The organism is Hyphomicrobium sp., from assembly GCF_051860585.1.
Lineage (GTDB): Bacteria > Pseudomonadota > Alphaproteobacteria > Rhizobiales > Hyphomicrobiaceae > Hyphomicrobium_C.
In genome coordinates, this window is sequence record NZ_JBHYDS010000002.1 from 1 (window position 1) to 57313 (window position 57313).

47 protein-coding genes, 2 tRNA genes and 1 pseudogene are annotated in these 57313 nt (G+C 65.0%); 26 read left to right on the forward strand and 24 right to left on the reverse strand.

The genetic code is table 11. From position 1 onward, the window contains the following. Window positions 1–30 precede the first annotated feature (30 nt). Together ACTIFK_RS02930 and ACTIFK_RS02935 are read right to left on the reverse strand one after the other, a co-directional pair. Window positions 31–660 (reverse strand): thiamine pyrophosphate-dependent enzyme, encoded by a 630-nt coding sequence (locus tag ACTIFK_RS02930; protein WP_439541554.1) that lies wholly within the window; start codon window positions 658–660, stop codon window positions 31–33. Window positions 661–916: 256 nt separating this feature from the next. Continuing rightward, the gene (locus tag ACTIFK_RS02935) at window positions 917–1195 is read right to left on the reverse strand and encodes an FtsB family cell division protein (protein WP_439541555.1); all 279 of its coding nucleotides are present in this window, start codon (window positions 1193–1195) and stop codon (window positions 917–919) included. A gap of 162 nt (window positions 1196–1357) precedes the next feature. Between ACTIFK_RS02935 and ACTIFK_RS02940 the strand changes: the two genes are divergently transcribed. Then, the gene (locus ACTIFK_RS02940; RefSeq protein WP_439541556.1) at window positions 1358–1894 is read left to right on the forward strand and encodes a GrpB family protein; all 537 of its coding nucleotides are present in this window, start codon (window positions 1358–1360) and stop codon (window positions 1892–1894) included. A 20-nt stretch (window positions 1895–1914) separates the two neighbouring features. On the opposite strand, the gene eno is transcribed toward ACTIFK_RS02940, so the two are convergent. Then, the gene (gene eno, locus ACTIFK_RS02945) at window positions 1915–3204 is read right to left on the reverse strand and encodes a phosphopyruvate hydratase (protein WP_439541557.1); all 1290 of its coding nucleotides are present in this window, start codon (window positions 3202–3204) and stop codon (window positions 1915–1917) included. A 237-nt stretch (window positions 3205–3441) separates the two neighbouring features. On the opposite strand from eno, the gene ACTIFK_RS02950 reads away from it, so the two are divergent. The 5 genes from ACTIFK_RS02950 (at window position 3442) to ACTIFK_RS02970 (ending at window position 6717) form a co-directional block, all read left to right on the forward strand. Then, entirely contained in the window at window positions 3442–3804 is a 363-nt protein-coding gene (locus ACTIFK_RS02950) for a GFA family protein (protein WP_439541558.1), read from the forward strand. Window position 3805: 1 nt separating this feature from the next. Beyond that, window positions 3806–4522, forward strand: a complete 717-nt coding sequence (queC, locus tag ACTIFK_RS02955) for a 7-cyano-7-deazaguanine synthase QueC (RefSeq protein ID WP_439541559.1) — start codon at window positions 3806–3808, stop codon at window positions 4520–4522. 94 nt (window positions 4523–4616) lie between these two features. Then, the gene (locus tag ACTIFK_RS02960) at window positions 4617–5207 is read left to right on the forward strand and encodes an ArsR/SmtB family transcription factor (RefSeq protein ID WP_439541560.1); all 591 of its coding nucleotides are present in this window, start codon (window positions 4617–4619) and stop codon (window positions 5205–5207) included. Between the two features lie 11 nt (window positions 5208–5218). Further along, complete coding sequence (locus tag ACTIFK_RS02965) at window positions 5219–6022, forward strand: SRPBCC family protein (RefSeq protein WP_439541561.1); 804 nt, start codon at window positions 5219–5221, stop codon at window positions 6020–6022. A gap of 161 nt (window positions 6023–6183) precedes the next feature. Then, on the forward strand, window positions 6184–6717 hold the full coding sequence (locus tag ACTIFK_RS02970) for a Dps family protein (RefSeq protein WP_439541562.1): 534 nt from the start codon (window positions 6184–6186) through the stop codon (window positions 6715–6717). Window positions 6718–6955: 238 nt separating this feature from the next. Here the strand turns inward: ACTIFK_RS02970 and ACTIFK_RS02975 are convergent, their stop codons facing one another. After that, window positions 6956–7177: a hypothetical protein gene (locus ACTIFK_RS02975; RefSeq protein ID WP_439541563.1), complete on the reverse strand. Its 222-nt coding sequence runs from the start codon at window positions 7175–7177 to the stop codon at window positions 6956–6958. Between the two features lie 165 nt (window positions 7178–7342). On the opposite strand from ACTIFK_RS02975, the gene queE reads away from it, so the two are divergent. The 3 genes from queE (at window position 7343) to queF (ending at window position 8960) form a co-directional block, all read left to right on the forward strand. Continuing rightward, window positions 7343–7972, forward strand: a complete 630-nt coding sequence (gene queE / locus ACTIFK_RS02980; RefSeq protein ID WP_439541564.1) for a 7-carboxy-7-deazaguanine synthase — start codon at window positions 7343–7345, stop codon at window positions 7970–7972. Between the two features lie 90 nt (window positions 7973–8062). Continuing rightward, window positions 8063–8461 (forward strand): 6-pyruvoyl trahydropterin synthase family protein, encoded by a 399-nt coding sequence (locus ACTIFK_RS02985; protein ID WP_439541565.1) that lies wholly within the window; start codon window positions 8063–8065, stop codon window positions 8459–8461. A gap of 37 nt (window positions 8462–8498) precedes the next feature. Continuing rightward, entirely contained in the window at window positions 8499–8960 is a 462-nt protein-coding gene (gene queF / locus ACTIFK_RS02990) for a preQ(1) synthase (RefSeq protein ID WP_439541566.1), read from the forward strand. 8 nt (window positions 8961–8968) lie between these two features. Here the strand turns inward: queF and ACTIFK_RS02995 are convergent, their stop codons facing one another. After that, complete coding sequence (locus tag ACTIFK_RS02995) at window positions 8969–10129, reverse strand: ceramide glucosyltransferase (RefSeq protein WP_439541567.1); 1161 nt, start codon at window positions 10127–10129, stop codon at window positions 8969–8971. Between the two features lie 392 nt (window positions 10130–10521). On the opposite strand from ACTIFK_RS02995, the gene ACTIFK_RS03000 reads away from it, so the two are divergent. Then, the gene (locus ACTIFK_RS03000; RefSeq protein ID WP_439541568.1) at window positions 10522–10767 is read left to right on the forward strand and encodes a hypothetical protein; all 246 of its coding nucleotides are present in this window, start codon (window positions 10522–10524) and stop codon (window positions 10765–10767) included. A 75-nt stretch (window positions 10768–10842) separates the two neighbouring features. Here ACTIFK_RS03000 and ACTIFK_RS03005 read toward each other — a convergent pair whose 3' ends face one another. Beyond that, window positions 10843–11124, reverse strand: coding sequence for a hypothetical protein (locus ACTIFK_RS03005; RefSeq protein ID WP_439541569.1), 282 nt, complete (start codon window positions 11122–11124; stop codon window positions 10843–10845). 544 nt (window positions 11125–11668) lie between these two features. After that, the gene (locus ACTIFK_RS03010) at window positions 11669–12412 is read right to left on the reverse strand and encodes an alpha/beta fold hydrolase (RefSeq protein WP_439541570.1); all 744 of its coding nucleotides are present in this window, start codon (window positions 12410–12412) and stop codon (window positions 11669–11671) included. A 147-nt stretch (window positions 12413–12559) separates the two neighbouring features. Between ACTIFK_RS03010 and ACTIFK_RS03015 the strand changes: the two genes are divergently transcribed. Beyond that, on the forward strand, window positions 12560–13390 hold the full coding sequence (locus tag ACTIFK_RS03015; RefSeq protein WP_439541571.1) for a formyl transferase: 831 nt from the start codon (window positions 12560–12562) through the stop codon (window positions 13388–13390). A gap of 55 nt (window positions 13391–13445) precedes the next feature. On the opposite strand, the gene ACTIFK_RS03020 is transcribed toward ACTIFK_RS03015, so the two are convergent. The 11 genes from ACTIFK_RS03020 to ACTIFK_RS03070 form a co-directional block, all read right to left on the reverse strand. After that, the gene (locus tag ACTIFK_RS03020) at window positions 13446–15707 is read right to left on the reverse strand and encodes a TonB-dependent receptor (RefSeq protein ID WP_439541572.1); all 2262 of its coding nucleotides are present in this window, start codon (window positions 15705–15707) and stop codon (window positions 13446–13448) included. Between the two features lie 292 nt (window positions 15708–15999). Beyond that, on the reverse strand, window positions 16000–16887 hold the full coding sequence (locus ACTIFK_RS03025) for a MurR/RpiR family transcriptional regulator (protein ID WP_439541573.1): 888 nt from the start codon (window positions 16885–16887) through the stop codon (window positions 16000–16002). 284 nt (window positions 16888–17171) lie between these two features. Continuing rightward, window positions 17172–18662 carry a glycerol kinase GlpK gene (gene glpK, locus ACTIFK_RS03030; RefSeq protein ID WP_439541574.1) on the reverse strand — a complete coding sequence of 497 codons (1491 nt, stop codon included), beginning with the start codon at window positions 18660–18662 and terminating at the stop codon, window positions 17172–17174. 157 nt (window positions 18663–18819) lie between these two features. Beyond that, window positions 18820–21921 carry an efflux RND transporter permease subunit gene (locus ACTIFK_RS03035; protein ID WP_439541575.1) on the reverse strand — a complete coding sequence of 1034 codons (3102 nt, stop codon included), beginning with the start codon at window positions 21919–21921 and terminating at the stop codon, window positions 18820–18822. 4 nt (window positions 21922–21925) lie between these two features. After that, window positions 21926–25063 (reverse strand): multidrug efflux RND transporter permease subunit, encoded by a 3138-nt coding sequence (locus tag ACTIFK_RS03040; protein WP_439541576.1) that lies wholly within the window; start codon window positions 25061–25063, stop codon window positions 21926–21928. After that, the gene (locus tag ACTIFK_RS03045) at window positions 25060–26283 is read right to left on the reverse strand and encodes an efflux RND transporter periplasmic adaptor subunit (RefSeq protein ID WP_439541577.1); all 1224 of its coding nucleotides are present in this window, start codon (window positions 26281–26283) and stop codon (window positions 25060–25062) included. Before ACTIFK_RS03045 ends, ACTIFK_RS03040 begins: the two co-directional genes overlap by 4 nt. A 337-nt stretch (window positions 26284–26620) precedes the next feature. Beyond that, window positions 26621–29071 carry a GcvT family protein gene (locus ACTIFK_RS03050; RefSeq protein ID WP_439541578.1) on the reverse strand — a complete coding sequence of 817 codons (2451 nt, stop codon included), beginning with the start codon at window positions 29069–29071 and terminating at the stop codon, window positions 26621–26623. Then, complete coding sequence (locus tag ACTIFK_RS03055; protein ID WP_439541579.1) at window positions 29068–29967, reverse strand: phosphotransferase; 900 nt, start codon at window positions 29965–29967, stop codon at window positions 29068–29070. The genes ACTIFK_RS03050 and ACTIFK_RS03055 overlap by 4 nt, the downstream gene beginning before the upstream one ends. Next, entirely contained in the window at window positions 29960–31966 is a 2007-nt protein-coding gene (locus ACTIFK_RS03060) for an ABC transporter permease (RefSeq protein WP_439541580.1), read from the reverse strand. The genes ACTIFK_RS03055 and ACTIFK_RS03060 overlap by 8 nt, the downstream gene beginning before the upstream one ends. After that, window positions 31963–32988: a quaternary amine ABC transporter ATP-binding protein gene (locus ACTIFK_RS03065; protein WP_439541581.1), complete on the reverse strand. Its 1026-nt coding sequence runs from the start codon at window positions 32986–32988 to the stop codon at window positions 31963–31965. Before ACTIFK_RS03065 ends, ACTIFK_RS03060 begins: the two co-directional genes overlap by 4 nt. A gap of 108 nt (window positions 32989–33096) precedes the next feature. Beyond that, on the reverse strand, window positions 33097–34047 hold the full coding sequence (locus ACTIFK_RS03070) for an ABC transporter substrate-binding protein (protein ID WP_439541582.1): 951 nt from the start codon (window positions 34045–34047) through the stop codon (window positions 33097–33099). Window positions 34048–34245: 198 nt separating this feature from the next. Here ACTIFK_RS03070 and ACTIFK_RS03075 point away from each other — a divergent pair, with 198 nt between their 5' ends. The 3 genes and pseudogenes from ACTIFK_RS03075 (at window position 34246) to ACTIFK_RS03085 (ending at window position 38533) form a co-directional block, all read left to right on the forward strand. Beyond that, window positions 34246–35061, forward strand: coding sequence for a DeoR/GlpR family DNA-binding transcription regulator (locus ACTIFK_RS03075; protein WP_439541583.1), 816 nt, complete (start codon window positions 34246–34248; stop codon window positions 35059–35061). A 96-nt stretch (window positions 35062–35157) separates the two neighbouring features. Further along, window positions 35158–37578 carry a GcvT family protein gene (locus ACTIFK_RS03080; RefSeq protein ID WP_439541584.1) on the forward strand — a complete coding sequence of 807 codons (2421 nt, stop codon included), beginning with the start codon at window positions 35158–35160 and terminating at the stop codon, window positions 37576–37578. A 23-nt stretch (window positions 37579–37601) separates the two neighbouring features. Further along, window positions 37602–38533 (forward strand): annotated as a pseudogene (locus ACTIFK_RS03085) (phosphotransferase). Window positions 38534–38635: 102 nt separating this feature from the next. Here the strand turns inward: ACTIFK_RS03085 and ACTIFK_RS03090 are convergent. Next, a tRNA-Pro gene (locus ACTIFK_RS03090) sits at window positions 38636–38712 on the reverse strand. Between the two features lie 349 nt (window positions 38713–39061). Between ACTIFK_RS03090 and ACTIFK_RS03095 the strand changes: the two genes are divergently transcribed. Then, a tRNA-Gln gene (locus ACTIFK_RS03095) sits at window positions 39062–39136 on the forward strand. Window positions 39137–39279: 143 nt separating this feature from the next. On the opposite strand, the gene ACTIFK_RS03100 is transcribed toward ACTIFK_RS03095, so the two are convergent. Together ACTIFK_RS03100 and ACTIFK_RS03105 are read right to left on the reverse strand one after the other, a co-directional pair. Then, window positions 39280–39654 carry a phasin family protein gene (locus ACTIFK_RS03100; protein WP_439541585.1) on the reverse strand — a complete coding sequence of 125 codons (375 nt, stop codon included), beginning with the start codon at window positions 39652–39654 and terminating at the stop codon, window positions 39280–39282. Between the two features lie 114 nt (window positions 39655–39768). Then, window positions 39769–40686, reverse strand: coding sequence for a pirin family protein (locus ACTIFK_RS03105; protein ID WP_439541586.1), 918 nt, complete (start codon window positions 40684–40686; stop codon window positions 39769–39771). A 180-nt stretch (window positions 40687–40866) separates the two neighbouring features. Between ACTIFK_RS03105 and ACTIFK_RS03110 the strand changes: the two genes are divergently transcribed. Together ACTIFK_RS03110 and ACTIFK_RS03115 are read left to right on the forward strand one after the other, a co-directional pair. After that, window positions 40867–41073 carry a DUF4089 domain-containing protein gene (locus ACTIFK_RS03110; protein WP_439541587.1) on the forward strand — a complete coding sequence of 69 codons (207 nt, stop codon included), beginning with the start codon at window positions 40867–40869 and terminating at the stop codon, window positions 41071–41073. Next, window positions 41070–42440 carry an AtzE family amidohydrolase gene (locus tag ACTIFK_RS03115; RefSeq protein ID WP_439541588.1) on the forward strand — a complete coding sequence of 457 codons (1371 nt, stop codon included), beginning with the start codon at window positions 41070–41072 and terminating at the stop codon, window positions 42438–42440. The genes ACTIFK_RS03110 and ACTIFK_RS03115 overlap by 4 nt, the downstream gene beginning before the upstream one ends. Before the next feature lie 32 nt (window positions 42441–42472). Here the strand turns inward: ACTIFK_RS03115 and ACTIFK_RS03120 are convergent, their stop codons facing one another. Further along, the gene (locus ACTIFK_RS03120) at window positions 42473–43276 is read right to left on the reverse strand and encodes a helix-turn-helix domain-containing protein (RefSeq protein WP_439541589.1); all 804 of its coding nucleotides are present in this window, start codon (window positions 43274–43276) and stop codon (window positions 42473–42475) included. A gap of 61 nt (window positions 43277–43337) precedes the next feature. Here ACTIFK_RS03120 and ACTIFK_RS03125 point away from each other — a divergent pair, with 61 nt between their 5' ends. Next, entirely contained in the window at window positions 43338–44336 is a 999-nt protein-coding gene (locus ACTIFK_RS03125; RefSeq protein WP_439541590.1) for an MBL fold metallo-hydrolase, read from the forward strand. Between the two features lie 121 nt (window positions 44337–44457). Continuing rightward, window positions 44458–45381, forward strand: a complete 924-nt coding sequence (locus ACTIFK_RS03130; protein WP_439541591.1) for an MBL fold metallo-hydrolase — start codon at window positions 44458–44460, stop codon at window positions 45379–45381. On the opposite strand, the gene ACTIFK_RS03135 is transcribed toward ACTIFK_RS03130, so the two are convergent. Then, window positions 45332–46192: a DUF1499 domain-containing protein gene (locus tag ACTIFK_RS03135; RefSeq protein WP_439541592.1), complete on the reverse strand. Its 861-nt coding sequence runs from the start codon at window positions 46190–46192 to the stop codon at window positions 45332–45334. The genes ACTIFK_RS03130 and ACTIFK_RS03135 overlap by 50 nt on opposite strands. 179 nt (window positions 46193–46371) lie before the next feature. Between ACTIFK_RS03135 and ACTIFK_RS03140 the strand changes: the two genes are divergently transcribed. The 7 genes from ACTIFK_RS03140 to ACTIFK_RS03170 all read left to right on the forward strand — a co-directional run bounded on the left by ACTIFK_RS03140 (window position 46372) and on the right by ACTIFK_RS03170 (window position 53503). Then, the gene (locus ACTIFK_RS03140) at window positions 46372–47262 is read left to right on the forward strand and encodes a hypothetical protein (protein ID WP_439541593.1); all 891 of its coding nucleotides are present in this window, start codon (window positions 46372–46374) and stop codon (window positions 47260–47262) included. A 77-nt stretch (window positions 47263–47339) separates the two neighbouring features. Beyond that, complete coding sequence (locus ACTIFK_RS03145; protein WP_439541594.1) at window positions 47340–48293, forward strand: CHAD domain-containing protein; 954 nt, start codon at window positions 47340–47342, stop codon at window positions 48291–48293. 121 nt (window positions 48294–48414) lie between these two features. Beyond that, on the forward strand, window positions 48415–49467 hold the full coding sequence (gene hemH, locus ACTIFK_RS03150) for a ferrochelatase (protein ID WP_439541595.1): 1053 nt from the start codon (window positions 48415–48417) through the stop codon (window positions 49465–49467). Between the two features lie 145 nt (window positions 49468–49612). Continuing rightward, a complete protein-coding gene (locus tag ACTIFK_RS03155; protein WP_439541596.1) occupies window positions 49613–50584 on the forward strand; it encodes an SPFH domain-containing protein in 972 nt (323 codons plus the stop codon). An 18-nt stretch (window positions 50585–50602) separates the two neighbouring features. Then, window positions 50603–51076 carry an NfeD family protein gene (locus ACTIFK_RS03160; protein WP_439541597.1) on the forward strand — a complete coding sequence of 158 codons (474 nt, stop codon included), beginning with the start codon at window positions 50603–50605 and terminating at the stop codon, window positions 51074–51076. A 216-nt stretch (window positions 51077–51292) separates the two neighbouring features. Then, window positions 51293–53011: an outer membrane beta-barrel protein gene (locus ACTIFK_RS03165; RefSeq protein ID WP_439541598.1), complete on the forward strand. Its 1719-nt coding sequence runs from the start codon at window positions 51293–51295 to the stop codon at window positions 53009–53011. Window positions 53012–53218: 207 nt separating this feature from the next. Next, the gene (locus ACTIFK_RS03170; RefSeq protein WP_439541599.1) at window positions 53219–53503 is read left to right on the forward strand and encodes a hypothetical protein; all 285 of its coding nucleotides are present in this window, start codon (window positions 53219–53221) and stop codon (window positions 53501–53503) included. A 58-nt stretch (window positions 53504–53561) separates the two neighbouring features. Here the strand turns inward: ACTIFK_RS03170 and ACTIFK_RS03175 are convergent, their stop codons facing one another. Beyond that, on the reverse strand, window positions 53562–57023 hold the full coding sequence (locus ACTIFK_RS03175; RefSeq protein ID WP_439541600.1) for an acyl-[ACP]--phospholipid O-acyltransferase: 3462 nt from the start codon (window positions 57021–57023) through the stop codon (window positions 53562–53564). Window positions 57024–57313: the final 290 nt, after the last annotated feature.

Here is a 57313-nt window from a genome sequence, read left to right on the forward strand (position 1 = left end):
CGGAGACGGCATAGGCGGTCAGGCCAATGGTCAAACCCATCTGCAACAGCCCCCCGCCCAGGGCAATGCGCCGATCACGATGCCGGCGCCCGGGGACGCCGTGTTGTTGTCGACAATGAAAACGATCGGCAGCTTCCACTTTGCCGCCAGCTTGTAGGCCTCGAAAACGCGGCCCCGCGATGCGGCCCCGTCGCCGTAGAACGCCAGCGTCACCGTATCGTCGCCGCGGTAACGCGCGGCGAACGCGATCCCGGTTCCCAGCGGTGCGCAGAGCCCTGCCGATCCGTGCCCGCCGTAGAAACGATGCTCCGACGCGGCCATGCGGACCGTCCCGCCCTTGCCGCCCGACAATCCGCCGCGACGTCCCATCAGCTCGGCCATCACAAGGCGTGGTTCGATCCCGCGCGCCAACAGCGCGCCGTGCGTGCGATAGCCCGTGATCACGGGATCCGTCTCGCGCGCCGACATCATCATGCCGACGATCGACGCCTCCTGACCGATCGACAGCGGGCACGCGCCATGGATCACCTGAAGGGCGTAAAGCTGTCCGGCCTTTTCCTCGAAGCGGCGGATAAGCAGCATCGCGCGGTAAGCCGCAATCTCCTCGTCGGGCGAGAACATGAAGTCCTCCGCCTGAGCCAAGTGAGAAAGGCTTTCCATTGCTGCTCCTCTGTCAATGCCGCACGCCGGACGACGCATCGCACGCTCTCGCGCCCGGACTTCGCCCCTGCGCGAAAACGTGACCCTCGCCCTTCGCGAAACAGTAGTGTGCCATCGAAACAAGTAAAAGACACGACGAACACGTCAGCGTGCGTGGCGTGGGCCCAGCATCCGCCGGCCACCGCGCTGCAGCAAAAAATCTTGAAATACCAGGATGCCCGTCCGCTGTGGCAACCTCACGGCGACGATAGCGGAATCAGCCGTTGGGCATGGGCTTGGCGACGATACGATCGTCCGGCCGGGCAAACCCGAGCACGTCGCGGGCAATTTCCTCGACGAAATCCGGATCGGGCGGATCGGAGCGCATCAGCGCCACGTCGCGCGAAAGCTTGGCGCGCACGGCCTCGAGGCTCTGGTTTTCGAACTGCAGAGCGCTTTCGCGCTCGAGCAATGCGTCCCGTGCCTCGAGGCCGTGACGGCCATGGAGGGTGTGATAGGCGAAATAGGCCGTTAAACCTAGGCAGAGAAGCAACACCAGAGCCTGCCGGGGCCTAGCTCGCCGATCATGTATGGGTGGACGCAACACAGGTGTTCGACGATACGCTTTATGAGATCCGGGAACGGGAGAACCCTAAACCTCGCACGATTAAAGCGAGGTAAAGCCCCGTCGCGCATCTGCCCAACCGCCGGGAGCATTATGACCCTGCCCCGTCCGATCGCTGTCGAGTTGCTGCCGCATGATCCGCGCTGGTCCGCAATGGCCGAACAGGCGGGCGCCACCCTTTCGGCGGCGCTCGCGCCGATCATTGTGACGGTCCATCACATCGGCTCTACCGCAATCCAAGGCATTTCCGCCAAGCCCATTCTCGATCTCATACCGGTGGTCCAGAGCTTGCCGGAGCTAGACGCACATCGACGTGACATCGAAACCCTGGGCTATGAATGGTGGGGAGAACTAGGACTTCCGGGACGGCGCTATTGCACAAAAGACGATCGGCACACGGGGCGTCGGCTTGTTCAGCTTCACTGCTACGAAATCGGCTCGAGCGAGATCAGCCGCCATCTGGCGTTCAGGGACTACCTCCGCGAGCGACCGGACCTTGCGCGCGAGTACGAGAGAGAGAAAGCGCGCTGCCGCAGCCTTCACCCCGCAGACTCCCACGCGTACAACGACTGCAAGAATGCATGGATCAAGAGCGTAGAGGCAGAAGCACTCACGCGGCATCGCCGCTGACGCGGTGAAGGGTCGTCTCCCTAGACAGCTCGCGCACCACGCAGGATGGAGCGGCCCGCATAGCGCGCAACATCGCCCAGCTCGCCCTCGATGCGGATGAGCTGGTTGTACTTTGCGAGACGATCCGAGCGGCACAACGACCCGGTCTTGATCTGACCGCAGTTGGTCGCGACGGCGAGATCCGCAATCGTCGAATCTTCGGTTTCGCCCGAGCGATGCGACATGACGGCGGTGTAGCCTGCACGCTGCGCCATCGACACGGCGTCCAGCGTTTCGGTGAGCGTTCCGATCTGGTTGACTTTGATCAGGATCGAGTTACCGGTCGCCGTCTTGATGCCCTGCGAGAGACGCGCCGTGTTGGTGACGAACAGATCGTCGCCGACGAGCTGCACGTTCTTGCCGATGGCGTCGGTCAGCGCCTTCCAGCCGGCCCAGTCGTCCTCGGCCATGCCGTCCTCGATCGAGATGATCGGGAAGCGCGAGACGAGATCTTCGAGGTAGCGGGCCATGCCGGCGCTATCGAGGCTCTTGCCCTCGCCGTGCAATTCGTACTTGCCGTTCTTGTAGAACTCGGTCGAAGCGCAATCGAGCGCCAGCATCACGTCGTCGCCCGGCTTATAACCGGCGTTCTCGATCGACTTCATGATGAAGCCGAGCGCGTCGTCGGCGCTCTTGAGATTGGGTGCGAAGCCGCCCTCGTCGCCGATGCCCGTGTTGTGGCCGGCGTCCTTGAGGTTCTTCTTCAGGGTGTGGAAGATCTCGGCGCCGATGCGGATCGCGTCCGCACACGTTTCCGCCGACACCGGCATGATCATGAATTCCTGGATGTCGATCGGGTTGTCGGCGTGCATGCCGCCGTTGATGATGTTCATCATCGGCACCGGCAGCACATGCGCCGAGGTCCCGCCGACGTAGCGATAGAGCGACAGGCCCGAGGCATCCGCCGCAGCCTTCGCCGCCGCCATCGACACGCCGAGGATAGCGTTCGCGCCGAGGCGGCTCTTGTTCGGCGTCCCGTCGAGCGCGATCATCGCCTGATCGATGCCGCGCTGATCCTCCGCATCGAGACCGATCAGCGAATCCGAGATCTCGCCGTTGACCGAGTCGACCGCCTTGAGCACGCCCTTGCCCAGGTAGCGGGACTTGTCGCCGTCGCGCAGTTCGTTGGCCTCGTGCGCACCGGTCGACGCACCGGACGGAACCGCAGCCCGCCCCATCGAACCGTCTTCGAGCATCACGTCGACCTCAACGGTCGGGTTGCCGCGGCTATCCAGAATTTCGCGGCCGAGGATGTCGACGATGGCAGTCATGAGAGTTTCCTTGAAAAAAAACGGATGGGCAGGAAGCCGGATGGACAAATGCGTGTTGTGCGAGGATGGTCGGAGCGCCGGCGAATGCGGCGTGCGCCAGCAAGCCGCAGGCGTTGTACCCGGGTTCGCCGGGCGCGGAAAGACCCCTGTGGGTAGGCAACCCTACCCACCTGCCGCGACAAACGCGACCGGCAGGCATGGCGGTAAAACAACGATGATCAGGAGCGCGTAGGTAGAATGGCGGATCAGAAGACCTATCAAGGCTCGTGTCACTGCGGCGCGGTGCGCTACGAGGCACGAAGCGAACCGATTTCGCAGGCGATCAGTTGCAACTGCTCCATGTGCCGGCGGAAGGGGACCCTGCTCGCCTTCATTCCAGGCTCCGATTTCACGCTCACGGCCGGAGAAGACGCGCTGACCGACTATCGGTTCAACAAGCACGTCATCCATCATCTCTTCTGCAGCACCTGTGGCGTGACCAGCTTCGCCCGCGGCACGCTGCCGGACGGAACGCCGACCGTCGCGCTCAATGTGCGTTGCATCGACGCCATCGATCTCGACGCGCTGACGATTACGCCCTTTGACGGCAAGAGCGCCTGACATGAAGGCGGACGGCGCTCTCGTTCTTTTCTCGGGCGGCCAGGACAGCACCGTCTGCCTGGCCTGGGCGCTCGCGCGCTATTCGCGCGTCGAAACGCTCGGCATCGACTATGGCCAGCGTCATGCTGTCGAACTCACCCAGCGCCGCGTGGTGCTCGATGAGATGCGCCGCGGCTTTCCGGAGTGGAGCGCGCGTCTCGGCGCGGACCACCACATCGACCTCAAGGAGCTGGGGCGGATCAGCGAGACCGCACTCACGCGCGACGCCGAAATTGAAATGACGGCGGCGGGGCTCCCGTCGACGTTCGTCCCCGGGCGCAACCTCTTGTTCCTCGTCTATGCCGCCGCCCTCGCCTACCGCCGCGCGATCACGACCCTCGTCGCCGGCATGTGCGAGACGGACTACTCGGGCTATCCCGATTGCCGCGACACCACCATCCGCGCGCAGGAGCAGGCCATCGCGCTGGGCCTCGACAAGCCGTTCGCAATCGAGACGCCGTTGATGTTCATCGATAAGGCCGCGACGTGGGCGCTGGCCGACGCGCTGGGCGGCGCGGCCTTCGTGGAACTGATCCGCGAGCACACCCACACCTGCTATCTCGGCGACCGCACGCATCGCCACGCCTGGGGCTGGGGATGCGGCACCTGCCCGGCGTGCGACCTCCGCGCCAAGGGCTGGGACATTTGGCAAAAGCAGGTAAATAGCCCCGGCACCTGAACGCCCCGATCCGACCCCCAGCCGGAGCCGGTCGGCGCCTGGGAGATCTTGGGTCGGCATTGACAAATATTTTTGTCAATGCGAGCGTGCGCCCATGATGGACCTCGATGTGATCGACGATCCGGTGCGGGCATCGCTCGCGCTCGATCCCATAAAACGGCGCCTTTTGGCGGAGCTGTCCACGCCGGCTTCCGCGGCGTCTCTGGCCGCGCGCGTCGGGCTCACGCGCCAGAAGGTCAACTACCACCTGCGCGCCCTCGAGCAGCACAAGCTGGTGGAGCCGGCCGAGGAGCGGCAATGGGGCGGCCTCACCGAACGGCTGATGGTCGCCACCGCCACATCGTATGTCGTCTCGCCGTCGGCGCTGGGAGCGATCGGCGCCGACCCGGCGCGCAACACCGATCGCCTGTCGGCGAGCTACCTCATTGCACTCGCGGCGCGCATCGTGCGCGAGGTCGGTGACTTGTGGCACCACGCGCGCAAGAGCGAGAAGCGCATCGCGACGCTCTCGATCGACACCGTCGTTCGTTTCAAAACGCCCGCCGACCGCGTGGCGTTCACCAGCGACCTCGCCCACGCCATCACGACCTTGGTCGCGCGCTACCACGACGAGAGGGCGCCCGGCGGACGCCCGCACCGCCTCGTGGTTGCGTCCTATCCCGCACCTGTAGAAGCAAAAACCTGAGAGGACCGCCCATGCCCATCAAGAAGGACGGAACAGGAAAACGCTGGGTCGAGATGGAAGTCCTCGTGCCGGGGACGCCCGAGCAGGTCTGGCAGGCGATGGCCACCGGCGACGGCAACGCGGCATGGTTCACCAAGGCCACGATCGAGGAGCGCGTCGGCGGCAAGCTGGAATTCGACTTCGGCCCAGACATGAGCTCGTCGGGCGAGGTGACGATATGGGAGCCGCCGCATCGATTCGGCTACGTGGAGCGCGATTGGAGCAAGGACGCGCCGCCGGTTGCGACCGAGATCGTCATTACGAGCCGTTCCGGCGATCAGTGTCTCGTGCGCATGGTGCATTCGCTCTTCACCTCCTCCGACGACTGGGACGACCAGATGGAAGGATTCGAGGGTGGCTGGCCCGGATTCTTCGAGGTGCTGCGAATTTATCTCGGGCACTTCGCGGGAAAGAAGGCGGTGTCCGCCCGTGTCATGGCGTTCACCAAGAGCGACCAGCTCGCGGTCTGGTCGCGCCTCACGCATGAGCTGGGCCTCGCAGGCCTCAATGCTGGAGAGCGCCGCACCACATCCGCGCAACCAGAGAGGATGACGGGCGTCGTCCACGCCGTCCACCAGGACGACCAAAAGCGCTATGCCCTCTTGCGACTGGACGAGCCCGCGGGCGTGGCCATGTTCGGCACCTACGGCATCAGCGACAACGTCAACGTGAGCGCGATCATCTTCTTCTACGGCGACGACGCGGCGGAAAAGGCGCAAGCAAGCGAAGACTTATGGCGCGATTGGTTGGGAAAAACCTTTCCAAGCGCGGCCTGACGCCTGCAACCGCCGCCGCGCGTCAGCCGTTCAACGCTTGAGCGGGGGCGTTTGCCGCAATGTATGCTTAACGGGGCAGCCGGGAGTCTTGCTTCTGTCCGCCGGCCTCCTACGTTCAAGGGACCTGCCATCCCCGTCCCCCACCCGATGGAGTCTCCCCCATGGCCGAAATGAAAGCCGAAGCGAAGAAGGCGGCTGCCGAAACACGCAAGATGCCGCTCAAGACCCCGAGCGATCTCGGCGGCAATGCCGTTCGCGACCTCACGGGCGCGCTGAACGAGCTGCTAGCGGACACGTTCGCGCTCTACATGAAGACCAAGAACTTCCACTGGCATGTCAGCGGCCCGCACTTCCGCGACTACCATCTGATGCTCGACGAGCAGGCGGGGCAGATCCTGGCCATGACGGATCCGATTGCCGAGCGCGTGCGCAAGATCGGCGGCACCACGCTCCGCTCGATCGGACAAATCAGCCGCTTGCAGCGCGTGAAGGACAACGACGCCGATTACGTCGATCCGGAAGGCATGCTGGCCGAGCTGCGCGACGACAACAAGGATCTCGTCCAGCGCCTTCGCAGCGTCCACGACCTCACCGACGAGCACAACGATTTCGCGACATCGAGCCTGCTCGACGTTTGGATCGACGAGACCGAACGCCGCCTGTGGTTCCTGTTTGAAGCGACGCGCAACACCTAAAGCGCCGCGGACCGGACCTGTTGCGGTTGCATGCCTTCGCACGCGAGACGGCGTGTGGGACGCAAACGCTACGTTTTCGCGCGCGACGGAAGTCTCTCTCCACGTCATCCCGACGCAGGTCGGGACCCACGCCAGCCAACCAAGGACGCTCCGCCGGCGAGGACTCCGCACCTTCGCATGCGCGGACACTTGCGTGGGTACCGGCCTTCGCCGGCATGACGTTGTGTGGTTACGGCGATCACGCCGCGTCGAGGGCGATCGCAGGGCGCGTATCGGGCCCTGCCGCCCTCTTCGCCATTTCCAGGGCCGCCACGCGCGCGTCGAAATCGAGCCGCAGCAGGTCGTTCAAAACGGCGTCAGCCACCTCGTACTCGCCGCAGCGCTTGCAGCGCACGACCAACCCGTCGAAATCGCCGGATGTGAGGTTTTCGGCTTCCGCGCCACAAACTGAGCACTGCATGCGTCGTCCTCGATTGCGTCTCCTGAAGGATACCCGCGAGCCCAGGCCCCGGTTCCCGATGGGCCCCGCGCTTCCCGGACGCCCGTGCTTCCCCGGACGCAAGTCCCATCCCGATGCGACTGCCGGCCGCTTGACATCGCGCCCCGAGGCCGTAGGCATCGCAGCATGTATGCCGTGAAAGAGATCTTTTACACCCTGCAGGGCGAGGGCGCGAATGCCGGCCGCGCGGCGGTCTTCTGCCGCTTTGCGGGCTGCAACTTGTGGTCCGGCCGCGAGGTCGACCGCGACACGGCCGACTGCCGCTTCTGCGATACGGATTTCGTCGGAACGGACGGCGCCGGCGGCGGAAAATTCCAGGACGCGGACGCTTTAGCGTCGGCCGTCGAAGCCGCCTGGACCGGCGGCGAAAGCGACCGCTTCGTCGTCCTCACGGGTGGGGAGCCCGCGCTTCAGGTCGATGCGCCCCTGATCGCTGCGTTGCATAACCATGGATTCACCATCGCCATCGAAACCAACGGCACGCTGCCCCTGCCAGAGGGCATCGACTGGATCTGCGTCAGCCCCAAGGCCGGCACCCAGATCGCCCTCAAGGCCGGAGACGAGCTGAAGCTTGTTTATCCGCAGGCGGGCCTCGATCCGGAGAGTTTCGCCGCCTTCGACTTCCCGCGCCGCTATGTGAGCCCGATGGACGGTCCCAAGCTGGCCGAAAACACCGACGCGGCGGTCAGCTACGTCAAGGCCCACCCGGCCTGGCGACTGTCCGTCCAGACCCACAAGCGGATCGGTATTCCGTAGGCATCCGCTGGCCGTGGACGAAAATGCGGGCCACCGCCTGCTGCCCCTTGCCCCACGCGCTGGGGATGGCGCCGCCGCCCAAAATCCCCTATGTCACGCCCCATGCGCATCTATAAGGAATTCCTGTTCGAGGCCGCGCACTACCTGCCGTCGGCCCCCATCGGCCACCCGAACTCCCGGGTGCATGGCCACTCGTTCCGTGCGCGCGTCGTCATCGATGGCGAGCCCAACGCGGAGACCGGCCTCGTCTTCCATTTCGACGACCTGGCGGCCGCCATCGCCGACGCCCAGGATGCGCTCGACCATCGGCTCCTGAACGAGGTCGAAGGCCTCGATATGCCGACGCTCGAGCGGATCTCGATGTGGATCTGGTCCCGTCTTCAGAACCGCGTTCCCGGCCTGGCCGAGATCCACGTCTCGCGGGACAGCTGCCACGAGGGCGTCATCTACACGGGAGCGGCCCGCCCCGCCCCGCTCGCGGCGGAATAGCGACCTCCGATCGCTGCAAACAGGAGCTACGAGCCTCATGGGCAGCAAAACAACCGGCCTCACGCTTCTCGGCGGAGCCACGGCGATCCCCGAGAGTCCCGACAAGGCGATCCTCGAGCGCGTTCCGAACCCGCACCCCGATACCGCCTACGTCGCCCGCTTCGCCGCTCCGGAATTCACGTCTCTCTGCCCGGTGACAGGACAGCCGGACTTCGCCCACCTCGTGATCGACTACGTGCCCGCCGATTGGCTGGTCGAGAGCAAGTCGCTGAAGCTCTACCTCGCCTCGTTCCGCAACCACGGCGCCTTCCACGAGGACTGCACGGTGGCGATCGGCAAGCGGCTCGCGAAGCTTCTGGAACCGGCCTATCTCCGCATCGGCGGTTACTGGTATCCGCGCGGCGGCATCCCGATCGACGTGTTCTGGCAATCCGGCGCCGTACCGCCGAACGTCTGGCTCCCCGACCAGGGCGTCCCGCCCTACCGCGGCCGTGGCTGACAGGAGAGCTAGACGCGCGTTTCGGCGGCGGGCTCTGCGACGGTCATGTCGTTTCCGCGCCAAGTGAAGCCGTCACCGGTCCAGCCCTTGAGCCAGATGACCGGCAGCGCCACGTCGCGCGCCACCCAGGCCAGCGGCGAGAGCGTCGACACATGCCAGCCCGCGGACTTGGCCAGCGCGAACTCCGCGCCGTACCACACGACACCGAGCAGCGCGCACGCCTCGGCCCCGTCGAGCCCGATCGCAGGCGCCGCCAGCGCGGCCGACGCGAGCACCGGCAAACTGCCCGCGAGCACTTCGGGAAGATAGCAAAACTGGAACGTGGCGCGCCTCAACCGGGCCCAGCGCACCTGCCGGTCGATGATCTGGCGGCAGTTGCGCACCCCGAGCGGCTGCTCGAACGGCCGGTCCACCAGGCGCACGCGAAGACCATGCTGGCGCACGACCTTGGTCGCTGCCGCATCTTCCGCGATCTCGATGCCGAGCGCGCGAATGCCACCCGCGGCGTTGAGCACCGGCTTTGGCCACAGCATCGACTTGCCCTGTGCGAACCCGAACCCGCAGGTGTCCGCGGCAAGCTGAAAGCGCGCCTGATAGGTGTTGAGGAACGCGCACTCGACCTCGGCCCAGAACCCTTCGGGCTGGCTCCCGATGGGCGGCGAGCACACGAGACCCGTATCGTCCCGCAGCGCGCCGAACAGCTGCGCGATGTAGTCGGAGGGCATGAGGACGTTGCTGTCCGCGATCACGACCCACGCGGCCTGCGCCGCGTCCCAGCCCTTGATGATGTTGTTGAGCTTCGGGTTGGCTGTCGCCCCGTCGTCGCCGATCAACAGCCGCGCCCGAATGTGCGGATGCTCGGCGATGAGGCGGCGGACGAGCGGCACTGCGTCGTCGTTGGCGCGCGCCGCGCAGAACAGCAGCTCGGTAGTCCGGTGAGCAAGCTCGAACGTGGAGCGCAGCGTCATCTCATCCAGCGGATCGAGACCGCAGACCGGCCGGATGATGCTCACGGCGGGCCAGTCTTGCGCGGAGGATAAGTCCTGCGCGGACGATGCGACGTCGCGCGACCTGCGCACGCGCCAGATCGCCAGGCCCGCGGAAGTGAGATGAACCGCCAGCACAACCGCGCAAAACGTCAGCGCAATCCATTCCATGCCGGTCGCCATCTCCCGCCTCGTCTCTTTCGACGCGCGGAATTTCTTGGCGGAGTCCCATGACAGGCCGATGACGGAGTGAGAGCGGCCGTAACCTACGTAGCGGCGGTCAAAAAAATGGGGGCGCGGCTCAGCGCCCCCATTCAAGTGGGAGAAGGTGCCTTACCGCACAGTGCTGCGTCGCAGAACGAGCGTCGTGTGAAAGACATGCGATGAAACCGCAAGCGGGGGTTGTGCGTCAACGCTGAGAGCGCACCGCGCGAGGCGCCATATCGACGCGCTCGATTGTCATAAAAGTGAGATGTTTTCGAGGCTTCGCATTGTTGCCTCCTCACCGCCAAAAAACTGAGATGGACATCGGCTAGAACTCCGACTCGATCGCAACAACAGGATCATGAGCCAGCATGACGACCAGCATCGACCATCTTGAGATCGGCGATATCGTCGAGATCAAGTACCGGGTCTGGCGCAAGGCGGATGACGGCGGCGAGGACATCGTCGAGCGCTGGATTTCGGCGCATATCTGCCGACGCGAGTCCGGCGCGCGACCCGTTGCCCGGCTCGCCGACGGCCAGATGACGGAAATCCGCTCCTTCATGAGCTGGCGCCTGATCGCGCCCGCCCGCATGTCCCGCCCGCTGGCGGCCTAAGCATGGCACGACCCGGCGGGCCCGCGCGCCGATGCGTGCCCGCGCCTTGCTATGCAACGGCGCCTACGCCGTCCGTTATCCCGCCGAACGCGCCGGTGCGGCCACTCGCGCGGGCGCAGGCGCTGCGCCGGTCTCGACCAACACTGGCCGGCGCGACGGAGCCGGCTGCTTCTTGGCAGGCGCAGGTCGCTTTGCAGCAGGCTTGCTGACCTTCCGCTTGGCCTTCCCGGCGACCGGCTTCGATTTCGCCGCCGAACCGGACAGGAGCTTTTCGAGCGCTTTGATGTCGCTCCGAAGCTTGGCGACCTCCGATAGGATCAAACCAAGCGCTTCCTTCTTGCCGAGCTTTTTGCCCATTTTGCATGGCCTCGCGTGAACGCTGACAATCCAAAAGTATTGCACAAGCGGTCTGGCGACAGCGCGGAAATTTCGCGCAAATGACGCCCAGCGGCACGCAAGCACGCTTTTAAGCATAAGGGTCTGCGGTCCGGCGCGCTTTGGCGGCTCAGAAATAAATGCTGTGTCCCGCACGCAACGCCAACCCCGCGTCCTGGAACTTTCAGCGACGGACTGCGTAGTTCTAACCGTTGACCGTCAAAGCGGAAAAGAGCGCGCCGTGATCATCGTCCATTTGGGGACGCCGGCCGCTGGCAACGGGAGTATGAGCGTTGAATATTACATTGCGCGACGAATTGATCATGGCATTTGCAGACGGCGAGCTTGAAGCCCCCCTCGCCGACAGAGTGCGTGAAGCACTCAAGACGGACACCCGAGCCCGGACCAAGCATGAGATGTTTATCGGTACGCGGTGCATGCTCGCCCGCGCCTTCAACGGCGTGTTGGACGATCCCATACCCGCTCGCCTGACGAAGCCCCTCCAGCGGGCGGCATCTGGCGGGAGCTAGCCGCCCATGCCGCGCCTGAACGCAAGAATCTCCGCAGCCGCCTCGCGCGGCTGCTCGAGTTGCCACCAATGACCGCAATCGAGCACGCGCACGGCGGCTCCGGTTACCGCCGCCAAGCGATGCGCGAACGCCGGCCTGGCATAGGGATCGCGCTCGCCCCATAGCACGAGACCCGGCGCGAAACGCGCCTGCCCATCTGTCTCCACGCCCCACGCGTCGAAGACATCGCGGCCCGATCGGTAGAGCGCGAGGATCGCTGTTTTCATGCGCGCATCGATCCGGCCCGCGGTCTCCGCCGCCATGGCCGCATCGAGCCCCGCGCGTCCCAGCATGTCGATTGCGAGCGGCCCCATGAACCGCTCCATCGCCTTTTCGCCCGCACCCGGCGTCTGCCACAGCCGCGCCGTCGGATGCCACGTGTAGCCCGGGGTCGAGGGAGCCCCGCCCGCGACCCAACTCCGCACCAGACCCGGCCGCACCGCGATGGCCCGCATCGCAAGGATCGATCCCCAGTCGTGCGCGATCACATCGCGCGGGGCCGGAATCTCTTCGAGCGCAGCGATCAGCCAGGCGACGTACTCCTCCTTCGACGAGCCGAACCCGGGCGGCGCATCGCAGCCGAACCCCGGCAGCGAGAGCGCCACCGTCCGCTCGACCGGAAGCTCCTTTCGAAGTTCGCCATCGAGCCGGGACCAGACGTCCGCCGTGTCTGGAACGCCATGCACGAACACCGTCGTCATCTTTTGCCTCGCGGGAGAGAACCGTACGAAACCGTTTCGCATACATCGGCGCGCCGCTAAAGGTTGCTTCGCGAGGGCGCATGACAGCAGGCCCTTGATCCGCGTCGAGCAGAAACAAAGCGATGCGTCAAACAGCAGGAGGGAGCCGTGGCGGCGCAAGGGTCAGACGAACCGATATCCCGCGGCCCCGCCAGGCCGAACGGCCCCGCCACGCCCGGCGGCCGCCGCATCGTCGTCCTTACTGCGCAAGGCACGCTCAGCGGCATTGTCGTCAACGGATTGGCGGCGCGCCTCGGTGCGCTCACCGTGATCTCGGAACAGCCGGAATCGCGCGGAGAGATCTTCCGGCGCCGCGCCCGCCTGTTGGGCATCGTTCCGGCCATCGGGCAGGTCGCGCTGGGGATGATGATGCGCTTCGACCGCCGCCGTGGCCGCAAGCTGAATGAGATCTACGCGACTCACGGTCTCAACCCGGATCGCGATCCGGCCATCCCTGTCCGCCCGGTGCCGTCGGTGAACACGCAAGCCTGCCGCGATCTGCTCGCCCAACTCAAACCCGACGTGGTGGCGGTTTATGGCACGCGGCTCTTGTCGCGCCAGACGCTGGCCGCCGTCCCTGCCCCGTTCATCAACTATCACGCCGGCATCACGCCCAAGTACCGTGGCCAGGATCCCGGGTACTGGGCGCTTGCAACCGGCGACGCGGAGCACGCCGGTGTCACGATCCATCTTGTCGACCAGGGTGTCGATACTGGAGCGGTACTCTATCAGCAGCGCGTCACGTTCGGACCGGGCGACAACCTCGGCACCTATCAGCACGTCCAGGCGGCGACGGCGTTGCCGCTGTTCGCACGCGCCATCGAAGACGCGCTGGCCAATCGCCTCGCACCGGTGGCCGTCGATCTGCCGTCGATGAAATGGTTTCCGCCGACGCTCTGGACCTACGTCCGCATCGGCCTCACGCGCGGCGTCTGGTAACGCATGCGCTAAAAAAGTGCGTGGCGGCACACGGTGCGCCGCCACGCTATTGAGCCTAGAACCTGCTGGTCACACCGAAGTAGAACGCGCGTGGTGCACCGGGCGAGATGTTGTTGTCCGTATGCGAGCTCGCATAATACTTCTCATCGAAGATGTTTTCGACGTTGAGCTGCGCGTCGAGGTTTTCCGTCAGATTGAAGAAGAGCGCGCCGTCCACGCGGGTGAACTCCGGCAGCACCGTCGTGTTGCTCGTCGAAGCGAAGATCTCCGAGCGATGCACAACGCCCACACCCGCGGCAAACATCGGCGTGAACCGGTACTTGTTCCACAGTGTGAACATATCCTCGGGAACGTTCGGAAGGTTTCGACCGACAGGCACAATCGCGGTTCCGCTCGTCCCTTGTGCGCTGGTCACCTCGGCGAACGTTCTGGCGTAACCGCCGGCAATTTCCCATTCGTCCGTGATATTGCCCGTGAGTTCGATTTCGCCACCGCGCGTTTCGCTGGTGCCGCTGGTCACGAAGAATCCAGGCCTCGTTGAATCGGGGAACCGAGTGTTCTCACGCTCGAGACGGAAGAGCGCTGCCGAGAACATCAGACGCGGCGCAACTTCCCACTTGAACCCGACCTCGTGATTGTTGAACTCCTCTGGCTCAAGCTCCGAAGCGGCGAGGTTGAGGCCCGTGAACTGATCGCCCGTCGATGGCAGGAACGACTTCGAGTAGCTGGCGTAGAGCGAAAGCTGTTCGAAGGGCTTTACGACGACACCAATTCGCGGCGACCACACATCATCGACCCGTCCGAATGAGGCGCCATTCATAAGATTGGTCGCATCGATGTCGAAGCGGTCGAAGCGCACGCCGCCGATGACCTGGAAGTACTTCGTGATGTCGAACTGATCCTGAACGTACACCGACGATGTTGTGACGTCCGACTCGGTATCAGTGGTTAGATCCGTGAATGAAACCGGAACGTTGATGGTCGGGTTTGTGCTCGGGATATTGTTGTAGCGCCGGCGCGGAATTAACGCAGGAGGCGAACTCGGGCCGGTGTTGGGATCCGCCGGATCGAAGAGACCGTCGAACCGGAACGAGTGCGAATCCTGCTTGCTGAATTCCGTGCCCACCACCAGCGTGTGCCCGTACCACCCGCCGTTGTACTTGTAGGTCACGTCGGTCTGGTTGACGAAAGTCTGCCGTTCGAGCGTGCTGTTGTACGCCTCGGCGGTGTAGTTGCCCGCCCCGTTGACGCCGGTCGCGGCAAAGACGTTCTGATAGAACTTGTCGAAGTCGCCGTAGTAGGTGTGGTTACGAACCTTCAAGTCTTTGCTGAACTTGTGTTCGATGGTCGCGGTGAAGTTCTGCCCATCGAAGTCCGAAACGCTGAGGTTTGGATCGCCAAAGAACGCTTCAATCGATCCCGGAAATGGCCGCCGCCGCGTGCTGCCCGGAATTGCGATCGACGGAATACCACGATCGGCGGTCCGTTCGTCGTGGAAGTACTCGTAGCTCAGCCAAACGCGCGTATCTTCGGTCGGCCGGAAGAGCACCGTCGGGTTGATGCCGTAGCGCTTGAGATCGACGCCGTCGCGGAAGCTGCCGGAGTCCTCGTAGATTCCGTTGAGACGCACGGCGAAATCGTTGCTGACGCGAGCGCCGACATCCGCCGCGGCGCGGTAATGATCGAACGACCCGATCCAGGCGCTGCCTTCGCGAACGTCCTCGCCTGCCTTCTTGGTCACGCGGTTGACGACGCCGCCGCCGCCGCCGCGACCGAAGATCATGGCGTTCGGTCCCTTGAGAACCTCGAGCCGATCGGCGTTGTAGAGATCGCGGAAATACTGCACGTCATCGCGCACACCATCGACGAAGAAGTCCGCCGTGGTGCTTTGGCCGCGGATGACGATCTGATCGCGGTTGCTTTCACCCTGAGCGACGATCACGCCCGGCACGTATTGCAGCGCCTTGTTGACGTCGAGGGCGTGCTGATCCTTGGCCCGCTCTTCCGTGATGACGGTGATGGACTGCGGAATGTCGATCAGCGGCGTATCCGTCTTGGTGCCGGAAGAGGAGCGGGTCGCCCGGTAGCCGTCGATGCCCCCCGAAGAAAGACCGCCGTCTGCGTCACCTGCTTCTTCCGTTTCGACCGGCGCTGGCTGCGCGACGGGAACCGGAGCTTGTGGTGCGGGCGAGACCGGCGCTTTCTTTTTCGCGGCGACGCTCTTCTTCTTGGCTTGCGCCGTCACTTCGAGAGCCGGCAGCTCTTGGGGTTTTTCCTGCGCAACGGCGCCCGGCCCGGCCCCCAGGCCGATGGACATCACGCCACTGGAAACGAAAATTGCGATCGCCGCGGAATGAGATCCACGGCCTTGAACACGTAACATTGCCCACCCCCAACAGGAAAATTCCGATCGGTCGTGCCGCACAAGGCGTCTGGCGGCACGACCGCTATCGCAAGCTCACTGGCTAGTAGCGGCCTCGTTGGGAGTGCTTTGGCTGGCTCGCTTGCTTGAGGCGACCGTCGGATTGCGGACTGTAGTAGTCGAGAATATCGCCACGCTTCGGCCGCATTCGCATCGATCCGTGGCAAATTCGACACATCCCGCGCAGCTACTGCGGGGCCTTTCCGACCAATTTCCGCAGCTCATTCAAGCGCTCAAGCGACTCAATCGCGACTGTTTTGTCGAGCGTTGCAAGCGCCAGAGTGATGGCTTCGAGGCACACGAATGTTGCCCCGTGCAAAGCAACCCGGCCGGCATTGCCCCGATGCACGGTCACCACCACGGAGGCATGCGCAGCGAGACCTTTTTCAACGGAGTCCGTGATGAGCACGATGGGCTTACGCAGGCGGCGCGCCTCGGAGATACAGGCCGTGGCCTCCTTGTAGGGCCGGCCGTAGGCAAGCATGACGAGCGCGTTCAGCTCCTTCATTTGCAGAAGCTGATCCGGCAACGGCGCGCCACTCCCATCGAACACCTGGGTGGGCCGTCCGCTTCGCGACAATTGAAGCGCGAAGTAGCGCGCCAGATAGGACGACGGGCCGATCCCGAACACGCCGAGCTGGCGCGCCGGCGCGAGCAGGTCGACGGCCTGCGAGATCTGCAAGCGCGTCTCGGAGGACGAGAGCGCCTCGAAGGCGTCGCGGTGGTCTTCCAGCACCCGGTCGACGGCGGCTTCGCGTTCAGCGCCGATCCCCGTGAACGTCCGCGCCATGTTGTCCGCGGCGGACTGGCCTTGCCCGAACGACGCCGCCAGCGCGCTCTTGAGATCCTTGAGCCCCTCATAGCCGAGCGCTTGGACGGCACGGATGACGGTCGCATCGGACGTGCCGATCGCCGCGCCCAGCTCGACAGCGGATTTCGTCAGCGCCTCGAACCTGTTGGCATCGATGAAGCGGAGCACGCGCACGAGCGAGGGCGACAAGCCGCGGCACCGGACGCGAATACGCTGGCCGAGCTTGTCTCCGGTCTTCGACTCCGTTGCTGGCTCGCTTGCCATGGGATGCCTTGCTGAATTGCTACTACAGAGATCAACAAGACAGTAGCGATTGCTACATTTTGAGCAAGTGGGCCGAATTACATGGGGGTTATGGTCGGAAAGCCGGCGCATATCGCGCGGCATGGGACGACCGAATGGCCTCGGCGAAGCGTCGCCACGCGGTCATCGCCTCGGTCGTTTCAAGGCGGGCAGCCGACGCGCAGAAAATGAGGACGGCCCAGCGACAGCCACGAACTCGCAATTCGTCGAAGTTGCACGGTTCGATATTCTCGATGGCCACGCTGTCACGCCTTTGGCGTGCGGACCCGAGCTATCGCGGCCTGCCAGCCGCTCCATTTCCGGGCCCGAACTGTGTCGTCCATCGCGGGGACAAATCGACGATCGAGCCGCCACATCGCCGCGAACTCATCCGGTTCAGGGCAGACGCCTGCGCGGTATCCCGCGAGAAAAGCAGCTCCAAGCGCCGTCGTCTCCATCCCCATCGGACGATCCACGGGCGCGCCCAGGATATCGGCAAGGAATTGCATCGTGACATCGCTCGCGGCCATGCCCCCGTCGACACGCAGGACGGTTTCGACCGCGGCGGGCCAATCGGCGCGCATGGCATCCAGCATGTCGCGGGTCTGATAGCCGACCGCCTCAAGCGCCGCCTGTGCGATCTCGGCGGATCCAGAATTGCGCGTGAGACCCACTAAGGCGCCGCGCGCCTCGGCGTCCCAGTGGGGTGCGCCCAGCCCCACGAACGCCGGCACCAGATAGACCTGCTCGGCCGGATCGGCCTTTTGCGCGAGCGCGTTAACCTCGGCGGCCTGGCAAATGAGATGCAGGCCGTCCCGCAGCCATTGCACGGCCGCGCCGGCAATGAAGATCGCGCCTTCAAGTGCATACGTGCGCTTGCCGCCAAGCTGGTAGGCGATGGTGGTCAGAAGGCGATGGCGCGAGCGAACCGGGTCTGGCCCAGTGTTGAGGAGCGCAAAGCAGCCGGTGCCGTAAGTTGACTTCATCATACCGGGCGTAAAGCAGCCCTGCCCGATTGTCGCGGCCTGCTGATCGCCGGCAACGCCGAGAATCCGGATCGCACCGCCAAACAGATCGGGCAGCGTTTCGCCATAGTCTGCGGCACAGTCTCGGACCTCCGGCAACAATGGGGCGGGGATCGCAAACAGGTCTGCCAGTTCCTCATCCCATTCTCCACGGACGATATCGAAGAGCAGCGTGCGTGACGCATTGGTCGCGTCCGTCGCGTGAACGCGGCCACCTGTGAGGCGCCAAAGAAGAAACGAGTCGACCGTTCCGAACGCAAGCCTGCCCTGATCGGCTGCAACTCGCGCGCCGCTCGTGTTGTCGAGCAGCCAGGAGATCTTGCTCCCCGAGAAATACGGATCGAGCACGAGACCGGTCTTTTGCGTGATCAAGGTCTCATGTCCAGCAGCGCGCAACGCTGCACAGGTGTCAGCGGTGCGGCGGTCTTGCCAGACGATCGCGTTGTGGATCGGTTGACCCGTTGCACGATCCCAAAGGATCGTGGTTTCGCGCTGGTTGGTGATGCCGATGCCCGCAATATCCTGTGCGCCGACGCCGGCCTTCGCCATCGCGTCTCGCACCGTTGCGACCACCGCCGACCAGATCTCCTCGGGACAATGTTCGACCCACCCCGCGGCCGGATAGATCTGCCGCAACTCCTGCTGCGCGACGGCCACCAGCTCCAGCTTTCCATTGAACACGATTGCCCGTGTCGACGTGGTGCCTTGGTCGATTGCAATGAGATGGGTCATACGATGTTCGAGCGTCCGATTTTCGCTATAGGCCGTTTGGCTGAGGCTATACAGAAACGGACATTCGGCCAACGAACTCGGCGGCACCAATCGCGCCGTCGATCACACCACTGTTGAGAAAGCCGCGGTCGCAATACGGACTCGAAGTCCGCAATTCTCAGGCCGCCCTTAGGGTAGGCGCGACCGTCTTGCCGCCGAACCGATTGTGCAGCTTGTCGAGCAAGAGGTAGATCACGGGCGTCGTGTAAAGCGTCAGGATTTGCGACACGGCAAGCCCGCCGATGATGGTGACGCCGAGCGGATGGCGCAGCTCCGACCCCGCCCCCGTGGCCACCGCCAGCGGCACGGCGCCGAGTACCGCGGCCAGCGTCGTCATCAGAATCGGCCGGAAACGCTCGAGGCACGCTTCGCGGATCGCGTCGCGTGGAGGCAATCCCAAACGCCGCTCCGCATCGAGCGCGAAGTCCACCATCATGATACCGTTCTTTTTCACGATGCCGATCAGCAGGATCACGCCGATGAAGGCGATGACCGAGAGGTCCATGCCGGTCACCTGCAAGGCGAGAAGCGCGCCGAGACCCGCCGACGGCAGCGTCGAGATGATCGTCAGCGGATGCACCAGGCTCTCGTAGAGCACGCCAAGCACGATGTAGACCGCCGCCAGCGCCGCCAGGATCAGAAGCTGCTGCATGCGCGCCTGCTCGGCGAAGGACTTGGCGTCGCCGGCCGGCTCGCCCCGGATCGACTGCGGCATATGTAGACCCGCCAGCGCCTGGTCGATGCCGCTTAGCGCTGTCTCCAGGCTCGCGCCGGGCTTCAGGTTGTAGCTGATGGTCACCGCGGGGAACGGACCCTGATGGTTGATGACCAGCGGCGCAGTGTCCCGGCCCAGCGTCACGAGCGTCGATAGCGGCACCGCGCTCCCTGCGCGGCTCGAAACATAGATCTTCGACAGATCTGCTGGCTCCCGCTGGTGGCGGGGATCAATCTCGATGACGACGCGATACTGGTTGCGTGACGTGTAGATCATCGAGATCTGCCGCTGTGAAAGTGCATTGGCCAGCGCCGCGTCGATATCGCTGATCTGGACGCCGAGGCGCGAGGCTACTTCGCGGTCGACGGTGACGTTGAGCTGCAGCCCACCCTGCTCGCGATCGGTCGCGACATCGACGATGCCCGGAATCTGGCGCACCGCAGTCATGATCTTGGGCAGCCACTCCGTGAGGGCGCCGAGATCGAGGCTCCAGATCGTGTATTGATATTGCGACTTCCCCTGCCGCGCGCCGGTGCGGATGTCCTGCGACGGCACCAGCCGCGTCTGCAGCCCCACGACTTTGCCGAGCGGCCCGCGCAGCCGGTCGATCACGAGGGCCGTGGTGAGGTGCCGTTCGCTGAGCGGCTTCAGCGAGATGAACATCCGGCCCTGGTTCATCGAGGGATTGGGCCCGCCGGTCCCTACCGAGGAGCCCACTCCGGCGACCGCCGGGTCGGCGAGAACCACATCAAGCGCCTGCCCTTGAAGCTTCGCCATGGTGCCGTAGGAGACGTCCGCGCTGGCTTCCGTCGAGGCGATGATGAGCCCGGTGTCGTCGGGCGGAAAGTAGCTTTTGGGCGTCGTCACGTAGAGATGGACCGTGACGGCGATCGTCGCAATGAAGACAAGCATCGTCGCAAACGGCCGGTTCAGGACCACGTCGAGCGTCCGGCCATAGCCCCGGATGATGCGCCCGAGCACGCCCTCCACGATCCGGTCCAGGAGATTGGGCGGCTTGGTGTCGTGCGGCTTCAGGAAGTGTCCGCAGATCATCGGCGTGAGCGACAGCGACACCATCGCCGAGATCGCAATGGCAAACGCGAGCGTCATGGCGAACTCGTGCAAGAGACGCCCGACAATGCCGCCCATGAACAGCACCGGAATGAACGCCGCGATGAGCGAGATCGAGATCGAGATGACGGTGAAGCCGATCTGCTGCGCGCCGGCGAGAGCGGCCCTCATCGGCGTGAGCCCACGCTCCATGTTGCGGTAGACGTTCTCGATCATGACGATCGCGTCGTCGACCACGAAGCCGACCGCGACCGCGAGCGCCATCAGCGTCAGGTTGTTGATCGAATAGCCGGCGAGCCACATCGCCGCGCACGTGCCCGCGAGCGACAGCGGCACCGTAAGCCCCGCCGCGATCGTCGGCGTCGCGCGCCGCAGAAACAGAAATACGATCAGCATGACGAGAACGACCGACAGTCCGAGCGTCACCTGCATGTCATGGACGGAGGCACGGATGGTGGTGGTCCGGTCGGTCAGGATCGAGATGTCGAGTCCCGCGGGAATCCACTGCTTGAGCGACGGCAGCAGCGCCTTCACGCGGTCCACCGTCTCGACCACATTGGCCGTTGGCTGCTTGGTGATGATGAGCAGCACGGCCGGTTCGTGGTTGAACTGCGCGGACGAGCGCGTGTTGCGCGTCCCTTGGATGACCGTCGCCACGTCGCCGAGGCGGACAACGTCGCCGTTCTCCCGCCGCTTGACGACGATGCGCGCGTAGTCGGCCGGCAATCTGATCTCGGTATTGGCGGCAATCGCGATCGCCTGCTTCGGCCCGTTGATCGATCCCATGGGCGCCAGCACGTTGGCATTGTCGATGGCGGTCCGGATCTCCTCAAGGCTCACGCCGAGCGACGCGGTCAGCGACGGATCGACCTGTACGCGAACGGCCGGCTGATCCGCGCCGCTGACGGTCACTTCCGCCACACCCTCCACTTGCGAGATGCGTTGCGCGATGACCGTATCCGCAGCGTCGTAGATGGCATTGGTGGACATGGTCTTCGACGTGAGCGCCAGGATCAGCACCGGCGATGACGCGGGATTGACCTTGCGCAGCGTCGGCACCTGCGGCAGGTCCGTCGGCAGGTCGGCGGAGGCCGCGTTGATCGCTGCCTGCACGTCGCGCGCCGCCGCGTCGACGCTACGCCCGAGGTCGAACTGCATCGAGATCGACGACGACCCGAGAGCGTTGACCGACGTCATCTCCGTGACACCGGAGATTTCGCCGAGCCGCCGCTCGAGCGGCGCGGCCACGCTCGCCGCCATCGTCTCGGGGTCGGCGCCGGGCCGGCTGACAGTGACGCGGATGGTCGGGAACTCGATGGCCGGCAGGCTCGCGACGGGAAGGTGCTCATAAGCCACGGCACCGAGGAGGAAGAGGCCGGCCGCCAGCAGTGTCGTGCCGATGGGCCGCTCGATGAAGATCCGCGAAACATTCATGGCCCTACTCCACCGGCGAGTGTGCCGCCGGGAGGCGAGCTGGTGCCGCCTCGTCGACGGACCCACGGGAAAGCCGTGCGCGCAGCCGCTCCATAGCGAGGTAGATGACGGGCGTCGTGTAGAGCGTGAGCAATTGGCTGAGCAGCAGGCCGCCGACGATGGAGATGCCGAGCGGATTGCGCAGCTCCGATCCCGTTCCGCCCTCGAACGCCAGCGGCAGGGCGCCGAACAGGGCCGCCAGCGTCGTCATCATGATGGGCCGGAAGCGCAACGCCGCGGCCTCCCGGATCGATTGGATCGGGGCGAGACCGCGCGTGCGCTCCGCCTCGAGCGCGAAGTCGATCATCATGATCGCGTTCTTCTTCACGATGCCCATGAGCAGAATGATGCCGATCAACGCGACGAACGAGAGGTCCTGGCCGGCGAGCGCCAGCGCCAGCGCTGCGCCGATGCCCGCCGACGGCAGCGTCGTCAGGATCGTGAACGGATGGATGAAGCTCTCATAGAGCACGCCAAGCACGATGTAGATGGTCACCACCGCGGCGAGGATCAGCCACGGCTGGCCCTCGAGCGACTTTGAGAACTCGGCCGCATCGCCGGCGAACGTCCCGGCGACCGTGTCCGGAAGCCCGATCGACTGCTTGGCCTGGTCGATGACCCGGAGCGCATCCGACAACGAGGACTTCGGAGCCAGATTGAAGCTCAGCGTCACCGCCGGAAACTGGTTCTGGTGCGCGACGACGAGCGGCGCCTCGACGTAGTCGATCTTCGCAACCGAGGTCAGCGGCACCTGCGCCCCAGTCGACGACGGAATGTAGAGCCGCGCGAGCCGGCCCGGGTCGCTCTGGTCCTCCCGCTTCACCTCGAGCACCACGCGGTACTGGTTGGCCTGGGCGTAGATCGTCGAGACTTGTCTCTGGCCGAACGCGTTGTTCAAGGCGTCGTTGATGGCTTGCATCGTGACACCGAGACGCCCGGCGGTATCGCGGTCGACGTTGATCCGCGCAGCCAGACCGCCGTCCGCCGCTGCCGACGACGCGTCGCGCAGATGCGGCGAAGCTCTGAGCGCGTCCAACATCTTCGTCGCCCAGGTGCGCACTTCGGCGGTGTCCGTGGAGACGAGCGTGTACTGGTATTGCGCGCGGCTCGCCTGCGTCGAGATTTGCACCTCCTGCTGCGGCTTGAAGTAGACGGTGACGCCCGGGACGTCCGCGACCGCCTGCTTGAGGCGGCCGATGACCTGGTCGGCGCTCGCAACACGCTCCTCGCGCGGCTTCAGCATGACTTTGATGTTGCCGGTGTTCTCGGTGGGGTTGAGCTCGCCGATGCCGACGATCGAGGCCACGCTGGCGACGTCCGGGTCGGTCGAAATCGCCCTGATGACGTCCCCCTGCAACCCACGCATCTCTTCGAACGACACCTGCTGGCCTGCCTCGACCATTGCCGTGATCAGGCCCGTATCCTGGATCGGCAGGAACCCCTTCGGCATGACCGCATAGAGCCAGATCGTCAGCGCAACCGTGGCCACGGTGACGAGGAGCGTGGCCGCCTGATGCCGGAGCACGACCTCGAGCGAGGCCGAATAGGCCCGCACGACGCGGTCGATGATCGTGCCGGCGGGCTTTCCGGTCTCTCCGCCGTCGGGATGCGTTTCTCCATTGTGCCCCGCCTTGAGAAGACGCGAGCACATCATCGGCGTGAGCGTCAGCGAGACGATCGCCGATACGATCACCGCGATCGTCAGCGTCAGCGCGAACTCCGAGAACATGCGCCCGACGAGGCCGGTCATGAACAGCAGGGGGATGAAAACCGCGATCAGCGAGAGCGTGAGGGAGATCACCGTAAAGCCGATCTCGCGCGCGCCGTCGAGCGCCGCCTGCATCGGCTTGGCACCCCTCTCCATGTGGCGCACGATGTTCTCGATCATAACGATGGCATCGTCGACGACGAACCCGGTGCCGATCGTCAGCGCCATCAGCGACAGGTTGTCCAAGCTGAAGCCGCAGAACCACATCACGCCGAAGGTGGAGACGAGCGAGACGGGCAGCGCGACACCGGCAATGATCGTGGCGCGGATCGAGCGGAGGAACAAGAGCACCACCATCACGACCAGCCCCACGCTCAAGACCAGCGTGAACTGCACGTCATGCACCGACGCGCGTATGGTCGCCGTCCGGTCCTGCACAGTCTCGAGCTTGACGGCCGCCGGCATCGCCTTCTGCAGGCGCGGCAGCTCGCGCTGGATACGCTGGACCGTCTCGATGACATTGGCGCCGGGCTGGCGCTGGACGTCGATGAGCACCGCAGCCTTACCGTCGTGGCGCCCGTCGACACGCACGTTCTCGAGGCCGTCCGTCACCGTCGCCACATCCCGGAGCCGCACGGTGCCCCCATTGCGATAGGCAACCACGACGTCCTCGTAGCCCGCCGCGCTGTCGAGCTGGTCATTGGTCGCGATGGTGTAGGACTGATGCGCACCGTCGAGAGAGCCCTTGGGTCCGGCCACGTTGGCGTTGTTCACCGCCGTGCTGACGTCCGCGAGGCTGAGGCCATAGGAAGCAAGCCGCGTCTGATCGGCTTCGATGCGCACTGCCGGCCGCATACCGCCCTGGATCGAGACGTGACCCACCCCCGAGATCGAGCTCATGCGTTGCGTGATCAGTGTATCGGCGAGATCCGACATCTGCCGCAGCGTCTGCGTGTCCGATGTCAACGCCAGCGTTACGATCGGCACGTCCGCCGGATTGACCTTTGAGTACGACGGCGGATAGGGAAGATTGCGCGGCAGTGTCGACCCGGCCGCATTGATCGCGGCTTGCACGTCCTGGGCCGCCGCATCGATGTCGCGATCGAGCGCGAACTGCAGCGTGATCCGGCTGTAGCCGAACGTGCTCATCGAGGTCATCTGCTCGAGCGATTGGATCTGGCCGAACTGCCTCTCGAGCGACGCCGTGACGAGCCGGGACATCGTGTCCGGGCTCGCGCCCGGCAGCTCGGTCGTCACCTCGAGTGTCGGGAAGTCCACCTGCGGAAGCGACGAGATCGGCAGCGCCAAGTATCCCAAGATGCCGCCGAGCACGACAGCCACGGCGAGCAGCGAGGTCGCGATCGGCCGCTGGATGAACGGCGCGGAAACGTTCATGGCGCATTACTCGCGTTGTTCCTCCGGCCCTCGCGATTGCCGTTCTGTGCCGTGTGAGGCTCGCCGGTGAGCGGCGGCGCAGCAGGTGGGGGATTGGTCACGTCCGCGATCTTGGCGCCGTCCGAGAGCCTGCCAAAGCCCGACGTGATAACCTTATCGCCGGCATTGAGACCGGCTTCGATCACGGCCTCGGTTTCGGTCTGCCGCCCGACCGTAACCTGCCGCACGGCCGCCATGCCGTCGTCCGTCACCACAAAGACGAAGGTTCCGGCGGGCCCGCGCTGGACCGCAACCGGCGGCACGACGACGACGCCTTTCAGCGTATCGACGCGCAGCCTCACGTTGACGAACTGGCCCGGCCACAGCGCGAGCGTCGTGTTCGGGAATTCCGCCTTGAGGCGCACGGTGCCGGTCGCGGGATCGATCTGATTGTCGATGACCTGCAAGGAGCCCGTTTCGAGCTGCGTCTTGCCGTCGGTCGTGAACGCTTCGGCGACCAGGACCTTGCTCGGATCGTCCTTGCGGATCTGCGGTAGATCCTGCTGCGGCAGCGTGAATAACACGGAGATGGGCTGGATCTCCGTGATGACGACGATGCCGGCCGCATCGGCGGAACGGATGAGGTTGCCCTCGTCGACAATGCGGATCCCGGTCCGGCCCCGCAGCGGCGACACGATGTTGGTGTAACCGAGGATCGCCGTTGCATTGTCGATGGCGGCTTGATCGGCCTTGATCTGCGCCTCCTGCTGCCGCACCAGCGCCCGCTGCGTATCGATCTGCTGCTGCGATTCCGCGAGCGTGCCGACCTTCTCGTAGCGTTCGAGATCATGCTTCTGGTTGGCGAGCAGAGCCTCGTCGAGGGCCTTCTTGGCGAACGCCTGATCGAGTGCCGCCTGATAGGTCGCCGGATCGATCTTGGCGAGCAGGTCGCCTTTCTCGACGGTCTGTCCTTCCTTGAAGTTGACCGAGAGCAACCGGCCGTCGACCTGCGGCCGCACCGTCACCGTATTGCGGGCACGCACCGTCCCCACGCCCTCGAGAGTGATCGGAACGTCGGCAGTCTGCGCCATCGCAATGACGACGGGAACGGAAGCGGCGGCAACGCGCGTCGCATCCTGCCCGCGCCCCTCGGTCTGCGTGGAACCCGGCAAGCCCCAATACGCCGTAGCGCCGCCCGCGAGGAGCAGCACAAGAATCGTAACGAACGTCAGTTTTTTCATGAGGGCACCAGGGCCACAGTCTATGGAGGCACGCAGCCAACTTAGGCCCAACGCCCAAACGGAGACATTCCGTCGTGCTCGGTAGCCTCTAGGTAGTGTCTGAGGCTCAAATGCAGATGCGCGCGCCGCTTACATTTTTGTAAGGCGTACGACACGGATTTTCAAAGCGCTTAATGTTCGGCGCCGAGCGGAGCCGTCGCGAAGAAGGTTAAGCTAGAATAGCCGCTTCGCTCTGACGTCCGGTTAGCCCGGCTAAGCGAACTCAACCCGCCTTGAGTCCGCTTCTCGGACGATGCACCCACATAAGACCGCGATTCAACAACGCACGCGTTCTTCGTCACGCGCGAATGCACTCGTTTTTGGGATCGTAGAGCGGTTCGAGGGTGACAGTCGCGGGCACACGCTCGGTCGCCACTTCCAGCTCGTAGGTGCCGGACAGCACGAACTCCGCATCCACGCCCGGATCGGGGCGGCGCACGTAGCCGTAGCCGATCGAGCGGTTGACCGTGTAGCCAAACCCGCCGCTCGCGAGCCAGCCCACCCGCACACCGTTGCGATAGATCGTTTCCCGGCCGAGCAAGACGATGGACGGATCCACCGTGAAGCAGGCGAGCAGCCGCGGCAGCGGCTTCGTGCTCTGAGCGGCGATCGCTTCGCGGCCCTGGAAAGGCGTGTTCGATTTGAGCTTCACAGCCCAGGAGAGCCCGGACACCAGCGGCGAGTGGTCCGGACCGATCTCCGATCCCCACGCGCGATAGCCTTTTTCCAGCCGCAGGGATTCGATCGCGCGATAGCCCGCGTTGGCGATGCCGTGCGGCGCGCCAGCCGCCATCAGTGCCTCGTAGACGGCTGCCATGAACTCCACTGGAATGTGCAGCTCCCAACCGAGTTCGCCCACATAGGTGACGCGTAACGCGAGTATTGGCGCACCGGCCAACGTAATGGGCTTGATGCGGCCGAAGGGAAAGCCGGCACGCGACAGATCCTCGCTCGTCAGCGACGACAGAACATCCCGCGCCCGCGGCCCCATGACGGCCAGCACGCCATAGGCGGACGTGACGTCGATCAGGCGTGCGTCGAGGCCGGCGGGAATCGAGCGCTTGATCCAGTCGAAGTCATGCACGGCGAAGCCGGTTCCGGTCACGACATAGTATTCGTCGGGCGCCAGGCGGCCAACCGTCAGGTCGCACTCGATGCCGCCCTTGCCGTTCAGCATCTGCGTGTAGGTGAGGTATCCCGGTGCCTTCGAGACATCGTTGGCGGCGATCCAGGACATCGCCTGCTCGGCGTCCTTGCCCACCATCACAAATTTTGCGAACGAGGTCTGATCGAACACGGCGACACGCTCACGTGCAGCCCTGTGCTCGCGGCCAACGGCCTCGAACCAGTTCTGACGCCCGTAGGCGTAGGTATCCTTCTGCTCTTCACCGCCACCAAGATCGGCAAACCAGTTCGGGCGCTCCCAGCCCGTCTTCTCGCCGAATACGGCGCCTTGCGACTTCAGGCGATCATAGAGCGGCGAGCGGCGCAGTGGGCGGCCGGACTGATGCTCCTCGTGCGGCCACGCCATCGTGTAGTGCTTGGCATAGGCCTCCATCGTTCGCGTCCGCACCCAGTTCGTGTCGAGGTGATTGCGGCCAAAGCGGCGGATATCGACCGGCCAGAGATCGTAGGGCGGCTCACCTTTCGCGACCCATTCGGCAAGCGCCATTCCCGCGCCGCCGCCGGCTGCGATGCCGAATGCGTTGAAACCTGCGCCGACGAAGATGTTTCGCACCTCGGGCGCTTCACCGAGAATGAAGTTGCCGTCCGGCGTGAAGCTCTCGGGGCCGTTGATGAACTGGCGGATGCCGACGGACTGCATCGCCGGCACGCGCCCGGCGGCAAGTTCCAGCAAAGGCTCGAAGTGCTCGAGGTCGTTGTCGAGCAACTGAAATTCGAACGGCTCGCCGAGCTTCGTCTCCGTCCACGGCATCGGGTTGGGCTCGTAGCCACCCATCACAAGGCCGCCGACCTCCTCCTTCCAATAGGTGAGGCGGTCCGGATCGCGCAGCGTCGGCAGGCTCGCCGTCACGCCGTCGATCTTTTCAGTGATCAGGTACTGGTGCTGCATCGAGACCAGCGGGATGTTGACACCGGCGAGCTGGCCGACCTGCCGCGCCCATTGGCCGGCACATATGACAACCTTCTCGCACGTGATGCGGCCCTGGTCTGTCACGACGGCACGTATTACGCCCCTTTCAACCTCGATGGCCGTGACGCTGACGCCCTCCTTGATCGTCACGCCGCCTTGGCGCGCGCCCTTGGCGAGCGACATCGTGATGTCCGATGGCGACGCTTGGCCGTCGGTCGGCAGGAAGGCCGCACCGACCACATCGTCGACCTGCATGAGGGGCCACAGATCCTGCGCTTCCTTCGGCGTCAGGAGCTGCATGTCGAGGCCGAACGACGTGGCCGTCGTGGCCTGGCGCTTCACCTCGGTCCAACGCTCCTCGTTGCAGGCAAGGCGCAGGCCGCCGTTGCGCTTCCACCCGGTGGCGAGACCCGTCTCCGCCTCGAGCTTGTCATAGAGCGCGACGGAATAGCCGAGCAGCTGCGTGATGTTCGCGCTCGAACGGAGCTGGCCGACAAGACCAGCCGCATGCCACGTGGAGCCGGATGTCAGCTTCCCGCGCTCGAGCAACAGCACATCCTTGAGGCCCATCTTGCCGAGATGATAAGCCGTCGAGCAGCCGACGATGCCACCACCGATGATGACGATCTTGGCCGATGTTGGCAGCGTGCTCATGACGACTCCATCGTCTTGTAGCGGGCGTAGGACGCCTCGAAGCGGGAAAGGTTTTCGGCCGTGTAGGCCGCGTAGTCGAAGTCGACTGCCGAGTGGATTTCGGAAACCATGGCCCAGAGCGTTTCACGCAGGAGCGAGACAGCGGTCATGGCGGCGGCTTGGCGCCGGAGTGCGTCATCGACGGGGCGGCCGAAGTAGGCAGAGACGAAAGCCTCGGCCATCTCGGGCGGCATAGCGCTGTTGGACGCAAGGCCGCCGAGATCGAACAGCGGCGAATTGAAACCGGCGTAGTCCCAGTCCAGCAGCCAGAGCCTCTTTCCGTCGTCGAGGATGTTGGCCGCGAGCAGGTCATTGTGGCTGAACACGACGTCGATCGGGCCGACGGCCTTCTCCAACCGCTCCGAGCGATCGAGAATGTCCGCGAGCAGCAGGCCATGGCGGCTCCCACCTTCATGCAGCGTGTGCGCGTAGTCGCGGATGACATGGAACGGCCAGAACATTGGCGCAGGGCCGCGTAGATACCGTGCGACGTCGCGATGGCACCGTTTCACCAGATCGACAAGGCCATCGAAGTTCGACGGGTTGCGCACATCTTCCGGCGCGAATGTGCGACCGTCGATGAAATCGATGACCATGAGGCCAGGCTCGGCGCGAATGACGGCCGGGCTGATCCCAGCGGCCTCTGCCGCCCGCGCGGCGGCAAGCTCGTTCGCACGTACAATGCCGTGAACGAGAATGTCCCCTCCTGTACGGACGACATACTTCCGGCCGCGATCCTCAACGACGAAGTTCTTGTTCGTGATGCCGCCAGCGAGCGGGACCGGATCGACGCGGCCGAACCAGAGGTCGAGGTTGGCGATGCGGTCTCGCAAAGACTCTGACCCGTGGTCATCCATGCGTCACCCCGCTCTGTTGGGCGGCAATCCGGCGTGCGGCCGCGCCGATCAGGCGGTCTGCGGTGATCGCTATTGCGGCGACGCAGAGACCCGCTACCAACCCCTTGCCGACATCCGCCTTCGTGAGCGCCATGTAGACCTGCTGGCCGAGATCGCGCGTACCGACAAGTGCGGTAATGACCAGCATCGAGAGCGCCAGCATCACGGTCTGATTGATGCCAAGCAGGATGGTCGGCAGCGCAACCGGGAGGCGGATGCGGCGCAAGATCTGGCCCGGGGTGCATCCCATCGCGACTCCGGCTTCCGTCAAGATCGGCGGCACCTGCCGGATCCCATGCGCGGAGTAGCGAACGGCCGGCGCCAGCGCATAGAGCACGATGGCCAACATGGCCGTGAAGTCACCGACGCGGAACAGCATGACCGCCGGAATGAGGTAGACGAAACTCGGCAGCGTTTGCAGCGTATCCATGATCGGCTCGACAACGCGCCAGGCGCGCGGGTTCAGGCCGGCGTAGATGCCGAGCGGAATGCCGATCAACGACGCAAACAGGACGGAGATGGCGCAGAGGTAGATCGTGATCATCGCGTACTCCCACTGTCCGTTCACGACGATGAACAGCGAAAGCCCGGCCGCGAGCGCCGCAAGACGGAGCCCGCCCAGCCACCAGCCGGTATAAGCCAGCGCCGCGACCACCAGCGGCCAAGGCTGCGCCAGCATGAAGCGCTTTACGGGCAGTAGGATATTGAGGAGCACGAACGTCTTTACCGCGTCGAAGACGTCGAAAAAGTTGATGTTGATCCACTTGACGGCGTCGGACCACCACGGCGCAGTCGAGAGCTGCAGCTCTGGCGGGTAGGTGGCGACAAACGGCAGGACGAGGCCGAGCAGATACGTTACCGCGACGAACCCGGCGAGCGCCAGAAAGTACCGTCGCCCACCGCCTTTGGCTTCGCGCACGCGCGCGCCTTCGGCGTAGGCCTGACTGAGGCGGTCGAGCGCGATGGCGAGAACCACGATGGCGATGCCGGCTTCGAGACCGCGGCCGATGTCGAGACGGCGCAGGCTCGACAGCACGTCGAAGCCAAGACCGCCCGCACCGATCATCGAAGCGATAATGACCATATTGAGCGACAGCATGATCACCTGGTTCACGCCGACAAGCAGCTGCGGGCGTGCGGCGGGCAGCATCACCTTGACAATCATCTGCCGCGGCGTCGTGCCCGCCATCGTTCCGTATTCCACGATTTCGCGCGGCACGGACTCAAGCGCCGTCATGGTCACGCGGACCATCGGCGGCAACGCATAGATCATGGTCGCGATCATGGCCGCGACCGGGCCGAACCCGAACAGGAACAGGATCGGCACGAGGTAGGCGAACGTAGGCACCGTCTGCATGAGGTCGAGGATCGGCGTGATCAGCTTCTTGAAGAGCGATGACTTGTAACCGCCAATGCCGAGGAGCAGCCCGCCGGCGATGCCGAGCGGTGCGGCGACGACGATAGACGAGAGGGTGAGCATGGCGCTCGCCCATTGGCCGAAGACCGCGAGATAGAGAAAGGCGCCGCCCGCGATCAGCGCGAGGCGCGCCCCGCCGAAGCGATAGCCCAAGGCCGCGACGCAACCGACGACGGCAAGCCAAGGCATGGGCGGCGCGATCTGGACGGCTGTGGAGCCGCGTCCGTCCCGCAGCCCGGTGGCGAGGATGGACGTCGCGAAATCGAGCGGTACGTTCAGCAGGTCAGCGATCGACCGCGTCAGCTCCTTGAACGTGAAGAGGCCGAAGCTCGCCTCCTCGATGAGCCACTTCATCGCCGCCGAGATGGCCGTATCGAGACCTATCCGCCAAGCCGGTGGAAGCTCCCGCATCCAAGACGGCAGGTTTTCCTTGAAGATGAACGACAGCACAGCGAGCGCGGCAATGACACCTACGGCGACGAGCGCTGGATTGAGCCGCTCGTCTCCGGCCGACGCGCTGCTGTCCACGGCAGCCAACGTCATGTCTGCGCTCCGGAGCCGATGAGCACGGCCATAACGGCGCGCCGGTCGACGATACCGATCTGTTGGCCGGCTTCGTCGGCGACGCCGAACGGGAGATCGGAGGCTTCGATACGCCCGGCAAAGTCACGGACTTTCGCCGTTGCAGGCACGAGCCCGGCGACGCTTTCGCCGGGCGCCGCGTTGCGCATGATGGCACGGGCTGAGAGGATCTTGCTGCGCGGGGCGTCACGCGTGAATTCGGCGACGTAGTCATCGGCCGGCGCCCGCACGAGGTCCTCAGGCGTGCCGACCTGAACGATCCGGCCGTCACGCATGATGGCGATGCGGTCGCCGACGCGCACCGCTTCTTCGAAATCGTGGGTGATGAAGACGATCGTCTTATGCAGCGCGTCCTGCAGCCGCATGAACTCGTTCTGCATCTCACGCCTGATGAGAGGATCGAGCGCCGAAAATGGCTCGTCCAGAAACCAGATGTCCGGGTCCGTGATCAGCGAGCGGGCGATGCCAACGCGCTGCTGCTGTCCACCCGAAAGCTGGTACGGCAGGTTCTGCTCCCGCCCGCCGAGCCCGACGAGATCGATCATGTCGCGCGCGGCCTTCTCCCGCTCGCGCCGCGGCATGCCTCGGATTTCGAGCGGGAAAGCGACATTGTCGAGCACGCTCAGATGCGGCAGCAGCGCGAAGTGCTGGAATACCATGCCCATCTTGTGGCGACGCAGCTGGATTAACTCAGCGGGCTGAGCCGCGAGAAGATCCACGCCTTCAAACAAAACCGCGCCGCTCGTGGGTTCGATCAGGCGTGAGAGGCACCGGACGAGCGTGGATTTGCCCGAGCCGGAAAGCCCCATGATCACGAAGATCTCACCGCGCTCGATTTCCAGCGAGGCGTCCACAACGGCCGCGACGTAGCCCGCCGATTTGAGCGCCGCGTCGGTTGGCGCCCCGTGCTTGGCCAGGAAGCCCTGCGGGTCCGGCCCGTAGAGCTTCCAAAGGTTTCGGCAGACGAGGGCAGGACTGGTCATCTGCAGACCCGTTGATCCAATCCAAGAGGAATGCGTTTCAGGTCCTGATCGGGCGAAAGTCCGGAGCCCGGATTGCAGACCTGAAACGCAATGATGTGGGATGCGGACCTAGCCGCCGATCCACTTCTTCCAGCGCGGCTCGTTGTCTTTCATCCACGCAGCGACGACGTCGTCGAGCTTCTTGCCGTCGAGATCGATCTCGCCGACCATCTTGCCCATTTCGTCATTGGTGAATTCGAAACCCTTGATCGCCTTGTGCGCCGTCGGCCACTTGTCTTTCAGGCCCGACCATGCGGCTTTCCAAATCGGGCCGCGCGGCTTTCCGCAATCGTAGGCTTTTTCTTTGTTGATGCCCCATGACGGGTCCGAATAGCAGGCCGGCTCATATTTCGGAAACTCGACCCATTCACCCTTGTATTTGATGGGCGCCCAATGCGGCGCGTAAACCCACAGAATGACCGGTGCCTGGCGCTGATAAGCGGATTCCAGTTCGGCAAACAGGGCGGCATCCGTGCCGGCATGCACCACCTCGAACGGAAGATCGAGTGCTTGCACGCGCTCATCGTCAAAACCACCCCAGGTCGCGGGGGCGCCGACGTAACGGCCCTTGGGCGCCGTCTCGGGAATGCTGAACTGCTCGGCGCACTTCTTGAGAGCTTGCCAGTCCGGGAGACCCGGACACTTCTCTTTCATGTAGAGCGGGTACCACCACTCCTCGACCGCGAGCATGCCCGTTTCACCGAGGTTTTCGACCTGCTTGGTGCCGACGGCCTCTTCGAGCGCATCCTTGCCGGTTGTCGCCCAGATCTCCATGGCGACATGCACGTCGCCAGTCTTGAGACCCGCAAACTGCGCGAGATAGTCGGCCTGCACGTATTCGATATTGAGGCCGGCCTTCTTCAGCACCTCGCCCATGATGTGGGCGCTGACGAGCTGACCGGTCCAGTCGTGAAGCGTGAGCTTGATGGGGTCCTTGGAATCGTCCGCCAGGGCCGGCGGCGGCAACAGTGAGGCGAACGCGAGAGCCGCCAGCGCGGCTGTGGAGCGGAGCTTCAACATTTTTCACCCGATGCGATTTTGAGGTACCGACAGAACTCCCTGCGCATAGTGACGGCCGTTGCAAAACGTTCGAAGTCGGCCTGCAAGCGCATTGAAGCGTCGCGCAAAGTCCCACAAACTGTCAACAAACTTTCAAATGATTTGTTGTCTTTTGTGGTTTTTGACTGGAAACTGGGCGCAACACGACGTGAGATGCCCATGAATTTTCCAACGCGATGGCAGAGCGCAATCCTTGATGCACTGCGAGTAACCGGACGCGAGTCGATCGCGTCGCTGGCAGGAAGTCTCAACGTGTCGGACGAAACCATTCGCCGGCATGTGAAAGATCTTGTCGATCAGGGCGCAGTGCATCGCGTGCACGGCGGCGTCATTCTCGCAGGTGCGTTGGCTGAACCTCCGTTTTCGCGGCGCATCAAAGAGCGGGTGGAAGCCAAGCGTGCCATCGCGAAGGCCGTAGCGGATCGCGTCTCCGACGGCATGACGCTCCTGATGGATTCCGGCTCGACCACGACTTATGTCGCGCACGCGCTTCTGCAGAAGACGGGACTGACGATCGTGACCAACTCGATTGAAATCGCGCGCACGATGGTGGGCCGAGGCGACTGCGCCGTGCATCTGGCGGGCGGCGCGTTGCGGGCAGACATCGGTGCCGCCGTCGGGCACGAAGCGATAGAGCTGATCCGCGAATTCCGTGGCGACCTCGCCATCCTTTCCATTGGCGGCATCCATGCCAAGGATGGGTTCATGGACTTCGACATCGACGAGGCCCGCGTCGCCCGCACGATGATCGACCGGGCGAACCGGGTGATCGTGGCGGCGGACGCATGGAAGTACACGGCCAAGGCACGCGTGCGCGTCTGCAGCTTCGAGCCGGTGTCGATGTTCGTCTGTGATGCGGCCCCGCCCGCGTCGCTCCGGCAGAAATTCGACGCGGCCGGAACGGAAATTGTCATCGCCCCGGCCGAAAGGGTCGCGGAGAGGGACCGCGCCCCATTGTCCACGCCGAGCTCGTAAAAGTATGGGCTGCCTATAGCCCGGTACCTTCTTTGTTTGACTGACGTGGAAAGCCCCGTCACTTTTCAGTGTATTGCAATCGCACGAGTGGGTTTGATGCCGACCGCCTTCGACAAGCATGCCCGCATCGTCATTGTCGGTGGCGGCGCCGTGGGATGCTCACTGGCCTATCATCTCGGCCGTCGCGGCGAGCGCGAAGTTCTCGTCCTCGAAAAATCCCGCCTCACGGATGGCTGTACGTGGCACGCGGCCGGGCTCGTCGGCCAGCTTCGCGGGCGGCGGAACCTCACGCGTCTGATGCAGAACTCGGTCGCGGTGTTCGACCGCCTCGAAGCGGAATCCGGGCACGTGATCGACTGGCGCAAAGTCGGATCGCTGCGGCTTGCGTCATCACCGGAAAGATGGAGCGAGATTCGCCGTTCGATGACGCTGGCCAAAAGCTTCGGCTTCGACTGTCATGCGCTTTCGGCCGCCGAAGCCCAAAAGCTTTTTCCCTACATCGATCCCGAAGGAGTCGTCGGCGCCGCGTTCATTCCCTCGGACGGTTACGTCGACCCCTACGGCCTGACGCACGCCTACGCCGCCGCCGCGCGGAAAAGCGGCGTGACGATCCAGGAGGGTGTCTGCGTTACCGAAATCCTGAAGGAAGGGCGCCGTGTCACCGGCGTCGCTACGGACCACGGCACCGTGGGGTGCGAGATCCTCGTCAACTGCGCGGGCCTATGGGCCAAGCGGCTCGGCGAAATGGCAGGTATTTCCTTGGCGGCGGGTGTCGTCGAGCATCAGTATTTCCTGACCGAGAAAAAGTTCGATCTGCCCAAGACGCTGCCGACGCTGCGAGACCCGGACAAGAATTTCTATCTCAAGCCCGATGTCGGCGCGTTCGCCATCGGCGGCTGGGAGGATGGAACGCAAGGCTGCTGGCGCTCGCGTCCGCCATTCGCATTCGGTCGCGAGCTGTTCCCCGAGAATTTCGATCGCCTCGAGCTCTTTGCGCTGCCGTGCGCCGAACGTCTTCCGGTGCTGAACGAGGTCGGCATCCAGACGGTGATCAACGGTCCCATTCCGGTCTCGGCGGACGGCGAGCCGATCATGGGCCTCGCGCCCGAACTCGACAATTTCTTCGTTGCCTGTGGGTTCACGGCCGGTATCGCGGCGTCGGGTGGCGCGGGCGAAGCGATGGCCAACTGGATCCTCGACGGCGATCCGGGAATGGACCTTTGGCCGTTCGACGTGCGCCGGTTCGGCGTGCCGCACAACACCGGCCGCTATCTCGAAGATCGCGCGATCGAGGCATACGGCAGCTACTACAAGATCCACTGGCCAGCGGAAGAGACCGTCGCCGGGCGCGGGCTTCGCCGCTCACCGGTTCATGCGCACGTGGCCCAAGCCGGAGCCGTTTTCGGCGCGCGCTTCGGCTGGGAGCGGCCGCTTTGGTTTGCCGACCCAGGCGTGCCGCGCGAGGAGGTTTCGAGCTTCGAAGACAAGCCAAGCTGGTTCGACCACGTTGGCGCGGAGCACCGCCATATTCGAGAGGCCGTCGCCCTCATCGACCAGACCTCGTTCTCGAAATTCGAGGTCGATGGGCCCGGCGCTACGGCAGCGCTCGAACGGATCTGCGCCAACCGGATCGATGGGGTGCCGGGCCGCTGCATCTATACGACGATGCTCAACGCCAAAGGCGGTGTTGAAGCCGAGGTGACACTTCTTCATCTCGCACCCGACCGCTTCCTCATGATCTCCGGTTCTGCATTCGGCGTGCGGGATTCGAGCTGGGTGCGCCGCAATCTTCCGGCAGACGGGTCCGTGTCTCTGCGCGACGTCACGTCAGCCTGGGCGGTGCTCAACATTTGCGGTCCGGCGTCGCGGGCTGTTTTGCAGGCACAGTCTGACGACGACCTCTCCAACACCGCGTTTCCGTTCCTCGCCGTTCGAGACATCGAGGTTGGGCATGTTCCGGTGCGGGCTGTCCGCGTCGGCTACGTTGGTGAGCTGGGATACGAGCTTCACGTCCCGACGGAATATGCGCCGGGCCTTTACGAAGCTCTCAAGGCTGCGGGCACTGCGCACCGCATCCGCGATGTGGGGTACCGCGCCATCGAAACCTGCCGCCTGGAGAAGGGCTACGTCTATTGGTCAGCCGAGATCGGGCCCGACTACGATCCTCTGTCGGCCGGTCTCGAAAGCACCGTCGACTTCGGCAAGGAGTTCATCGGCCGCGCGGCGCTCGAGACCTTGCGTGCCAATTTGCAGGCGCGCCGGCTCTGCACGTTGACGGTTGAGGGCTTTGCCCCCTTCCATGGCGGCGAAACGATTTTGATGGAGGGCCGCGTCGTCGGCCAGACCGCGAGCTGCGGGTTTGGACACACCGTCGGCAAGACCATCGCGTTCGCATGGTTGCCGGCGGACGCCGCCTCCGCACAGACACTCCAAATTGAAGCTTTCGGCGTGACGTACCCCGCAACCCGCGTGGAGCGCACGATCTACGATCCGAAGAACGAGAGGCTACTTTCTTGAGCTGACCGGAAAATGGGGGGACGATGAGCGCCACCGAGCAGGATGTCCGCGACGTTTGGGTCGCGCTGGATCGTCTCGGCTTTCACAATGCGATCGACATCGCCCTCGCTTCACCGCGACGCCTTGGCGGCCTTACCAATCGGGTTTTCCTGATCAAAAGCACGCGGGGCGACCATGTGCTGCGCATCCCCGGCCAAGGCACGGAAGAGTACATCGATCGCGAGGTCGAGGCCGTGGCAGCGCGTGCGGCCGCACGTGCCGGCGTGAGCCCTGAGGTGCTGGCGACGACCGGCGACGGCTTGATGCTGACGGCCGCCATTGACGAAGCGGTGACCATGACGCCGGAGAACTTTTCCTCAATCTCTGGCGCGCCGGCGCGTGCCGCCGGCGTCCTGCGCAAATTGCACGCCAGCGGTGAACAATTCGCTTTCCGGTTTGAGCTGTTCGCGATGATCGACGACTATCTCAAAATCCTGTCCGGCAAGACAATCGAGTTTCCGGAGGGCTACCGAGACGCGCTCGCATCGGCCGACGTGATCCGGCAGGCCCTCAACGCGCGGCCGTTACCGCTTACGCCATGTCATTGCGATCCCCTTTCGGAGAACTTTCTCGACACGGGCGACCGCATGTGGCTCGTCGATTGGGAGTATTCCGGCATGAACGATCCGCTGTGGGATGTGGGCGACGTCATTGTCGAGGCCAAACTCTCCCCCGACAAAGAAGCCGAGTTCACGGCTACTTCGGCGGCACACCCACCGCCGCCGAGCACGGCCGCGTCGTGATCTACAAGGCGATGTGCGATCTCTTGTGGACCCTGTGGGGCCTGATCCAGCATGCCAACAAGAACCCCGCCGATGACTTCTGGGCCTATGCCAACGTCCGGTTCGACCGCTGCAGAGCATTGATGGCGACCCCGGAATTCTCCGCCCACGTCGCGGCAGTCGCCAAGGGCTAGTGGGTGTGGGGCGCGAACAAAATGGGGGTGAAATTCAGAATGACGCCGAGGGCGAAATTCAGAACGGCGCAGCCATAGGCCGCTAACCCGTTGAAGAGACACTGGTCGGAGCGGGGAGATTCGAACTCCCGACCCCTTGCTCCCGAAGCAAGTGCGCTACCAGGCTGCGCTACGCTCCGCCCGACCGTGTGTCTAAACCACCGGATGCCAACCAGCATCCGGGTGGGAAGTCCCTCATCGCAGAGAGTGCTCATCACGTCCTTGACGCAGCGTCAAAGACAAGGCCCGCACAAAACGTCGCAAGGGTCTGCGTCCGCCCGCCGAATGGTAGCCGGATCGCGAGGCGGCTTTATAGCGGCACACCCACCCGAGAGCAAGCGAGACGGACGAGAGAATTTAAACGCTCGCGAGAGGTTGCCGTTGACCGCGGCTCTCACTATGGTGCGGCGCCCAGCTCCCCCGTGCCGGCCCTGTTGCCCTGCACCGGAAAGCTGTCCAGGATCGAGACCCCGTTTCGAGACAAACTATTGGGACGTAGCCAAGTGGTAAGGCAGCGGATTTTGATTCCGCCATTCGGAGGTTCGAACCCTCCCGTCCCAGCCAGTTTCCCCGACATGTAATGCGAAACGGGCGATCCAACGGCGTCTGACGCCGGGCAGGCGGCAACCTGCATAGCCTTAACGGCAGAGGGGCGGCCTCGCCAATGGCAGAAGGCGGCCCCGCGAGCGGGACCGCCCGCCGAGACCCTACTTCTTCTGCAGACCCTGCATGGCTTCGCCGACGAGGCGGCCAAGCTCCTGCGCCTGAAGCGCATAAGCTTGCATCTGCGACTGGGCGTAGCGGCTCTGATGCGCGAGCACTTCCTGGATGTCCTTGGCGCTGGCGAGGTCGCTCGCCAGGCCGAATGCGGCCTCGGCGTTCTGCTTGGCGAACTTCGTCGCCCGGTCCTGGACCGCCCGGAAGCCCGTCGACACGTCATTGGCGGGCAGCGACTTGGTCCAGAAGCTCATCGCCTGCGTCATCGCATCCATGAATTGCCCATAGGCGAGACGGGCCTGGTCGACGTTCTTTTCGGCCAAGTCGCGCATCTGTTGGGGAATTTCGAATGGGTTCTGGGACATTAGCTTCTCCGGCTTTCGTTTTCTTGCGAGGGGATGTTGCATTGGTAACGCTTAATGGACCTCCCGCCTACCGCCATCTTCCGCAGGGACGACGCCGGCGCGGCGCGGGGTAACTCACTCCGGAAGAGGAATAAACTCTTCGCGATCACTCGGAACCGTCTCGAAACGGCCCGCCTTCCAGTCGGCCTTGGCGGCGCGGATGCGGTCTTCCGAGGACGAGACGAAGTTCCACCAGATGTGGCGCGGACCGTCCATCGGCTCTCCGCCGAGCAGCATCAATCGTGACATGGAATTCGCCAGCACGGAGATGCGGTCCCCGGGCCGGAACACGAGCAGCCGGCCGGCCCCGAACGTCTGCCCCGCCACGTCGATTTCGCCGGACACGATGAAGATCGCTCGCTCGTCGTAGTCGGGATCGAGGGGCAGGATGGCGCCCGGCGCGAGCGTCGCCTCGGCATAGAAACAATCGTGCGGAAACGCCGCCGGAGAACTCTGGCCGTAGAGCGAACCCATGATCAGCCGGATCGTCTTTCCCTCACCCGCGATGCGAGGAAGCGCGCCTGCGTCGTAGTGCGCGAATTGGGGCATCTCCTCTTCGTGCGATTTCGGCAGCGCCGCCCACGCCTGGATGCCGAACAACCGCGACGTATGGCTGCGATCCTCGACGCCCGACCGCTCGGAATGGACGATGCCCCGCCCGGCCGACATCAGGTTCAACTCGCCCGGCTTGATCAGAAGCTCGGTGCCGAGGCTGTCGCGATGCATCAGCCCGCCGTCGAAAAGATAGGTGACGGTCGCAAGCCCGATATGCGGATGCGGCCGCACATCGATGCCCTGGCCGACGAGAAACTCCGCCGGACCCATCTGGTCGAAAAAGATGAACGGCCCGACCATTTGCTTGCCGGCCGCAGGCAGCGCCCGGCGCACCTCGAACCCGCCGAGATCACGCGCACGGGGCACCACGACGTGCTCGATCGCGTCGCAGGCGCGCGCATCGCCCGGCTTGGGATCCTCGCAGGGTTGCCAGCTCATGTGCAGCTCTCCTTTAACGGGGCGGCAAACAGCGGAAGCGGCCATCGTCGCTGTCGAAACCGCGACGAACATCATTGTTGCGGGCCGCGAGATGAGGCAACAGATAAGAACGGCGCGTTGCCCGCCGCAAGCGGCCTTTATGACGCTGGACGATGACTGCACGACCGAGGACGCCCCACAATGCCCACGCCCGCAATACCTGCCAATGACACCTTCCAGGAAATCGACGCAGCCGCGGCAACGCTCGGCCTCACGATTGCACCGGAATGGAAGCCAAACGTCCTCATGTTCTTCGAGGTTGCACGCGGAATGGCGAAGATGATCGAGGCGACGGGCACGACCACCACCGAGGCCGCCCCGGTCTTCATGCCCCGCGCCGGCCGATGACCGCGACCCTACCGGCCAGCGCGTCCGATATCGCGCACGCCGTCTCCCGCGGCGAAGTTTCCGCTGCAGACATTGCCCGCGCCGCGCTCGCACGCATCGACGCGCGCGACGGCGAGATCGGCGCCTTTACGGACCTCACGCGCGAGCGTGCGCTCGCCGAGGCGAATGCCGTTGACGAGGCCCGCGCGCAGGGCGCGACGCTCGGCCCCCTCGCCGGCGTTCCCTATGCGGTGAAGAACCTCTACGGCATTGCCGGACTGTCGACACGCGCCGGCTCGAAGATCAGCGCGGGCGATCCCCCACAACAGCACGATGCCGTGCTGGTCGCCCGCATGAAAGCCGCCGGCGCCGTCCTGCTCGGTGCGCTCAACATGGGCGAATACGCCTACGACTTCACGGGCGAGAATGCGCACTACGGCCCGTCACGCAATCCGCTCGATACGACGCGCATGACCGGCGGATCGTCGGGCGGATCGGCGGCAGCGGTCGCGGCCGGTTTCGTGCCCGTTGCCCTCGGCTCCGATACCAACGGCTCGATCCGCGTTCCGGCAGCGTTCTGCGGCCTGTTCGGCCTGAAGCCCACCTATGGGCGCCTGCCGCGCACGGGCACCTTCCCGTTCTGCGACAGCCTCGACCACGTCGGCCCCTTCGCCACATCCACCGCCGACCTCGCGCGCACCTACGATGCGCTGCAAGGACACGACGCCTCCGATCCGGTTTGCGCGCAACGTCCAATCGAACCGGTGACGGGCGAAATCGCGAAGGGCCTCGACGGCCTGCGCATCGCCTCCGCGACCGGATATTTCCGCGCCGATGCCGAGCCCGGCGCTCTCGCCGCGCTTGCGCGTGCGGCCCAGGCGGCCGGCGCCGACGACGAGATTGAAATTCCAGGCGCCGCCGAAGCGCGCGCCGCCGCGTTCCTGATCACCAACGCCGAAGGCAGCGCGCTCCACCTCGCCAACCTGCGCCGCCGGCCCGCCGATTTCGACCCCGATACGCGCGACCGCTTTCTCGCCGGCGCCATGCTGCCCGCGAGCTGGTACGTCGCCGCGCAACGCTATCGTCGCGCCTTCCAAGGCACGATGGCAGCTCTTTTCGAGCGCTACGACGTGATCCTGGCGCCGTCCGCACCGTGCAGCGCCCCGCGCCTCGGCCAGAAGACGATCCATCTCGGCGGCCGCGATGTCCCGCTGCGCGCCAACATGGGCCTCTACACGCAGCCGATTTCGTTCGTCGGATTGCCCGTCGCGGCCGTGCCGGTCCGTACGGCGGGCGAACTGCCCTACGGCGTCCAGGTCATCGCGCGTCCCTGGCGCGAGGATCACTGCCTGCGCGTCGCAGCCGCCCTCGAAGCCGCCGGTCTCTAGCTCACCGGGCTCTAGCCCGTCGGCGCGGCGTGTCAGGCCGCCGCGCTGCGCACCTTGCGTAAGCTCGGCGACGCGGACGCGCCGAACGCTTGGCGAAACGCGCGCGAGAAATGTGCCTGGTCGGCGAAGCCCGCCGCGTGCGCCGCGTCCGTAAAATTGCTGCCGTCGATGATTTCCCCGATCGCGCGGCGCAAGCGCTGCCAGACGCGAAAACGTCGGAACGGCACGCCCACCTCGTCGGCAAAGAGATGCTGGAACCGCGACGACGACAGCCCGACGCGCGTCGCCGCGCACTGCGCGGTCGCATCCAGCCCGGTCTCGACTTCGAGGTCAGACAGAGCGTGCGCGATGCGCGGATCCATCGCGCGGCGCGCACGCGGCGCGGAATAGGCAAGCAGATCGTCGAGCGCCTCGGCGGCCCACGCAGCCCCGTTGCGCGCCTCGTAGATCTCGCGCAACGCCGCAACGATCGAACTCCCCCCCAACAGCGCACCCGACGTTTCGGTTGTCTTGGTGACGAACGGCGCGAGCGCATCGATGCGTCCCGCCTGCGGCTCGAGATAGAGCACGGCCAGCGGCTGGCCTTCGACATCGAATTCATAGCTCACGCCCGCAGGGATCGCAGCGGCCGCGCATCGCTGCCAAGGGCCGTCCCCGATGCGCAAGCGAAGGGCATCGTAGAGCCCCGCCAACAAGACAGGCACGCTGTGCGCATGCAGGGCGTTGTGGCCCAGCGCCCCCATGAACAGCGCGCGGCCCGGATCCAGATGCCAGATCGGCAGCAGCGTGCCCGGCAGATCCGGCCGATGCACAGCGTTCGCAGCACGTTCGTTCAAGCGCCTACTCCCGCTGCCCAATAGCGTCCCAACCGGATAGCAACTCGGAGATGCGACCTCAATGACCAAATCCGTCGATACGCCGAACCGGCGCACGGTCCTCTCGACCATGGCGGCCCTTACGGCGGCGCCGCTTGCCATGTCGTCGCTTTCAGGCTTCGCCCAAGGCGCAGCCGCTAAGCTCGGCGCGGCGCAGCCCCGTCACTGGCGCTACAAGATCGGCCAATTTGAGATGACGGTCATCTCGGATTCCGAAGCCTTCATCCCGGGCCCCTTCCCGATCATCGGCGCCAACGCGACCGAGGCGGAAGTGCAGGCGCTGATGCGGGAAAATCTCCTGCCCGAAACCAGCTACCAGGCGGGCTTCTCGCCGACGGTCATCAACACCGGGCGCGAGATCGTGCTTTTCGACACCGGCAACGGCGAGAACGGCTTCGTACCGCGCCCCGCTGGCGGCTGGCTCGCCGAAGGCATCGCGCCGGCCGGCATCAAACCGGAAGACGTCGATATCGTCGTCATCAGCCACGGCCACCCGGACCACATCGGCGGCGTCATGAACGGTGGCAAACCGCTGTTTCCCAACGCCCGCTACGCCATTGGGCAGATCGAGTACGACTACTGGGCCCCGGACGGCAAGCACACGGGCGAGCTCGAAAAGCTGGCCGCCGTTTTCCGCGCCAACACGAAGGGCCTCGCCGAACGCTTCACGTTCCTGAAGCCGGGCGAGGACGTCGTGCCCGGCATCACCGCCGTCGAAGCCTACGGCCACACGCCCGGCCACTTGAACTTCCGCATCGTGAGTGAGGGGAAGGAGATCTACTTCTGGGGCGATTGCGCCCATCACCAGGTCGCCTCGCTCGCGCGCCCCGACTGGCATTGCGTGTTCGACATCGACAAGGAGCAGGGCGCCGCCACCCGCAAGCGCGTCTACGACATGCTCGCGACCGAGCGCATTCCCGTCATCGGCTATCACATGCCGTTCCCGTCCATCGGCTACGTCGAGCGCGCAACGCCCGGCGTTTACCGCTGGCTCGCACACACCTATCAGCTCAACCTTTGACGCCCCCATCACGCGACGCCAGGAAGCAAACACGGGTGAGCGACCCGGCGTCGCCTTTGCGGCAGGCCCCTTGATCGACTAACGTCCCCCGGCCAAAGATCTGACCGGGCAAGCCACGCGCATGTCGCACGAACTGTCGTTCAAGACGTCGATGAACTTCGCTTACGGCGTCCCCTCGCCTGTCAGCCCCGGCATCGTGCGCCTCGTCGCCGAGAATCCGAGCCCGTTAACCTTCAAAGGCACGAATACGTACCTTGTCGGCATGACGGAACTTGCGGTGATCGATCCCGGCCCGGGCGATGCGGCACACCTCGACGCGATCCTGAAAGCGGCGGCAGGGCGGCCGATCCGCCAGATCATCGTCACCCACGCCCATCGCGATCACGTCGACGGCGCTGCCGCGCTCAAGGCATCGACGGGCGCGCCGATCCTCGGCTATGGCCGGGCGGATTTCGAGCCCGTCGGTCCCGACACGAAACCGCAGGGCTCCGAATTCATCGATTACATCTTTGAGCCGGACGCGACGCTGCGTGACGGCGATATCGTCGAAGGGCCGGAATGGCGTCTCGAGGCGCTGCATACGCCGGGCCATGCGCCCGATCACCTCTGCTTCGCTCTGCTCGGCCGCGGCGTGTTGTTCTCCGGCGATCACGTCATGGCCTGGAACACGACGCTGGTGGCCCCGCCCGAAGGCTCGATGGCCGACTACATCGCCTCGCTCGAGCGCCTGCTGGAGCGGAGCGAGACCGTCTATCTTCCGGGCCACGGCGCCCGTCTGGACGAGCCCCAGCGCACCGTCAAAGCCTATCTGCTGCACCGGCGGTGGCGCGAGGATTCGATCCTCGATGCGATCCGCGACGGCATCGGCACCATCACGGCCATCGTGCCCGTGGTCTATCCCACCATCGACCGCAGGCTGACGAGCGCGGCGGCGCTGTCCGTGCAGGCCCACGTCGAGCACCTGATCGAGCGCGGCCTGGTCACCTGCGACGACGTCATCTGCGACGGCCTCCCGACTTGGGACCGCCCTCTTTCGCCGGCTTAGCCGCCTTCCCGCCTTGCTGGCGGTCGTCTTTCGCGGCCGGCACGGTTGCATCGACGCGCGCGCGGATTTCCGTCATGAGCGCGCGGATCCGCTCTGCATTCCGCCCCATGTCGCCGCGGCCGAAACGCGACGCGGAGCGAATATCCACGCGGCTCGTCTCGTCGTTGCCCGACACCCGGATCGCGACATCGTCGAGAAAGCCCATGATCAGCGTCTTGTCGACGGCTTCCACGATGCCGGGCGTGCCCGCGTCCGCGTCGGGCGGATCTTCACGCGTGAGATCCATCTTGAGGCGCTTCACGGCGTCAACCACCAGCGCGTACGATTCCTCAGCCGAACGCGGGATCGTCATCGGCTGAATGTCGGGATAGGCCAGCGCCTGCGGCTCGCTCCATTTCGCCCGATTGTACTTCACGGAATTGTTGCCGGGACCACGCAGGCGAACCGCCGCCGTCAGCGCCGGCGGATTGGCAGCGTCTGTCGTGATGTCTGACAGCATCGGGAACGACCGCAGCCACACCTGATAGAACATCGGCAGCGACAGCAGCGCCAGGCTGAGGCAGACGGCGAACAGCACGCGCGACGTCCCCGGCCGTCCGGTGCTCCAGATCGTCATCGCCGCGAAAACGGCGCACGCGATCGAGCCCGCGGCAATCGCGAGCGTGACCAGCACGAGATTGAACGCCACCGGCGTATCCATCCCGAACAGCCGGTGCAGAAACGCGGTGGCGACGATCAACCCGAACGCGAACAGCGCCGCGCGCGTCGCCCATCGGCTCGACGCCGGCTCTCTTTCCGGAACAGCAAGCATAAAACTTCGAGTTCCTTGCCTGAATGACGGACTCGGCCAAGGATAACGCCGGAATTGGACGAAGAGTAGCGCCGCGTATCGCCGCTCCCATGAAGCGGCGCCCCCGCCGTTTGCAAGCCCGCCCTGTTTGCGAGCCCGCCTTGTTGCCAGAATGCGTTCGACCCCAGGAGGAGAGCCGCGTGACCGCCCGTCTCCACACTCCACGTAGCGCTGCGCCGCGCCTTGGCCCCGCCGTGATCGCCGCGGTCCTCGCCGTGTCCTTTGCGGCCATAGGCGGCGCCGGATCGGCCCAGGCGGCCGACGGGCTGACCATCGCCATTCTCGATCTTGCCGAAGTCCCGGACCTCGCGCCTCCCAAACCCTTGCGCGCCGAGCCGTCGGCCTGGCGCACGTCCTTCGGCTCCGAGCGCAAAAACGCACCCAACGTGAAACCCGCCTCACCGGATAGCCCCCTCGAGGCCATCGCGAACGCCGACGCGGTGTTGATCCAAGGCGTGCACGCAGCCGCCAAGCTGCGGCGGCTGTTTCCGCCGCGCACCTGGCGCCTGATCGTCTCGCGCGGCTTGGCCGATGCATCGCGCGCCGCGAACATCGGCGCCGGAACAACGACGACCGCAATCGCCATCAAGGCCCGCCCCGAATTGCGCGTCACGGCGCGCACGGCCGGCTTTCGCCTCGAAGCACCTGACGCTCAAGCGCCGCCAGGCGCACCACAGACCACCGCGACCGCCGTCAGGCTGGTCGATGCCGGCCGCGCGATCTGGCTCGCGTCGGTCGCGTTTCCTGTGGGCTGCAGCGAAGCGAGCGACTGCCCGGCCCGCCAGCAGCTCAATACGTGGCGCGAAACGAAACGCGGCGATGGCGAGCTGACGGTCATCGGCGGCCGTACGCAGGTGGAGCATGCCGCGCCCGCGCCAACCGCCGAAAACGCACCCCCGTGCGCCGCGCACGGCATCGACGCCGACTCGCCCTGGCAACGAGTTCCGCTTCCGTCCGCTGAAAACCCTCAGAAATCGGCTTCCGGTTGCATCGCCATGATCCGTTTGGACGGGCCGTCCGCGGTGCGATGACACCCCCGGCTGCGATTTACAATGTTTACAAGCACCCGCTATAACTCCGGGCAAACAGCCACCGGCGCTCACATTTTATGGCCTTTCGCTTCAAACTCGACGAACCGATCGAGAAAGGCTTCCGTCGTATCGGGGCCGAGCAGATCGAGCGTGCACGCCGTCAGGTGGCGTCCGCCGCCGATCCCGTCGCTGAAATTCACGAAGCACGCAAATGCTTGAAGCGCACGCGCGCCCTTCTTCGGCTGGCGCGCGAAGGATTGGGAGAGCCGGTCTTTCAAACCGAGAATGCGCGCTTCCGCAACATCTCGGCGCATCTCGCCCCCGCCCGCGACGATCATGTGATGCGCGAGACAATTCTGAAACTCGCGGCCGACGCGCCTCCAGCTTCTCAGCGGGCGATCCATCGGTTGCGGGTCGCGGTCCTCGCCGAACTCGCAGATCCGCCCGCGCCGGATCGCGATCGCGCGCTCGCCGAGCTCGACCGCGCCGTGAGCCGGTTTCAGCGCCTCAAGATCAAACCGGACGAATTCCAAACGCTCGAGCGCGGCCTCTCCCGTAGCTACCGCCGTGGCGCCCGATATTTCGCGGCGGCCTATCGAGACAACGCCGACGAAAGCTTCCACGACTGGCGCAAGGGCGTGCAGAGCTACTGGCGTCACATGGCGCTGCTGTCGCGCGCTTGGCCCGAACACTTCGATGCGGGTGTCGGCATCGCGCGCCAGCTCTCGCAAATTCTCGGCAACGACCACGATCTCGCAATCCTGAAGCACCGCCTGCCCGCTTTAGCCCTCGACGCGCTGACGCCGGAAGAGCGAACATCGATCGCGGATATGATCGGCGAACGCCAGGAGCTGTTGCGGCGCGCGGCCCGCCCTCGGGGGGACATGATCTTCTCCGAGCGGCCGAAGGCGTTCGCCCGGCGTATCGCCGCCATCTGGTCCTCGGCCGCAGCCAAGGGCCATGCAGACGAAGCCCTCGACGCGGCGCACAAGCTGGACGAAGAGACGCGCGAGTCCCTCGCCGGGGAATGATCCAAGCCCCCTCCCGCGACGTTTGAAACCCTCGTGACGCCCCGAGGGCTTGCCAGCACTGGCGGAAGCGCGCAACTAAGGCACAAACGGCCGGACGCGGCCGCACGGAGATCACCTAAGGATGTCGACCCCACGAGACCGCCAGGCGGACCGCGGCCATTGGCCGAAGGACCATCCCGATATTGCGCACGGCAAAGTCGGCGTTCTGCTGCTCAACCTCGGCACGCCGGACGGTACGGACTACTGGTCCATGCGCCGCTACCTCAAGGAATTCCTGTCGGACGAGCGCGTCATCGAGGAGCCGAAATGGAAGTGGTGGCCGATCCTCAACCTCATCATCCTGACGGTGCGCCCCGGCCGCAAGGGCCGCGACTACGCCACCATCTGGAACAACGAGCGCGACGAAGGCCCGCTGAAAACGATCACGCGCGCGCAAGCCGAAAAGCTCGCCTCCCGCCTCGCGTCCTCGCCGCACGTGATCGTCGACTGGGCCATGCGTTACGCCAACCCGTCGACGGAAAGCCGGCTCGAGGCGCTCGTCGCCGCCGGCTGCGAACGCATCCTCCTGCTGCCGCTCTATCCGCAGTATGCCGCCGCCACCACGGCGACGGCCGCCGATCATGCGTTCCGCGCCCTCATGAAAATGCGGTGGCAGCCCGCCGTTCGCGTCGCCCCCGCCTATCACGATGACCCGGCGTACATCGCGGCCCTCGCCGCATCGATGCGCGAAAGCCTCGCCAAGCTCGACTTCGAGCCCGAGCGCATCATCGCCACCTTCCACGGCATGCCGCAGAAATATTTCGCCAAGGGCGACCCCTACCACTGCCACTGCCAGAAGACGTCGCGCCTGCTGCGTGACGCCCTCGGCTGGCCCGCGGAACGCTGGCTGACGACCTTCCAGTCGCGCTTCGGCAACGATCCTTGGCTGCAGCCCTATACCGACAAGACCGTCGAACGGCTGGCCGCCGAAGGCGTTAAGAAACTCGCTCTCGTCGCACCGGGCTTCTCCGCCGATTGCCTCGAAACGCTTGAGGAGCTGGACGGCGAGAACCGGCACATCTTCGAAGGCGGCGGCGGCGAGAAGTTCGCCTATCTCCCCGCACTCAACGACAGCGAGCATGGCATCGACGTCATCGAGGCCGTCGTGCGGCGCGAGCTTTCGGGTTGGCTATAGAATTCCAATCCGTCAATTCCCTAGGAAACTGAGTAAGGATCCCATCATGTGATCGCTGACGGCGCCATGATTCATCCTTAGAGTGCGGCGACAATGCAGTACTCTGACCGACAGGGTGCAACGGCGTTTCGGGAAAGGTCTCAAGATGGGCGGTTTTGAAGTCTTCGGTCTGGTGCTGATCGTGCTGGCCGCGGCCGTGCTCTGGTCGACGGTCAAGGTCGTCCCCCAGGGCTACAACTACACGATTGAAAGCTTCGGACGGTTCACGCGAACCCTGCAGCCCGGCCTTCACTTCCTCATTCCCATCGTCGAGCGCGTCGGCCATCACGTCAACGTCAAGGAACAGGTGATCGACATTCCGAGCCAGGATGTCATCACGCTCGACAACGCCATGGTGCGCGTCGACGGCGTCGCCTTCTTCCAGGTTTTGAATGCCGCCAAGTCGGCCTACGAGGTCGACAACCTGGAGCACGCCACCATCAACCTAACGATGACGAACATTCGTACCGTCATGGGCTCGATGGCGCTCGACGAACTGCTCTCCAATCGCGACAAGATCAATTCCCAGCTTCTGCACGTCGTCGACGCCGCGACGGAATCCTGGGGCGTCAAGGTCACCCGCATCGAGATCAAGGACATCGCCCCGCCGCGCGACCTGATCGACAGCATGGCCCGCCAGATGAAGGCCGAGCGCGAGAAGCGCGCCCAGATCCTGGAAAGCGAAGGCCTGCGGGCCGCCGCGATTCTGAAAGCCGAAGGCGCCAAGCAGGCCGTCGTGCTCGAGGCCGAGGGCCGCCGCGAAGCCGCCTTCAAGGACGCCGAAGCTCGCGAACGCGCCGCCGAAGCCGAAGCCAAGGCAACCGAACTCGTCTCCACCGCCATCGCCAACGGCAGCGTGCAGGCGATCAACTACTTCGTCGCCAACAACTACGTGAAGGCGCTCGAAGCGCTCGCCTCTGCGCCGAACGCGAAGGTGATCCTGATGCCGCTCGAAGCCTCGTCGGTCATCGGCTCGCTCGCGGGCCTCGCCCAGATCACGGGCGAAGCGTTCGGCACGCAAGGCGCCCCCGCGACGCACACCCGCGGTAGCACCAGCGTTCCCACGTCGAAGTCTTAAGACAGCCGGAGCCTGAACATGTCCGTCCTCACCGACTTCTTCGCCGGTTTCGGCCATTGGAACTGGTTCATCTTCGGGCTGTTTCTGATGGCCCTCGAGACGATCGTTCCGGGCGTTCACTTTCTGTGGTTCGGCCTCTCCGCCGTCATCGTCGGCCTGGTGTTGTCCGCCGGACTTGCGATGGGCCTCGGCGAGGCGTTGAGCCTGCCGTGGCAGCTCGTGATGTTCGCGATCATTTCCGTTGCCACCGTGTTTGGCGTGCGCCGCTTTGCCAATGCGCAGGGCGTGGAAAGCGCCGAAAAGGATCTCAACCAGCGCAGCGCGCAGTACTTCGGCCGCGTCGTCGTCGTCGAGGAGGAGATCACCGGCGGCCGTGGCCGCGTGCGCGTCGGCGACACGCTCTGGCCTGCGTCCGGCTCGGATACGCCCAAGGGTGCGCGCGTGCGCATCACGGGCGCCAACGGCACCGTCTTCGTCGTCGAGCCCGCCTGACCTGCCTACTGCCTACTGCCTACTGCCTACTGCCTACTGCCCCTACTGCCCCTACTGCCTAACCCGCCCCCGTTGCCGGCTGCCTGCTGCCCGCTGCCCGCTGCCCACTTAACAGCTCCTTAACCGCCCCTCCCTAGTGTCGATCCATGCGACGGCCCGTGTTCCGGGTCGCGGTGGTGTGCGTTCGCGTGTGGAATTTCCTCATGAGGGCGCCACGTGACCGTGGTCTGGCGACTTGGTTTGATCCTGTTCGGCTTTGCGGCAGCCACGCTGACCGCAGCGCTTTTTGACGTGTCGAGCGCCGCCGCTCAATCCACCGAACCCTCCTCGCGCAGCGCCGCATCATCCTCATCTTCGAGCGCACCGGCTCCGCAGCGCGCCGACTCCCAATCCGCGACGCGCGCCCGCCCCTCGCCGTCCGCCGACGAGCAGGCCGGCGCCTATGAAACGCAGGCCAAGCGTCCGCGCCGCCCAGGCCAGAACCTCTACTCGGATCCCGACTCCGACGAACAGTCCGAGGACAGCGGAGCCGAAGCCCCCGACCAGGAGAGCAACGACCCCACCAACTCGGCCAGCGGCGATCCGGTCGACGGCGAACCGTCCCAGCCGCAGGACGGGATCATCACCGAAGACGGCGTGATCGACCTCAGCGAGCCGCAATCTCCCGACGACGGCGGCGACCCCAACCGCGACACGCGTCCACTCGAAGATGTGGACGTCTTCGCCAATCCCCCGGCCGGCTACGACCCGCTGCTGTTCCAGGTCGAAGACCTCGATCCGATCGAGAACGATCGCCGCCCGGCGCGCCTCGCGCGTTTCGAGCCCTACGATCCCGTCGGCATCAAGATCGGCAGCTTCGTCTTCTTTCCGGAGATCGAGATCGGCGGGCTCACAACCAACAACGTGCTGGATTCGCCCGTCCCGAATTCCGACATCGCCGCCGAGATCCGTTCCACCTCGCGCCTCGTCTCGAACTGGTCCCGCCACGCCCTCGAGCTGCGCAGCACGACGTTCACGACCTTCCACGACGATTTCCCGAGCGAGGACGATCGCGCCTGGGGCCTCGAAGCGCGCGGCCGCCTCGACATCTCGCGGCGCACCAACGTGCAAGGCATCGCCTCGCACGACCTCAGCCAGGAATCGCGTTCCGACATCGACGCGAGCGACATCGGCGAGCGCGCCGACGTGACGGTCGACCGGGCGGAGGTGGCGGTGAACCACCGCTTCAATCGACTATCCGTCCAATTGAGAGGCGCCGTCTCGGACACCACCTATTCCGACACGAACGGCGCCAGCAACGCCGACCGCGATACGCTTCAGACCACGCAGACCGGACGCGCCACTTGGGAATTCAAGCCGACGCTCTCGGCCTTCGCCGAACAGGAATTCAACCAGCGCGATAAGCATGCGGTGCCGGCCGACGGCATCTCGCGCGCGTCCGAGGGAACGCGCACGCGCGTCGGCCTCGATTTCGGAGCCACCGGAGCCATCCTGCGCGGCACCATCGGCGTCGGCTACGGTAATCAAAACCCGGACGACAGCCGCTTGAAAGAGGTCGACGCCTTCCTGTTCGACGCCAATCTCGCCTGGCGGCCGAGCGAGATCACGTCGTTCCTGCTCACGGCCCAGAGCGACATCTACGAAACCACGACCGAGCTGTCCGGAGGTGTGATCTCGCACCGCGTCGGCCTCGAAGCACGCCACGCGTTCCGCCGCTATCTGATTGCAACGGCGGGCCTCACCTACACCCACTACGACTATGACTCGACGACCGTCCGTGAGAACGAGCTGATTTCGTATCTCGGCGCGGAATACTTCGCGAGCCCGGAGCTGGTGCTGTTCGCGCGCTACCAGCACCTCAACTTTGACTCAAACGAAGTCAATCGTGACTACGAAAGCGACGAGGTTCGCGTCGGTGCCCGGCTTCGCCGGTAGCAAATGACGCTTCGCCGGTAGCAAGCCAGCATCCGCAAATAGCGGCAAGCCGCCGAAATAACGCAAACTTGTCCGACGCTTTACTTATGCTCAGGCGGAGCGTTGCGTCCGCCCACGGGCGGTTTAGATTGGGCATTCGATTGATTCGCTTGAGGATTCGAGCGCATGCCGACACCCGATCGCACATTTGAACGCAGGGAGCCTGCCATGTCCGACCGTACTCAGTTCGCCGTTGGCAACCGCAAGGTCGCTATGATGCCGCGCGTCATGAAACGCTCGCTGCATGTCGCCATGGCCGCGCTGCTGACGGCAGCCGTCGTGCTGTTCGTCATGATGATCAACGGCTTCCTGGTCGGCCGCAGCGGCTCGCTCGGCGGCATCGACGTCTGGCTCGCCTTCATCAAGCGCAGCGACATCATCGGCACGATCATCCTGACCGCGCTCGTCACGACCGCCTTCCTCTATTGGCAGCGCGACAAGGAACGGCGCTAGTCCGCAGGACGGCTCCGCGCGCGCTCTCCAAAAGGAAAGACGCGCGCGTGATCGCGTCTCACACCACCGGCGATCCGACGACCGGCCCCGGAAGCCCCGGATCCGCAACAAGCGCCTCCGCCTTGCGCGGCTGAGATGCCATCCGCTCCTTGGCCAGCGCCAGCGCGGCGACGTAGTCCGGCTTGCCGCTCCCGAGCAGCGGAACGCTCGGCACCAGCAGAATGTCCGCGGGCACCATCAACTCGTTCGCACCCTTCTGGCGCGCGAACCGCGCAAACGCGTCGCGCGTCGCCGCGGCGTCCGTCGTCATCAGCACCAGCCGCTCGCCCTTGCGGGCATCCGGCAGCGCCACCACAACACTGGTGACCGCCGGCCACAGCTCGGTCGCCAGCGCCTCCACGGCCGACAACGACACCATCTCGCCCGCGATCTTCGCGAACCGCTTGGCGCGCCCCTTGATCGTCAGGAAACCCTGCGCATCGATGGCGACGATATCGCCGGTGTCGTGCCAGCCGCCCTCGGGTGGCTCCAGCACGCCAGGATTTTCGGCACGCATGTAGCCGAGCATGACGTTCGGCCCGCGCACGAACAGCCGGCCCGCGCCCTCAATGCCCGGCACGGGATCGAGCCGCGCTTCCATCAGCGGCGACAGCCGCCCGACCGTGCCGGACTTGTTGGCCAGCGGCGTATTGATGGCGAGCACCGGCGCGGTTTCGGTAACGCCGTAGCCTTCCAGGATGCGCACGCCGAACTTTTCCATGTAGATCTGCCGCGTCCGCTCCTTTACGGCTTCCGCACCCGCCAGGATCAGGCGCACGCGCGCGAAGTCATAAGGATGCGCCGTGCGCGCATAGCCGTTCAAAAACGTATCCGTGCCGAACAGGATCGTGGCGTTCGAGCTATAGACGAGTTCAGGCACGATCCGGTAATGCAGCGGCGTCGGATAGAGATAGACCGGCACGCCTGCGACCAACGGCATCACAAGACCCGCCGTCAGCCCAAATGAATGGAACACCGGCAGCACGTTGAACACCTTGTCCTGGCCGTTCACCGATACGCGCGTCAGGCTCTGCATCGCGTTGGCGAGCATGTTGCGGTGGGACAGCACGACGCCCTTCGGCAACCCCTCCGAGCCCGACGTGAACAGGATCGCCGCCGGGTCGTTCGCCCCGCGCTCGACCTGCGCCCGCGCCCCGGCCAGCAAACCGCGCACCTTGTCCGCAAACGAGATCGAAGCGCGCACGTCCTCGAGATAGACGATGCGCCGTCCCTCGCCGATCTTGGCGACCACCGCTTCCAGATGCGCCTTCTCGACGAACGCGCGTGACGTCAGCACCACGTCCACCTTGGCGGCCCGGCAGGCGGCGTCGACATTCTGCGGACCGGCCGTGAAGTTCAGCATCGCCGGCACGCGCCCGATGGTCTGCAGCGCGAAGAAGCACACCACGACGCCGACCGAGTTCGGCAGCATCACGCCGACCGCCGCGCCTTCCGGCGCCAGCGGCGCGAGCTTCGCCCCGAGCACCTGCGCGCTCGTGATCAGCTTCCCGTAGGAGAGTTTCGCGCCGAGTGGATCTTCGACGGCAGGCTTGCCCGTATCGCGCGTTTCCTTCGCTTCGCTCAGCGCCGAAAAAAGCGTCTGATCCAGGTTGGCCGTCCGCACCGCGGTCTCCACCATGAGATCCTGCAGCGCCATGCCGGCCGCTTGGCGGCGCGCCTTGCCCTTGAGGCCTTCCGGAACACCGAGCTTCACCGGCGGCAGGATCGTGACAGTCGTCTTCGGAAACAGCGCTTTACGCGCCTGGAAGCGGTTGAGATATCCGAAATGGCTCCGCTCCGGCCCGTCGATGCGCACCGGCACGATGACCGCGTCCGCCTTGTCGGCGATCATCGCCGTGCCGTCGTAGACTTTCATCAATCCGCCCGTCACCGTCAGTCGGCCTTCGGGGAAGATCACCAGGGTCTCGCCGGCCTTCACGGCCTGAATCAGATGGCGCGTACCGAGCGGCTTGGTCGGATCGATGGAATGCGCGTTGACGAGCTTCAGGAACGGCTTGACCCAGCTCTTCTGCGCCATCGCGGTATCGATGGCGAATGCGGCGTGCGACGGCAGGATCGAATGCATCATGGCCGCGTCGAGCAGGCTCACATGATTGGGCGCGATGATCGTGCGCGTCCCCGCGGGCGGCAGGTTGTCGTAGCCGCGAACCTCGAGCCCCATGAACTGCTTGAACAGGAACACGCCGACATCCTGGATGCCCTCCTTGCCCCAGGCGCGCAGGATCAGAACCATGGCAACGAGATTTGCCGCGCCGAGCAACGCCAGCAGCAGCGGAAGCCCCGCGCCTGCCGACTGCAGCATCGCGATGCCGAGGCTCGCGACCGTCATGAACAGCGCCGACAGCACGTTGCACGCGCCGATGGTCCGGGCCCGCTCGTCCACGGGCGCCCAGAGCTGAACCGCGGCGAACGCCGGCACGATGTAGAAGCCGCCCGCGACGGCCAAGCCGGTGAGGTCGATGAGGATGCGCCACCCCGTGACGCTCGCCAGCAGCCCGCCGACCGTCAGCAATTCAGGCGCCTTCACGAGCCCCGACGCCGTCCACGCGAGATCGAGCGAAAAACATCCCATCAGCAGCGCGCCGATCGGCACGAGCGCGAGGTTGGGCCGCGTCCGGCTGGCCCGCGCGGCACCCGCCGAGCCGATGGCGATGCCGATCGTGAACACGACCAGCGCCAGGATCGCCACGCTTTCCCCGCCGCCGATGATGTCCTTGATCAGCACTGGCAGCAGCGACAGCACCACCGTGCCGACGAGCCAGAACCATGACGTGATCAGGCCGCCAACCCACAGCCGCCGGTCGCTCCTGAGATGCGCCAGCAACGACTTCGTCGACGTCCACGGATTGAAATCGATGGTGAGACCGGGGGCCGCCGCGCCCATCTTCGGGATCAGCGACGCCGAGAACCAGCACAGCACCGCAAGCCCCACGACGAGTCCCGCGAGCACCCACACGCCGCTCGAATCCGAGGCCGCCATGCCGCCGCCGATGGTGCCGACGAGAATGGCCGCGAACGTCGCGCTCTCGACGAACGCATTGCCGGCGGGCAGTTCCTTCGGTTCGAGCAGCGCCGGCAGGATGCCGTACTTGATCGGACCGAACAGCGCCGCGATCACGCCATAGAGACCCAGCGCGACGAACAGCACCGGCACGGACTGCAGCACGAAGCCCAGCGCCGCGATCATCGCCACCGGAATTTCGGCCCGCTTGAGTTTCTCCGCGACGACCGCCTTGTCGTAGCGGTCGGCCAACTCGCCGCCGATCCCCGACAGGATGAAGAACGGCGCCACCAGCACAGCGCCCGCCAGCGCCACCAGCGCGCCCCCCGACTCCGATCCGATCTTGAACAGGATCAGGATGACGAGCGCATTCTTGACGAAGTTGTCGTTGAGCGCCGACAGGAACTGGCACCAGAACAACGGCGCGAAGCGGCGGCTTGTGATCAGCGCTTTGAACATGGTGTGGCGACCCTGGGAAACGGGCTATAGCCCTACTGAGACGGATAATGCCGAACCAGTGGGCCCGATCATGGTCAAACAGCGGCTCTTTGTGGCGAAGTCAATGGCGGTTGGCGGTAATGTTAAGTATCCGGAACGAGTTGACTGTCGCTATCAACAGGTTGCATCGGCCCGCCTGAGCCCCCGCCGCCCGCATCCGGGATGACATCCTTGGCGAATTGACACCGGTAGGCCGGGAGCGGATGCTGCCCGCATATCCGCGCTGCGGCGTCACGATGGCGTCTGGCAAC

Excerpts from the sequence above, each read along its gene's own strand:
- ACTIFK_RS03160 (WP_439541597.1), top strand. The coding sequence starts at position 50,603 with ATGTCCGTCCTCACCGACTTCTTCGCCGGTTTCGGCCATTGGAACTGG.
- hemH (WP_439541595.1), top strand. The coding sequence starts at position 48,415 with ATGTCGACCCCACGAGACCGCCAGGCGGACCGCGGCCATTGGCCGAAG.
- queC (WP_439541559.1), top strand. The coding sequence starts at position 3,806 with ATGAAGGCGGACGGCGCTCTCGTTCTTTTCTCGGGCGGCCAGGACAGC.
- ACTIFK_RS03060 (WP_439541580.1), bottom strand. The coding sequence starts at position 31,966 with ATGACGTTGGCTGCCGTGGACAGCAGCGCGTCGGCCGGAGACGAGCGG.
- ACTIFK_RS03020 (WP_439541572.1), bottom strand. The coding sequence starts at position 15,707 with ATGTCCATCGGCCTGGGGGCCGGGCCGGGCGCCGTTGCGCAGGAAAAA.
- ACTIFK_RS03065 (WP_439541581.1), bottom strand. The coding sequence starts at position 32,988 with ATGACCAGTCCTGCCCTCGTCTGCCGAAACCTTTGGAAGCTCTACGGG.
- ACTIFK_RS02965 (WP_439541561.1), top strand. The coding sequence starts at position 5,219 with ATGCCCATCAAGAAGGACGGAACAGGAAAACGCTGGGTCGAGATGGAA.
- ACTIFK_RS03110 (WP_439541587.1), top strand. The coding sequence starts at position 40,867 with ATGCCCACGCCCGCAATACCTGCCAATGACACCTTCCAGGAAATCGAC.
- ACTIFK_RS03075 (WP_439541583.1), top strand. The coding sequence starts at position 34,246 with ATGAATTTTCCAACGCGATGGCAGAGCGCAATCCTTGATGCACTGCGA.
- ACTIFK_RS02995 (WP_439541567.1), bottom strand. The coding sequence starts at position 10,129 with ATGGCGACCGGCATGGAATGGATTGCGCTGACGTTTTGCGCGGTTGTG.
- ACTIFK_RS02960 (WP_439541560.1), top strand. The coding sequence starts at position 4,617 with ATGATGGACCTCGATGTGATCGACGATCCGGTGCGGGCATCGCTCGCG.
- ACTIFK_RS02970 (WP_439541562.1), top strand. The coding sequence starts at position 6,184 with ATGGCCGAAATGAAAGCCGAAGCGAAGAAGGCGGCTGCCGAAACACGC.
- ACTIFK_RS03080 (WP_439541584.1), top strand. The coding sequence starts at position 35,158 with ATGCCGACCGCCTTCGACAAGCATGCCCGCATCGTCATTGTCGGTGGC.
- ACTIFK_RS02975 (WP_439541563.1), bottom strand. The coding sequence starts at position 7,177 with ATGCAGTGCTCAGTTTGTGGCGCGGAAGCCGAAAACCTCACATCCGGC.
- ACTIFK_RS03070 (WP_439541582.1), bottom strand. The coding sequence starts at position 34,047 with ATGTTGAAGCTCCGCTCCACAGCCGCGCTGGCGGCTCTCGCGTTCGCC.
- ACTIFK_RS02930 (WP_439541554.1), bottom strand. The coding sequence starts at position 660 with ATGGAAAGCCTTTCTCACTTGGCTCAGGCGGAGGACTTCATGTTCTCG.
- ACTIFK_RS03175 (WP_439541600.1), bottom strand. The coding sequence starts at position 57,023 with ATGTTCAAAGCGCTGATCACAAGCCGCCGCTTCGCGCCGTTGTTCTGG.
- ACTIFK_RS03145 (WP_439541594.1), top strand. The coding sequence starts at position 47,340 with ATGGCCTTTCGCTTCAAACTCGACGAACCGATCGAGAAAGGCTTCCGT.
- ACTIFK_RS03170 (WP_439541599.1), top strand. The coding sequence starts at position 53,219 with ATGTCCGACCGTACTCAGTTCGCCGTTGGCAACCGCAAGGTCGCTATG.
- ACTIFK_RS02950 (WP_439541558.1), top strand. The coding sequence starts at position 3,442 with ATGGCGGATCAGAAGACCTATCAAGGCTCGTGTCACTGCGGCGCGGTG.
- ACTIFK_RS03010 (WP_439541570.1), bottom strand. The coding sequence starts at position 12,412 with ATGACGACGGTGTTCGTGCATGGCGTTCCAGACACGGCGGACGTCTGG.
- ACTIFK_RS03045 (WP_439541577.1), bottom strand. The coding sequence starts at position 26,283 with ATGAAAAAACTGACGTTCGTTACGATTCTTGTGCTGCTCCTCGCGGGC.
- ACTIFK_RS03050 (WP_439541578.1), bottom strand. The coding sequence starts at position 29,071 with ATGAGCACGCTGCCAACATCGGCCAAGATCGTCATCATCGGTGGTGGC.
- ACTIFK_RS02940 (WP_439541556.1), top strand. The coding sequence starts at position 1,358 with ATGACCCTGCCCCGTCCGATCGCTGTCGAGTTGCTGCCGCATGATCCG.
- eno (WP_439541557.1), bottom strand. The coding sequence starts at position 3,204 with ATGACTGCCATCGTCGACATCCTCGGCCGCGAAATTCTGGATAGCCGC.
- ACTIFK_RS03000 (WP_439541568.1), top strand. The coding sequence starts at position 10,522 with ATGACGACCAGCATCGACCATCTTGAGATCGGCGATATCGTCGAGATC.
- queE (WP_439541564.1), top strand. The coding sequence starts at position 7,343 with ATGTATGCCGTGAAAGAGATCTTTTACACCCTGCAGGGCGAGGGCGCG.
- ACTIFK_RS03005 (WP_439541569.1), bottom strand. The coding sequence starts at position 11,124 with ATGGGCAAAAAGCTCGGCAAGAAGGAAGCGCTTGGTTTGATCCTATCG.
- ACTIFK_RS03040 (WP_439541576.1), bottom strand. The coding sequence starts at position 25,063 with ATGAACGTTTCCGCGCCGTTCATCCAGCGGCCGATCGCGACCTCGCTG.
- ACTIFK_RS03135 (WP_439541592.1), bottom strand. The coding sequence starts at position 46,192 with ATGCTTGCTGTTCCGGAAAGAGAGCCGGCGTCGAGCCGATGGGCGACG.
- ACTIFK_RS03115 (WP_439541588.1), top strand. The coding sequence starts at position 41,070 with ATGACCGCGACCCTACCGGCCAGCGCGTCCGATATCGCGCACGCCGTC.
- ACTIFK_RS03155 (WP_439541596.1), top strand. The coding sequence starts at position 49,613 with ATGGGCGGTTTTGAAGTCTTCGGTCTGGTGCTGATCGTGCTGGCCGCG.
- ACTIFK_RS03035 (WP_439541575.1), bottom strand. The coding sequence starts at position 21,921 with ATGAATGTTTCGCGGATCTTCATCGAGCGGCCCATCGGCACGACACTG.
- ACTIFK_RS03130 (WP_439541591.1), top strand. The coding sequence starts at position 44,458 with ATGTCGCACGAACTGTCGTTCAAGACGTCGATGAACTTCGCTTACGGC.
- ACTIFK_RS02985 (WP_439541565.1), top strand. The coding sequence starts at position 8,063 with ATGTCACGCCCCATGCGCATCTATAAGGAATTCCTGTTCGAGGCCGCG.
- ACTIFK_RS03055 (WP_439541579.1), bottom strand. The coding sequence starts at position 29,967 with ATGGATGACCACGGGTCAGAGTCTTTGCGAGACCGCATCGCCAACCTC.
- queF (WP_439541566.1), top strand. The coding sequence starts at position 8,499 with ATGGGCAGCAAAACAACCGGCCTCACGCTTCTCGGCGGAGCCACGGCG.
- ACTIFK_RS03105 (WP_439541586.1), bottom strand. The coding sequence starts at position 40,686 with ATGAGCTGGCAACCCTGCGAGGATCCCAAGCCGGGCGATGCGCGCGCC.
- ACTIFK_RS03125 (WP_439541590.1), top strand. The coding sequence starts at position 43,338 with ATGACCAAATCCGTCGATACGCCGAACCGGCGCACGGTCCTCTCGACC.
- ACTIFK_RS03025 (WP_439541573.1), bottom strand. The coding sequence starts at position 16,887 with ATGGCAAGCGAGCCAGCAACGGAGTCGAAGACCGGAGACAAGCTCGGC.
- ACTIFK_RS03100 (WP_439541585.1), bottom strand. The coding sequence starts at position 39,654 with ATGTCCCAGAACCCATTCGAAATTCCCCAACAGATGCGCGACTTGGCC.
- glpK (WP_439541574.1), bottom strand. The coding sequence starts at position 18,662 with ATGACCCATCTCATTGCAATCGACCAAGGCACCACGTCGACACGGGCA.